Source organism: Aliidiomarina sp. B3213 (genome assembly GCF_003290085.1).
Taxonomy (GTDB): Bacteria; Pseudomonadota; Gammaproteobacteria; order Enterobacterales; family Alteromonadaceae; genus Aliidiomarina.
In genome coordinates this window covers 575,037-630,490 of record NZ_QMKJ01000002.1, presented here as the reverse complement: position 1 = coordinate 630,490, position 55,454 = coordinate 575,037, and the positions used below count along the sequence as shown (strand labels likewise).

Genomic DNA, 55,454 nt, shown 5'->3' with positions numbered 1-55,454 from the left:
GCTTACGGTCTGAGTTCTCAGCGCAGGATTACTTAGAAGATCCCGGTTTTGTTTATTATACATCGGGCAATGGCGTTGAAATCGTTTATAACACGGAGTTTTTTGCTTATCGCTTCGGTAGCTCTGAAGAATGGACAGTCGAGTTAGAAAGCGATTACGAGGTGTATAGAATAGGAGTTATTAGTTCTCAACATTGGGTCAGATCAGGGATCGCCCCCGGAGGATCATATTTTGACCGCGAGGTCGCTCTTGAAGAAACAAGAGACGGGGGAGCAACGTGGAATGAGGTGGATGTTAACGAGGAAGATTTGAATTTAGGTACTGTTCGGTACGACTGGCGGTTTGCATATGACTTTGCAAATAACCGTTTATTTGCCACAAACAATAATAATCTAATGGTTGCTGATTTACCCATCGAGAATTTCACCTTGCTAGATGATTCCCCATGGTATGACGGTTGGGGAGACTTGATTCAACACCAGAGCAGAGATGAGATTTGGCTAATCGGTACTTTGGATATAATGACGATTGGTGGAACACCCGTTGATACCGCGTATGTAAGAAAGTTTTCTGTTTCAGATGGCGTTTCGCTTACTGACATGACAGATAGAATTGGTATGTCTCGAGTATCCCAAGGGTTGATTTTGAACAACCATCCAGATGTAGTTTTGGTGCTTGGCTCTGATGGTGTGGTGAGAACGGAAGATGGAGGTTCAAGTTGGGTGTCCATTTTAGAGTCGGCAAGCTCTTTGTCACAATCAACTAATGGCGACAGAATTTTTGCTTTAAACCACCCGGAAGATGGAAAAGTTGAAATCTATTGTAGCCAAGTATTAGGTGACAGTTGGGTACGTAGCTATATATCGGGGCCGGCTGATGTCGAGGGGTATCGAATGTACAGCAAGGGCGATGAATTGACTTTGATAGCTCGGGGAGGACGCGTTTTTTCACTTCCTATGTCTGATGTCCCATGTAATCTTTAAAGTTTAACCCCAGGGAGGGGGCTCGCCAGAACTTAGCTCTTCTCACAGAAGCTATGAGCTATCGAGCGCTAGATACCTTGCTGAACCAACTGAAGGCGCTTTGACAAGATCATACATATCTTGAATGTATTTTGTCGTTATCGGGTATAGAGTTATGTTTGAATCGTGTCGTCTTGATTCGAAGGAATGATTAGATTTCAAAGAGGAGAAATAACGATGAATTTCAAAGTACTCGCTTGTACCTTGCCTGCCATAATTCTAATGGGTTGTATCAATGACAGTGAGAGAACCGTCAAGGATAGCCAAGAAAGCTTGTCCCTTACACCTGTTCTGTCCTCTGCAGAATTAACCGAAGGAGCAAGCATTAATGGGTATATTGCCAAAGACGGTGTCGAGCTTGTTTACGGTCTTGGTGTTCTAGCTTCTCGTGTTGACGGTGGAGACTGGACAATTGAGACTTCAAATAACTTTTACGGGTTTGGTGCTGAGATCGTTGATTCTCAGCATTGGATATTTGGTGTTGCAAGATCAGCATCAGATGGAGCAAGTAGTGCTCGTCGAGTGGTAGAGCAAACTATTGATGCAGGTACGACTTGGAGTTCGGTTGATGTTGCAGTGGATTTGGACGCTTATGACTTTGTCGGCGGGTTCGCGTACGACTACAACCAAGATCAATTATTTACCAGTGTTGATTTAGGTTTGGCGGTAACAACTCTGCCCAATCTAGAGTTTGAGATGCTTTCTGAGGTAAGCGACTTTCCTAATGACTCAGTAAAACTGTTGCTAAATCCCAACCGAGATGAATTGTGGATGATTGGTGCGTTAGGCATTGCATCGGGGGGCGGTTCTGTAGATACCGCATACGTAAAGCGCTTTGATTTATCCGAGTCTCCGATTGGTACAGATGATTTTTCAGAGGCTGTTGAATTTTCTACGGTGTATGGTGGATTAATTTACTCAAACGACCCAGATGTAGTGCTGGTTTCTGGCTCTGGCGGGATTATGAGAACAGAAGACGGAGGAGCCAATTGGCGTCATGTTCTCAAAAACAGGAATATCCATAATGTGGTGGAGTCTGAATCTGGTGACCGCATATACACCGCATACTTAGAAAACGAACATGTAAAAGTCGCGTGCAGCGAGTCGATGGGCAACCGCTGGACTGCTAGCACTGTAGATACAGATTCAGCTGTTGGTGTAACACTAATCGAGCGTAACGGGGATAAGCTGATACTCGGTTTTGACAGGGAAAGCCTACACGCTGTTGCCTTGTCTGATATACCATGTGAACGCTAAGTATTAACACCTTATCGGGTGTATTCGCCAAAACTCAGCTCTTAGACTATGCTTTTTAGGTTGTTGAAAAAAATAACCTAAAGCCGAGAGAGCTGAGTTTTCATGTTTAAGTATTTGTCCGTCATTCCCCTTGTCGCAGTCTTAATCTACTCCCCTGCAAAAGCTCAAGAAAACGAAACACTGGAAATCGCCGTGGAATATTATGATTTCATAAGCGATACAATGGCTTTTGGTAATGTTATTGGCAATTATTGTAGCGAGCATGTTGAGGGAGATACGGAGGCAGCTTCCCTAGCAAAACAATCTGCCCAGACCATAATGTACGTTATCAATTCTTCTCTCCCCCCTTTTAAAAAGAATCCGATTATCACAAGTACTCAAAACAAAATTGTGGATTTTGAGGAAATGGTAAATAACACCAGTGGTTGCAGAATTGAAGACTACCGAATGATCTCGGGAATTCTTGATGACATCAAGCTAGCGGTCGATAGGGCAGAGGAGAGTTAACACTATGGGTAAATCTTTATTCGTTATAGCACTATCATTAGGTTTAGTAAGTATTCCACTCGCTGCAAAGACCAAGGGCCAACCAGGCATAGAAATTACACCAGAGACAAGTGAGCAAATCGTCGACTGGATAGCTCACGGTAGAAATGTGGGATGGAAGTGTGAGCATTTTCATATGAATGACATTCCCGGAGCGAGTGAACTTGAAGAAATGGGAATGAATACGTTTATTCGTATGAGAGATACCACGTTTGATCCTGAACTCACCGATGATATTGCAGAGAGAGCCCGGGTTAGAATTCGTTATCTTCAATATCAACTTCCAACTAACTTCGACTTTGGCCAATGCGCACAAGACGAGATAGCAAAATTTGAAAGTCAACTCATGCAAGTTAACGCAGCATTAGATCGTGCGGAATCAACCCAATAAAAGCGAGAAAGTAAAATGAGAACATGGTTTTTTGTATTAATTATTGCCGTTACTTGCGGCTTAAGTTTGCCTACAGAAGCCCGCCAGAAAGGCGGACGCGTACAATTAGTTGAAAGCAATTTTGAATATATTATTCAAACCCTAGCAACGGCAGACCTTGCCGCGGGAAGATGTCAACATGCGATTGGATCAGGTGACAACGCAGAACAGCTTTCCGAAGTTACTTTGGCTACACTTATAAACATTCGAGACTCATCTCTAAGTGAGAATGTGAGAGTTACCTTGTTTAACGGCACGCTACAACGTGCGCGCGACCCTCAATTTCAGCAGACGTTCCAAGCGAGTTATTGCGAACCTAATAATATGGTGGACTTAACCGGAAAGGTTCTTGAAATTAATGACGCGGTGAACAGGGAAACTCGTTAGCAACTAGCTTGCCTCTATTTAAAACTATCGGTAGCCTTGAGGTCGATTTGACGTAACTCATGAGGTTTCAGTATGCCTATTCAGCAACGAATTGGTTGGATTGCTGCCGCAGTATTGGCATTAACATTACCTATTTGGTTAGACGCCGTATTAGCCCCAGGCGATAGCTTAACTATTTGGACATGGAGCGACGCACGCGCGACAGTAGAGCGCGGTATTGCGATTCTTTTTGTTGTATCTGCATTTGTTGGCTACCTGTTTTTTAGAAAAGCAGCAAAAGATTGGAAGGAATGGAAAGCGATTCGTTTCGGCTTAGGTATGTGGAGCGCTCTTGTCATTTTATTTTCTGGCTCGACGTTTTATTTATTCGGTATCAGTGTGCAGTCTGAAGCGGCGAGTTATGAAAGAGATAATTTTGTTGTACGTACCATTCAGTCCGAGGCAGTTGATGGCACTTCCCACTTTGTCACCGTGATGAGCTGTGAGCGTAAAATCACTTCGCAAACGGTTATTTACTTAGACGAATTCACGGGTGGAAATGGCGCGGGCTTCCGTGAAAGTGACGAGGAAGAAAGCATCTTATTCATTGACTACACCAATGAAGGTCGGGTGTTGAATACCACCTCGTTCGACTTAGACAGTCTTTACAATCAATGTGTGTCGGGAAGTTCACCACGCCCGAACCCAAATGCAGTTGGTTCAGGCGCGTAAAACATATCTCTAGTCAAAATTGTACTGGTAGTTATCTTCCCAGCCCCAAGGTGCCGGTGGCGCTTCAACAGGCTGGGAAAGATCGACTTCTACTTGGAAGTCACGATTTTCTCTAAGCAGCCTATAGTTCATCGTTGTTGGTGTTGGGAAGCTGACAATCCACGTATTGTCGATTGAGGCGCTTAATCCTGTTTCTGAAAACATTTGTTTACTGAAATCGTCGGCAGGGAAAGACTGCTCAGTTGCTGTGCCCGCTGTGTAAGACGTGCCGCCATACCAAGTTACTGGGTCGTGCGTGCCGTCTTCATGGCGGTGATCGTGCTTGAGCTGTAAACCTAACGTAGTTTGCGTGAATACCCACGTACGCGAATGGTTGTCGCCCACATGCAATGGCACACGAATCCGGTCGTCTTGGCATTCTCTAATTTCAATGACGATGCGAGAATTCATCCAAGTTTGGTCTGTTTCCGGATTACCTTTCACCACCTCGCCTTCATAAGCGTTACCGCAATGTTCTGCTAACGTGTCGAAAAACACTTGTTGTGGGTCTGGGTCGGCAGGCGTGCAGCCAATGACCAAAGCTGACAGTGCGGTAAAAGAAAGTGTTGCTAGCGCTCGCATTATAAATTCCTCTGATTATTCTATTTTGTGGTTATGTTAACTTGAATTAAGAACAAGCCAAATGTTTTTGAATAGTTAAGGCGAAAACGTTCTAGCATAGAACTCAGTTGAATGGCTTGTTTGTTGCCGCTTTAGTATCATACGCAGCAAATTTGTACCATATATATACCGGAAACGTATTTTTCAAAAGGTTTGCACATGAATGTTTATCAAAATGCACTAGAAATGATCGGAAACACTCCGATGATGCGAGTGAGTAATATCGACACAGGTCCTTGTGAGCTGTACTTGAAACTTGAAACGGCAAACCCAGGGCTGTCGATTAAAGACCGCATTGCGGTTTACATGATCGATGAAGCCGAAAAGCAGGGCAAGATTAAGCCAGGCGACACGCTTATTGAAGGTACTGCAGGTAATACCGGTTTAGGGTTGGCCATTGTTGCAGCCCAGCGTGGTTACAAACTGATTATTGTTCTACCCGACAAGATGAGTCGTGAAAAACTTTACAACCTAAAAGCTTTGGGTGCAGAAGTAATTGAAACTCGCTCAGACGTGCAAAAAGGTCACCCTGAGTATTACCAGGATTTAGCCGAGCGTTTGTCGAAAGAGCGCGGTGCGTATTACATCAATCAATTTGAAAATCCGGCGAATGTGAAAGCTCATTACGAAACTACTGGTCCTGAAATTTGGCAGCAAATGGACGCTAAGCTCGACGCTTTCGTATGTGGTGTTGGCTCAGGCGGCACGTTAAGCGGTGTGGGTAAATACCTGCGCGAACAGAAGCAAGACATTGATTTGGTACTAGCTGATCCAGACGGTTCAATTCTTGCGCCATTGGTGAACGAAGGTAAAGACGTTGAAGCCGGCAGCTGGCGCATTGAAGGTATTGGCGAGGACTTTATTCCAGTAATTTGCGACATTGAACTTGCAGGAAAGGCTTACGCCATTTCAGACCGTGAAAGTTTAGAAACTTCACGCGAAGTACTTCGTAAGGAAGGCATTATGGTTGGGTCTTCAAGCGGTACGCTCATTGCGGCTGCTTTGCGCTATTGCCGTGAACAAACCGAACCTAAGCGTGTCGTTACACTAGCTTGTGACACGGGCGCACGTTACTTATCTAAACATTTCAACGACGAGTGGATGGCCGCTCAAGACTTTGGCGACGAATAAGAGGTAAACCATGCAAGATACATCTAAATTGGCATTCGCAACACGCGCAATTCATGGTGGCCAAGAGCCAGAGCCTGTTACAGGAGCTGTGATGCCTCCTATCGTGACCAGCTCAACTTATATTCAGAAAAGTCCGGGCGTGCATGCAGGGTTTGAATACTCGCGGTCCCATAACCCTACGCGTTTCGCTTGGGAGCGCGCGGTAGCCAACCTTGAAGGTGGGCGCAACGGTTATGCGTTTGGCTCTGGCATGGCAGCTACATCTACGATTCTGGAAATCCTAGATTCGGGCGATCATGTTGTTGCGATGGACGACTTATACGGCGGTAGCTTCCGCTTGTTTGACAAAGTTCGTGAGCGCTCAGCGGGTTTGCAATTCTCATACGTTGACTTGGCGGACTTAGAAGCGGTTAAGGCTTCTTTGCGCCCTGAAACACGCATGATTTGGGTAGAAACACCAAGTAACCCAATGTTAAAGCTGGTAGATATTAAAGCTATCGTGGAGATTGCACGCGCGCACCGTGAAGACATGATTGTCGTGGTCGACAATACTTTTGCGACGCCATATAACCAGCGTCCATTAGATTTAGGTGCAGACATTGTGATGCACTCAGCAACCAAATACTTGAACGGCCACTCAGACATGGTAGGTGGTGTAGCGGTTGTAGGTGAGCGCGAAGACTTAATTGAGCAAATGACCTTTTTGCAGAACTCAGTAGGCGCAATTGCAGGACCATTCGACAGCTACCTTGCGCTTCGTGGTTTAAAAACATTGGCGTTAAGAATGCGCCAACACAACGAAGCAGCCCTAGAAATTGCGAAGTGGCTTGAGGCTCATCCGAAAGTTCGTAAAGTGGTTCATCCTGGCTTAGAAAGTCACCCACAACATGAGCTTGCGAAATCGCAAATGAGTGGATTTGGCGGCATGATTTCAATTTTCTTGGAAGGCGATATTGAAAGTGCTCGCAAATTCCTAGAAGCAGTAGAAATCTTTGCACTTGCTGAAAGCTTGGGTGGCGTGGAAAGTTTAATCGAACACCCTGCAATTATGACTCACGCTTCAATTCCGAAGGAAAACCGAGAGAAGCTTGGCATTCATGACAACTTCGTTCGTATTTCTGTTGGTATAGAAGAAACGGCAGACTTGATCGCTGACTTGGAACAAGCGCTAGGAGCGTTTTAATGTCTGTTCGTCCTTTTCATTTGGCGATTCCAGTTAAAGACCTAGACAACGCGCGTAAGTTTTACGCGCAAGTTCTAGGTTGTGAGCAAGGGCGCTCTTCCGACCATTGGATTGACTGGAACTTTTACGGGCACCAGCTTGTTACCCATGTAGCACCAGAGCGCGTGCAACCACCTGCCAATAATGCTGTAGACGGACACGCAGTCCCTGTGCCGCATTTCGGTGTAGTGTTAGATATGGAAACATGGGAAGCATTAGCTGAACGCGTGAAAGCTGCGGGTATTGAGTTTGTGATAGAACCCTATATTCGTTTTAAAGGACAACCTGGCGAGCAAGCCACAATGTTCTTTTACGACTATTGCGGCAATGCGCTTGAGTTCAAAGCGTTTGCAGACTTGGACCAGTTGTTTGCGAGCTAACCTTTAGTCGTCAAAGCAAATAAACTCGCCCATAGCTGACATAGTTAAGCAGGAATGGGCGGGTACAATAACCAGCATATCCCCAAGCTTTAAGTCTTTGATCATGGTTTTAGGCAAATGAATTTTGCCATGCTCTTGTGACAATCCTTTGATGTAGGCGTCGCCTACTGGAGCTCCCCAGCCATTTTCGGTGGTATGCATGACTTGCCCAAATACTTTTTGGCCGTTCATTTCAGCAGAGTCTTTAGAAAAGTGCACTGCGCCACCGTGAACTACGACTTCTTCCCGTTCTGGGTAACGGGCGATAACAGGGCATGCAACCGCTAGTGCTATGTCATTCCAATCACAACTACCAATCAGTTTTTGCTGTAGGTCGTAAAATACATAGTTGCCGGGGCGTATTTCAGTTGCACCCGGAAAAGTCGACATTTGGCTACAAGTTGGCGTATCACCAATGGAAACGCGAAGTGGTTCGCCTTGCCAGTCCATCATGTCGAGCAACTCTTTTAGCCGGTGCGAGCTTTCTTGGTGAACACCTTGAATATCTTTTAAGCCATGCGCGAGATAACTATGACCGCTATGAACCATTAAACCGAGCTGATTGACTTGTTTATGCGCTTGTAAGGCGTCCAACAACCGCTTAATTCTGCCATATTGCTGCCAATGTATACCTGTTCGGCCGTAACCGGTGTCTACTTCGACACTTACCGCTACCTTATGGCTAAGGTGAGAGAGTAGTTCAAGGGTGTCTTCGTGTTCAATAGAGAGCGTAAGGTTCACTTTACTGGCTAGATTGTTTAAAGCTGGAAGCTCTCTCGGATTTACAGGTATAGCGATATGAATATCTCGCCAGCCCGCACTAGCAAACTCATTTGCCATTTTTAATGATGACACGGCGATAGGCGTGGTTTCTGGTGTGCCGAACCATTTGCCAATAATTGTAGACTGGTGTGTTTTGAAGTGTGGGCGAAGTTGTACTTGTGCTGCTTCAGCTTTTGCCTTCATGCTCTCAATATTACGCTTCGCTCTCGTTCTGTTGACGAGTACCGTAGGACCCGTAAGAGTTGACCAATTAAGTTTCATGAGGCGACTCCAACTTGTCTACATGCCAGGGCAGGCGTGCTATGTCTACGTTACCACCGCTAATAATAAGGCCAATACGCTGCTTTTGAAATTGCGCTTTGTGTTTAATCACCGCTGCAAGAACCGTTGCTGAAGAAGGTTCAATGACCACTTTAAGTTCCTGCCAAATAAGGTACATTGCTTCGACTATTTCTTCTTCGGTTATGCACAAAATGTCTTTTACGAATGACTGGATGACTTCAAATGGATATTCACCAAGCCTAGTAAGTAAGCCGTCGCAGATACTTTTTAAACCTTTTTCTTTTTGAATTGCGCCTTTCTGTAACGACTCCCAAGCGTCATTTACATTTACGGGTTCAGCACCAAACACTGGAATGTCCTGGCTGTGACCAACCATGCAAGTTCCGGCAAGCAAGCCGCCACCGCCGACCGGAGCGACTAACGCATTTAAGTCTGGCACGGCTTTAATTAACTCTAATGAAGCCGTTGCTTGCCCTGCAATAATAGTAGGGTGATTGTAGGGCGGTATAAAAATTTCACGACTGTGTTGTTGTTGCTCTTCCACGAAAGCGTCTCGCGCTGCCATACCGAGTTCAAGTTCGGTAATTTTTGCGTGATAACGCTGCATGTTTTGCTTTTTAACCCGTGGTGCGTTCTTTGGAACGCCCACATGAACCGGAATACCAAGTTTTTCCCCAGCGCAAGCCAGTGCCGCGCCATGGTTCCCAGAAGACACCGTATAAACACCAGCTTTGCGTTGTTCGCTGTTGAGCTGCAGTAGTGCATGGCAAGCGCCACGAAACTTAAATGCGCCGGTGCGCTGTAAGTTTTCACATTTAAAATAGAGTTTGGCACCCACAAGCTCGTTAATGCCTCGGCTCGTTAACACAGGCGTGCAATGGATATGCGGAGCAATAAGTTGCTCAGCTTGATATATCGTTTGCAGGTTGAGTGCGTCGACACCTGCTGCATGTTGCCAACCAGTCAAGTTTTTTACCCCATGTTTATGGTGCGGTTTTGTGCAAAAGAGTACACTATGCTAACTATTATACGCTAGCACACGCCAACACGTTTTGGAGAAACATCATGGATTTATGGACCGCCTCGATCACGCTTTTGCTGATTATGAACCCGTTGGGTAATTTGCCCATATTCATTTCAGTATTGCGTCATATTGAGCCTAAACGCCGCAAAGTTGTGTTAGCGCGCGAACTTATTTTTGCCCTTATATTTATGTTGCTGTTTTTATACGCAGGAACTTGGTTACTTTCGAGCTTAGGGCTAAGGCAAGAAAGCGTAAGTATAGCCGGCGGTATTATTCTATTTATTATCGCACTTCGTATGATATTCCCGCAGCCGGGCGGTGTTCTTGGTTTACCTGCGGGCGACGAACCCTTTATTGTTCCTTTGGCTATTCCATTGATCTCAGGGCCTTCGTTATTGGCGTCGCTTATTCTGCTTGCCAACCAAGAGCCTGAGCGTATGTTCGACTGGACCGTAGCTGCAGGTGTAGCGTGGCTTATTTCTGCTACGGTGCTTATGTTTAGCAGTGTGGTTATGCGAGGCTTGGGTCAGCGTGGTTTGAATGCTATCGAACGTTTAATGGGTATGATCTTGATTATGGTTGCGGTGCAAATGTTCCTCGACGGTATTATGCGTTATGTCAGCCAAGGCATGGCCGGTTAATTCTCAAAATTAGCTAGGCAAAAGGAGACTAAATTGTCGCAGAAAACTTTGTTTCAACGTATCCGTAAGCTCGAACCAGCGCAACAGGCGGTATTAGCTGCTTATTTATGTGAGCGCTTACTTCCAAACTATAACTTGTTCTCAGAGCATGTCGGTTTTGGTGACCCGAAAATATTAAGAGGGCTGCTAAATTTAGTTTGGGACAAAATTAGTGTGAATAAAGGTGGAGACTGGGAGCGTTGGCAAGAAAAATTAGAGGCTGTAACGCCGAGCGATAATGACTTCGATATGCTCGGAGTGTATCCCGCTATTGCAACTTGCACGGCGTTAAGTTGTCTAGCTCAAGGTATTGCCGACAAAGAAAGTGCGCCGTTTTTAGATGTAGCGAAAATTTCTCAGGGTAGTGTTTCTCATTATTTGGAACTGGGTGAATTTGCCGACGTAGATGACCCCAAAAAACGATATGAATGTATCGAAGAGCATGAGCTTATGGCTTATGAAATGGCAACTCAAGAAGCGATGGTGGAGTTCCTAGAAAGCTCGGCTAACGTGGATAAAGCATTAGTGAGTGACGTTAGAAAGATTGCGCGCGAAGAAGGGCACTCAAACTTAGGGCTTTCTTAACCGACGCTTCTAAAGGTGCTGTTGCGTCCATTGAAATAGGCGAGCATGAGACTGCCCCGCCTTTTTCTCGCGATACAGTTCCAAACCTTCCATAAGTTTAAGGTCAACCTGCTGCTCGGTCTCTACATATATCCATGCTTCTTCAGCCAACCAACCATTTTCTATAAGGCTTTTTAGAGCTGGCATCAGTAAGCTTTTGTGAAATGGTGGGTCTAAGAACACAACATCGAATTGTTGCTTTGCGGGTTGCTGCAAAAACTTCAGTGTGTCGATTTGCTCTACTCGACCTTCGGCAGTTTTAAGCTGACCAAGGTTCAGTTCCAGTTGTTTGGCAGCCACTCCGTTCATTTCCAAAAAAAGCGCGCTGGCTGCGCCCCGTGAAAGTGCTTCTAACCCCAAACTTCCCGTACCCGCAAATGCGTCAAGTACATGGGTACCTGGTAACTCAAATTGAAGCCAATTGAACACTGTTTCTTTCAAGCGGTCCGTAGTCGGACGCAAACCTTCTGCCGTGAGCACGGGTAGCTTTCTACCACGCCATGCACCACCGATGATGCGAATGGTTCCGGCTGCAGAGGTGTTGTTTTTAAAAGAGTTACGTTTGTTCATAACGTCCAAAGAGTTTGTTCATAACTTCATGAGCCCATATTGTAACATCGAAGTCGGAAGATGTTGCTTTTGAAAGATGCTGTCGGGTTGTTGTCGTGGTAATTTCGTCACCGACAGTAGCTGTTTTTTGCGAAGGTTTCCTCGCACATTGGTTAGGAGTGAACATGATAGTTAAACAATTAAGAGAGAAACGAAAATGGTCTCAAGAGCAGTTAGCCGTTATGAGTGGTTTAAGTACACGAACTATTCAACGTATTGAAAGCGGTAATAAGGCCAGTATTGAGTCTCTCAAAGCTCTTGCCTCTGTGTTTGAAGTTGATATTTCAAAACTACAAGAGGAAATTACTGTGATCGATAAATCATCTGAAGCGTGGGCTAAAGAGCCTTTTTTCATTCGGTTTCTATTTTGGGGAGTTAAAGTTAGAAAGCAGATAGTTATGGCAGAACTGCTGACATTAACTTTAGGTATTGTATCCTGGCTGGTGGAGCCAGATATTATTGCTACCCCAGCATTTTTTGCTTTTGCCTACCTATTTTCCAATATGAAGCATTATATTGATACCCGAAAATACTGGTGAAAATGCCCTTAGCCACAGTGGCACAGCCTAGCCTCTGTGGCTTCCTTCCACGCTATCGTGGATGGTTTTAAACGCATCAACCGCAATGTCTCTTAATGCTTCAACGCATTGGAAACGTGGGTAGTTAGGGCGTGTGATAAAGGCTATTGAGCGATGAGGACCGGGTTCTTTTAAGTGAGCAGACACCAAGTTCGGATTTTGGCTAATGAGCTGAGGTAATGCCATTTCGGGAACCAGAGTTGTTCCTAAACCTCCAGCCACCATTTGAATGAGCGTATTTAAACTGATCGCGCTGAGCCCTCGTGCTGAAATCTTTTGCGCCAGGTGGCAAGCGTCAAGAATATGGTCTTTTAGGCAATGACCTTCTTGCAGCAACAGTAGCTCGTTCTCGTCGATATCTTCCCCACTTATTTCCCGTAAGTCTGCGCGGCTATTATTTTTATGTGCCACCCAGTAAAAGTCTTCGTGCCAAAACTCTAAAGTGAGTAGACCTGGGCAAGAATAGGGTAGTGCAATAATGGCTGCATCTAGTTCGCCTTGTCGTACTTGCTCGATCACGACGTGAGACCTTTCCTCTTTCACCTGCAAGTTCATTTGCGGGTGCCGTTCTTTCAGTAAGGGTAGAAATTGTGGCAGCAGAAACGGGGCTATGGTGGGAATGATACCAATGTCCATGGGCGCTGTTAGTGGGTCTTCATAAAGTGTTGCTAACGCTTGCATGTCTTCAATATCTAGTAGTACTTGCGTTGCCTTTTCTAAAATACGCCTACCGCTTGGGGTGATGAGTACGCGCTTGGTGTCGCGCTCGAAGATTTTCATATTTAGTTGCGCCTCTAACTCATTGAGTGCGGTGCTCAGCGCTGAGGGGCTAACATTGCAAAGTTCAGCTGCTTTCTTGAAGTGCAGCGTTTTTTGGACTGCCAAGGCGTACTTGAGTTGTTTAATGGAAATCATCGACGGTTTAACCTGTGTTCTAAAAAATAGAATATACAATGAATATAATTCAAATTTACCAAACTTTCTATTCTGAGTATCCTATCTCCAGTTTCAAACAAGCATCATTAAATACAACCTCGTAAGGAGATCGTAATGGCATTGATCAACACTAAAATTAAACCATTTAAAGCGAATGCGTTTAAAAACGGTGAATTTTTCGAAGTTTCTGAAAAAGACACTGAAGGTAAATGGTCTATTTTCTTTTTCTACCCAGCGGACTTCACTTTTGTTTGCCCAACTGAGCTTGGTGACCTTGCAGACAAATACGAAGAACTTCAAGCGCGCGGCGTAGAAGTATTCTCTGTGTCTACAGACACTCACTTCACGCACAAAGCGTGGCACGACTCGTCTGACACAATTGGCAAAATCCAATACACCATGATTGGCGATCCAACAGGTGAAATTACGCGCAACTTCGACGTTATGCGTGACGAAATGGGTCTTGCTGACCGCGCTACTTTCGTAGTTGACCCAGACGGCATCATCCAAGCAATGGAAATCACTGCTGAAGGTATTGGTCGTGACGCTGAAGACTTGGTTCGTAAAGTTAAAGCAGCACAATACGTTCGCAACAACCCAGGCGAAGTTTGCCCTGCGGCTTGGAAAGAAGGTGAAGAAACACTAGCACCTTCATTGGACCTAGTAGGTAAAATCTAAGTCCTTGCACGAATTACGTGTGTGAATGCGAAGGCGGTGGTTGCCGACACCCCCATACGGTGGCCACCTGTCTTCCTCCCTTTCCAAATTCGTAGTTTCAATCTTTTCAGTTAACCATTTGGCAGGAAACAAACATGTTATCTAAAGACATTTTACAAGCGATTAAACAGTACACTGCAAACATGAAGCAGCCGCTTTCTTTTGTTCTGCAAAGTGGCGAACATGAAAAGCGTGAAGAACTTAAAACTTTCCTTGAAGGCATTGCTAGCGCAAACGATTTAATGAGCGTTGAAGAGCGTGACACTGAAGGCAAGTTACGTAGCCCTATTAGCTTTTTCATTGAAGTAGACGGTAAAGACACCGGCATTCAGTTCTCGGGCATCCCGAGTGGGCACGAGTTCAACTCGCTCATCTTGGCTGTGCTTCATGCTACCGGCACTGCAATGAAGCTTGACGAGTCTTTGCAAAAAATGGTCGCTCGAGTAAAAGACAAGCTGCATTTTGAGGTGTTCATTAGCCTAAGCTGTCACAACTGCCCAGACGTAGTACAAGCGTTGAATCAATTCGCGTTACTTAATGACAATATTTCAAGCGAAATGATCGACGGTGGCTTATTCCAGGACGTGATCAACGAGCGCGATATTCAGGGCGTTCCAAGTGTGTACGTGAACGGCGAGCTCTTCGCGAACGGTAAAGTAGACGCCGCTCAGCTTATTGAAAAATTAATGGAGCTAGACAGCAGCATTGCAGCTCCAGACGAAGCCGACGCACTACCACTGCAAGACGTAACCGTTATTGGCGGTGGCCCAGCAGGTGTAGCTTCAGCAATTTACAGTGCTCGTAAAGGTTTGAAAGTTACGCTAATTGCCGAGCGTTTAGGTGGTCAGGTAAAAGACACCATGGGTATCGAGAATTTGATTTCCGTGAGTAAAACTACTGGCCCAGAGCTTACTGGTAACTTAATTGCGCACATGAACGACTACGACATTACCGTAAAAGAGCATTTACGCGTGTCTGAAGTGATTGATGACGAAATTAAGTCTGTAGTTCTTTCTTCAGGTGAACGCATCGACACCAAAACGTTGATTGTTGCGACAGGTGCAAATTGGCGCGAGCTAGGCGTTCCAGGCGAGAAAGAAAACGTAGGTAATGGTGTAGCGTACTGTCCACACTGTGACGGCCCGTTCTTTAAAGGCAAAGACGTAGCGGTCATCGGTGGCGGTAACTCGGGTATTGAGGCCGCACTAGACTTAGCGGGTATCGTGAAGAGCGTAACTGTGCTGGAGTTTGCCGACGAATTACGCGCAGACCAAGTGCTGATCAATCAAGCTGAATCTAGAAACAATATTCAGATTATTAAGAGTGCAGCAACTCAGGAAGTACTCGCCGAAAACGGGAAAGTTAATGCGTTAGTGTACCAAGACCGGGTGTCTGGCGATAAAGTCCGCGTAGACGTTGAAGGTATCTTCGTACAAATTGGCTTAGTGCCTAACAGCAAGTTTGTGAAAGACGTGGTTGAGGTAACTCAATACGGCGAAATCAAAATTGATGAGAAATGCCACACCTCGCAGAAAGGCATCTATGCTGCAGGTGACGTAAGCACGGTTCCGTATAAGCAAATCGTGATTGCGATGGGCGAGGGTTCTAAAGCATCTCTTTCAGCGTTTGAATATTTGCTCGCGAATTCAGACCGCCTTGAAGCGCTTTATGAAAGCCAGAAAGCAGAGGCTGAACAAGTCGCTTCTTAGTTTTCTACCTAAATTGAGAAGAAGGGTCAGCGTGATTTCACTCTGGCCCTTTTTATTGCGATACTCGACTGTAAATATTACAAAGTCGGCGTGAATATATGACAAACAACGCAAGAACTATTCGAGTTTCGCTGGTTATCATCGTATTAGCTGTTGTGACAATGCTTGCATTGTTGGTGTACGACCGCTTTTTTACGACGCAGGAAATAGAGACCTTTCAGGGCAATATCAATTTAACCTCTGACAACTCAGACACTGGCTTACTCGAGTTTCTGGACCGCAATGAAGGGAAAGTTGTGCGGTTCGATGGCTATATCGATACCAGTATGTCCATCGCTGAAAACCAAATTGTGGAGCAGACTTGCGACTTAAATATTGAAGCCGTTATCGACAGAAGTGTTGTGGGAACCCCAATTCCATTACCTTTTTATGAAGACGTAAATAATTTTCACTGTTCTCCTTATGCTTTGGTTTTAGACATTGGCCCTCATACTATTTACGAATACAGTTCAGGCGGAACTGGCATTGTAATGGTTCGATTCAAAGGATTGTTCGAGGTGTTCACCACATATCATTCAGGTCCGACTACGCATTATCATTTGAAAGAAATTGCGCCTTAGTCGCATTGCTGTTTTCGGGGCAGCGCATTCAACCTTTTGGGTGAAAGTGATACTATTTATTTTTTGTCGGACAAGTAGGCAGTATGAGCGAAAAAGGTTCCATTTTTTCATCTTGGTTTAAGAAGAAACCTGACAGCAAGGAGCAGAGTCAACCGGCTGAAAAGCCGCCTGTTGAAACGCAACTTGATCAATCTCCAGAACCGCAACAAGAACGCACAGCAGCAGACGATTTGCCATCTGCAGCTGAAGACTGCGCAACCGTTACTGCGGAATCGTTAGCTTCGGAAGCAGCTCCGAAAGGGCAAGTACCAACTGAACCTGAAGTTCAAGAGCCAAAAGAGCAAGAATCCAAAACAAAGGAACCAAAGCAGTCTTGGTTTCAGAAGCTCAAGTCCGGCTTGCGCAAAACCTCGGGTAATCTCGGCTCGGGCATGGCTAGCCTGTTTTTGGGTAAGAAAATTGACGAAGATCTCTTTGAAGAGCTAGAAACCCAGCTACTGGTTGCCGATGTGGGTATGGATACCACGACCAATATCATTCAACGGTTAACCGATCATGCCAGCCGCAAAGATTTAAAAGACGGCGATGTGCTTTTTGAAAAACTCAAAGAAGAATTAACGCATATTCTTGAACCTGTGGCGGTTCCTTTAACTATTCCGGACAACCATGAAGGCCCATTTGTTATTTTAATGGTGGGCGTAAATGGTGTGGGTAAAACGACGACCATTGGTAAGTTAGCGAAGCAATTTAAAGCAGAAGGGAAGTCGGTCATGTTAGCTGCAGGCGATACTTTCCGTGCCGCAGCGGTAGAGCAGCTGCAAGTTTGGGGCGAACGCAATGACATTTCTGTGGTGGCTCAACATACGGGTGCCGACAGCGCCTCTGTTATTTACGACGCGGTAGAGGCAGCAAAAGCTCGTGGCGTTGATGTGCTTATTGCCGACACAGCGGGCCGCTTACAGAACAAAAGCAACTTAATGGAAGAACTTAAGAAAATCGTTCGAGTAATGAAAAAACTCGACGACTCGATGCCTCACGAAGTTATGCTTACATTGGATGCCGGCACGGGCCAGAATGCGATTTCGCAAGCTAAGTTATTTGGCGAAGCAGTAAATGTTTCTGGTTTGGTGATGACTAAACTAGACGGCACCGCAAAAGGCGGTGTGATGTTCGCTTTGGCGAATCAATTTGGTATACCTATTCGTTATGTTGGGGTTGGAGAACAGTTAGACGATTTGCGACCGTTCACTGCACAAGATTTCGTTTCAGCCCTGTTTGACGAGGAAGAGTCTTCGGCGAGCGACAAGACCTGAGCAAGGAAAACTTTCACCCATGATCCAGTTTGAGCAAGTCAGTAAGACGTACCCGGGAGGCTTTCAGGCTTTAAACCAAGTCAGTTTCTCTTTGGAAAAGGGTGAAATGGCATTTCTAACCGGTCACAGTGGTGCGGGCAAAAGTACCTTGCTCCGACTTATCGCACTGATGGAAAGAGCCACCGTAGGGCGGGTAATGATCAACGGGCACGACTTACGCAAAGTAGGCCCGAACAAGGTACCTTACTTGCGTCGCGATATTGGCATGATTTTCCAAGATCATAGGTTGCTTCCCGACAAAACTGCTTTCGACAATGTGGCGTTACCGCTTTATATCGAGGGTTATACTCAAGGTGAAGCGCGTAAACGCGTACAGGCTTCACTTGAAAAAGTAGGGCTTGCGGGTAAGGAGAAGCATTATCCGCGAATGCTTTCTGGTGGTGAACAACAACGCGTGGGTATTGCTCGGGCCATTGTGAATAAACCCCCTTTATTGCTAGCTGACGAGCCTACCGGAAACCTAGACCCGAAACTCTCAATGGAAATTATGCGTTTATTTGAGAGTTTTAATGACGTGGGCGTTGGCGTGCTTATCGCCACGCACGACTTGGGTTTAATTGCCAGAATGCGCTACAGAACATTAACGCTGAAGCAAGGTGAAATGATTAACGATGGCTTACAACATGGGCAAAGCTCGGAAGGTGTTGCTCATGAGTAGAATAAAGCCGACACAGAGAAAAGGTGCGAGCACGGTAAAAATATCGCTGTTGCGTCGTTTTGTCATGTTTTGGGTTCATCACTTGCAGCAAGCACTAGGTAGCTTGGGTGAGTTAACCCGAAATCCTATTGCTTCTACCATGACTGTGGCGGTTTTAGGCTTAAGTTTAACTTTGCCAAGTACGCTTTATGTGTTGGTAAAAAATAGCCAAGAAGTTACGAGTGGTTTAGAAAACGCCTCTGAAATTTCGTTGTTTTTAGAAAAGCGCCTCGACCAAAATGCAGTGGTGAACTTCGCCGAGCGCATTTCTTTGTGGGACGAAGTAGAAAGCACGCGTATTATTTATAAAGACGACGCATTGCAGGAGTTTAGGGATTACTCCGGTTTTGGTACGGCTATAGATTATTTGCAAGACAACCCCCTACCTGACGTAGTTCTGGTGACCCCCAAGGAGCAGCATCGGTCTGCCGAGCGCGCGCGTATGTTGCAGCAAAAGCTGGAACTTGAGCGTGAAGTTAATTCTGCAACGCTAGACGTGACATGGTTAAACCGTTTGCAGGCGCTTATTCAACTTGTTCAAGACGTACTAGCAGCTATTGCATTGCTGTTGTGCTCGGCGGTAGTGCTCATTGTAGGGAACACCATTCGGTTGATGATTCTCAACCGGAAGGAAGAAATAGAAGTCATGAAGCTAGTAGGCGCTACGAATGCTTATATTCAAAGACCTTTCCTATACACAGGCTTTTGGTATGGCATTTTAGGTGGTTTTTTAGCGTGGGTCGCCACAGCGCTGTTGGTATGGTGGATTGGCCACGCTATGACACGGGTGTCTGAACTCTATGAAAGCCCATTCAAACTAAGCGGATTAAGCTTCAACGAAGTATTGATCCTTTGGGGTGTGGCTGTCGTTTTAGGATTGTTAGGCAGTTATGTCGCAGTGCGTAGACACGTGGCAAAAATAGAGCCGCAATCGTAAATTTAGCTGTCATATCAGTGTCATTAGCTTATGTTACATTTTAGCTATTGCACATGCATTTTGGTTTGCTAGAATGCTGTGTTCGCGGAAATTTTAAAGGAACTTTTCCGTGTTGAATGACTCTAATGTTGTATAGAAATGATGTACAGGAAATTCGCGTTACCCAAGCTGAAGTAAAGTTGGAACGTTGAATGGAAATCAGTAGGTCATACATTCGCTTAAAGTGAGGTTTGTCAATGACTGCACAATTAAACTCAATGGCGCTTACGGTTCCTCAGACAGGAAGCCTAGAGTCTTATATTTCTTCGGTAAATAGCATTCCGATGCTTACGGCTGAAGAAGAAAAGTCGCTTGCTGAACGCTTACAGCAAGAGGGTGACTTAAACTCTGCAAAACAACTGATTATGTCTCACCTACGTTTTGTAGTACACGTGGCCCGTGGATATTCGGGATACGGTTTACCCCAAGCGGATCTTATTCAAGAAGGCAACGTGGGCTTAATGAAAGCGGTAAAGCGCTTCGACCCAACCGTGGGTGTGCGCCTTGTATCTTTTGCCGTACATTGGATTAAAGCTGAAATTCATGAATTTGTGCTTCGTAACTGGCGTATTGTTAAAGTTGCCACAACTAAGGCGCAGCGCAAATTGTTCTTCAACCTACGTAAGGCTAAAAAGCGTTTAGGTTGGTTTTCTGGCGCCGAAGTAGACACGGTAGCTAAAGAGCTTGGTGTAAGCCGTGAAGAAGTGATGGAAATGGAGTCGCGCATGAGCGCCCACGACCAGGCTTTTGAACTGAGTTCAGACGACGATGATGCACGCGATACAGGTTCTTTCTCGCCAGCGCAGTACTTAGAAGACACAACTTCTGATGTCGCTGAGACTGTAGAAGCTCAGGACTGGGACGCGCATGCGACTAAGCGTTTAACTCACGCATTGTCGGCACTAGACGAAAGAAGCCAGCATATTGTGAGAGCGCGTTGGCTTGAAGAAGATAAGTCTACATTGCATGACTTAGCTGCTTATTATGAAGTTTCTGCTGAGCGCATCCGCCAGCTTGAGCAAAACGCGATGAAAAAACTTCGCGTGGCCATGCAGTAAGCAGTTAGAACACATTTATGGAATGCAGAATGGGGTGCGGTGCATGTTGTATCGCACCATCTATTTCCAGCCCGATACCGGGTATGCCTCAAGGAAAGCCTGCAAACACTCGCTGTATACACCTCTCTGACGACAACCTTTGTAATATATTTGGCCAACCCGAGCGACCAAAAGTATGTGACGAATTCAGTGCACAGTCTTATGTATGCGGTAATAGCCGTGAAGAAGCCTTAATACTGTTGACGCAATTAGAAGTAGAAACCTCTGAACAATAATTGACCTGCTTATAACTTCTTCATATTCTAAGGAAACGTTATCCTTGTAGCAGGACTTCCATGCGCGTAGTTTGGGTTAGGCAAATCTTAGCGTTTCTCGTTTTATGCTTATTTTTACTGGGTTATACCTCCCAGGCGCTCGCATTTCCTCCTAGAACTATAGAGTTCGAGCAAATTGGTGACGCAGACAATATTCCTGATCAAGTTGTAACCACCCTAACTGAAGACGCACATGGCTTTATTTGGGTAGGCACTCCTGCTGGATTAGTGCGTTACGACGGTTACCGCTTCCGTTTATTCAAAAACGACTTACACACCCCAAGCTCAATTGCAGGTAACTTTGTAAGAGACACCTTAGCCGCCGAACGAGGTCACGTTTGGGTGGCTACCGAGCCCGGTGGTATTTCAATCTATGACGCGCAACAAGATCGCTTTTGGCAACTGCAACGCAGTGAGGCTTTCAGCACTATAAGCGGGATGGGGCAATTAACCTCTTTAGCTGGTTATGGTAACGCCATTTGGGCTGGAACTACTTCGGGCTTGTTCCGTGTTACATGGCATGGAGAGGCTCATTTCGAAATAGTTAAAGTTGATCTGCTGCCAAGTTTCCAATCCGTAAGAGCATTGCTTTTAGATGAGCAAGGTCAGCTTTGGGTAGGAAGTAGCGACGGCTTACTTGTAATTTCTGAGCCCCTATCAGTTACAACACCAGAAATAGTTTTAGACAACCATCGGGTTCGCTCGCTCTATCAGATACAAAACACCAGTTTGTCGGAAAGTACTGTTGTGCTCGCGGCACTTGAGGGCCATGGAGTTGGCCGCATCGCTCAAACAGGGAGTGAGTATCAATTTGATGTACTTGAAGACGTGCTGGAAGGAGAAACTCCTTATGCATTTGGCCAACCCTCGGAAAACGAGTTATGGGTTTCGAGCGCGAATGGTATTGTGCGTTTGAAAATACCATCGTTCATGGTGGTAGACGAACTCCATCACGACCCTTCTAACCCTTATAGTCTAGCTAACAACGACACCCGAGCGATGCTGAGAGACTCTGCTGGTCAATTCTGGGTGGCCGGATACGGTGGCGGAGTGCAAAGGAAACATGGTGGTAACAACGCTGTAGGTTCCATTCGGTTTAGCTTAAGCAACCCTCGTTCTCTGACTGAGCCGAACATCAGTAGCGTACTTGAGCTCGCAAATAGAGACATCTGGATTGGCACCCGTGGTGATGGGGTAAATGTATTCCGCCGTGATAAAGGTGTTATTGAGCATTACAGCCCCGCAGAAAGAGCTGAGCATGGACTTGCCAACGGGTGGATTACGGCGATAGCACAGCGTGAGAATGGGGAGGTTTGGTTAGGGGCCAACCCCAACAAGCTTTACCGTGCCCAAGTCACAGAAGGTGGCGATGAGTTTGTAGAGGTGACACGAGCAGAAGGGTTTACGGGCTCGAATGTACGCGTTATTCGCACTGACGCTGCTGATAATGTTTGGGTAGGTACAAGCGACGGAGTCTTGGTATGGGATGCAGAGACAAACCAAATGGAGCAGCTTCAAACGCGTGACGGAGATATTTTAACTTCATCGATAAATGCCATTGAAATGACAGCCAATGGCGGTGTTTGGATTGGCTCAGGAACTTCTGGGTTATATTACGTTGCGCCAGAAACACAAACTTTGTTACCCATAGCGGTATTTGACAACAGTGGTGAGCAAATCAATGATCTTAGTGTTCTTGGGTTACTGGAAGACAGTAACCAGCAAGTATGGCTAGACTCACCTCAAGGCCTGCTAAAGCTTACCCCGCAAGGCGACAGGCGCTATGTGGGAGAGAATATAAGTGCCGTATTTGGTAACGAAAATGCACCATTCGGCGCCAACCTACTCGAAGATAGCGAAGGACGAATTTGGACCACTGAATATGTCTACAATCCTAGCAGTAATGAAATGTGGTCTTTGCATAAAGCTGACGACGTAGACATTGGAACCGCATGGTATCGCTCTTATTCGAAAACTCATGACGGTATATTAATGTTTGGTGGAAGCCGGGGCTTATTATTTGTTGATCCTGAAAAATTTGAGCATTGGTCCTATCAACCCCCTGTCGTAGCGACCGAATTACGCATAGACGGTGCATCAGCATCTTTAGGCAGAATTCAAAATACCCTAGAGTTAGACGTAACTGAACGCTCGTTTGCCCTTGAGTTTTCTGCGTTAGACTTGTCGGAGCCTATGCGAAATGGTTATAGGTATCGCCTAGAGGGCTTTGACGAAGACTGGATATATGCCGACGCTTCAAGACGTGTAGCCTCTTATTCAAATCTATGGCCTGGTGAGTATCAGCTCATTGTTGAGGGTACCAATCGACATGGGCAGTGGAGTGATCAACAACTTGTAGTGGATATAAGAAAGCTTCCGGCTTTCTGGCAAACGCCGTGGTTTGCTCTTCTTTGTGCGACAAGTTTGATGGCGCTATTTTATTTCACCATGAAAATGCGCACAGACTTTATGGCGCGCCAACAAAAGCAGCTTGAGCGAGTGATTGAAGAACGTACGGACGCTCTACATGCTGCGCAAAGTGACCTTATTGAGCGAGAGAAAATGGCGAGTTTAGGGGCGCTAGTGGCTGGTGTATCCCATGAAATAAACACCCCGGTAGGCATTGCCGTTACCGCTGCTTCTACATTGGGTGAGTTTACCAAAAAAACGGTAAGCAAAATGGAAGACGGGGTACTTACGCGAACAGACTTCAAACAATACGGTGAACACGTAAAAGACTCGACTTCGTTGATTCTAAATAGCTTAGAGCGAGCCAGGACCCTTATTGCAAGTTTTAAACAGGTTGCAGTGGACCAGTCTAGTGAAGAGCCTCGTAAATTTGTGGTTCGGGAATTCTTAAATGAGGTTACGCATTCGCTGCATCCGATTTATCGTAAACAAAAGCATAGCCTAGTTACTGAATGCCCTGCTACGTTAGAGATAGAAACCTACCCGGGAGCACTATTCCAAATTCTTAGCAACCTAGTCACCAACTCAACGATTCATGCATTCGGTGAAGAGCCGGGTGAAATGAAAATTACAGTTGAGGTGAAAGGCAAGAATGTGGTGTTGAAATATGCCGACAATGGTAAAGGGATGGACGAAGATGTACTTAAAAAGGCCTTCGATCCTTTCTTCACAACACGTCGCGGCTCCGGTGGTTCGGGGTTAGGTTTACATATTGTGTATAACTTTGTGACCCAGGTTTTGAAAGGTGACATCAAGTTAAACAGTAAAAAAGACAAGGGCTTCGAAGCTGTTATTACTTTCCCAGCGAATTATAGAGAGTCGTCTTAACGCAGGTATTGGTTAGGGTTTAAGGCGCGACCACGGTGGCGAATCTCAAAGTATAAACCTGGTTCGCGTTGTCCACCGCTTTTACCTACCAATGCGACAGTTTCACCGGCTCGTACAGTCTCGCCAACGTCATAAAGCAAAGCTTGGTTATATCCGTATAGCGACATATACCCTTCGCCATGGTCGATGACGAGTAACAACCCGAATCCGCGCAACCAGTCTGCAAATAGCACACGGCCGTCGGCGACATTGCGTACTGGGGTTTCCGCTTCCGCGCCAATGACCATGCCACTCCAACGCACTTCACCGCTTTGCGTTTCGCCAAACTGGTAACGCACATCTCCGTTTACTGGCCAAGCTAATGCATTAGTGCGATTTGCGAGTCCTTCCAATTGTACGGGAACGTTACGGGAAGCCTCTGCCAACGAAATAAGAAGCTCAGTCAGTTCTTCTACACTTTGGTGAAGTGCTGCGAGTCTTTCTTCGTCGGTTGCTGAAGCATTTTGAATACGTGCAATTTGCTGCTCGCGCTCAGCCTTTTGAGCATTCAAGGCGTTACGTTGACGGGTTTGTTGCGCTTGTTCATTTTCCAGTTGCATCCTCGCATTGGCGAGGCGTTGTTGCACGTCACGAAGCTCCTCTTCTCGTTCGTGTAACGCTTGCAGTTCTTCTAACCGAGCGGCGTTCATATAGCGATAGTATTCCATGAGCCGCTCTACCCGGCCTGGGTCTGACTGATTAAGCAATAACTCTAAGATTTGGTAATTGCCAGCACGGTATGCCGCGTCGATCTGGTCGGCTAGCAGTTCAGCTTGTTCTGCGAGCTGGTCTTGTAGAATTAATTGCTCATTCTCTAAAGACTCAATTTGGCGGCGAGTCTGGAATAACTCACGTTCTGTTGCGGAAAGTCGTTGAGTAGCGGTATTAATTTCCTGTTCGATATCTCTAAGTTGACGTTGGCTTCTAGACAGTTCAGTACGTCTGCGCGCTAATGCTTCTTGCCGCTCAGCAATTTCACTCTGTAATGCCTCTAGTTGCTGCTGTGTTCTTTCTCGTTCGTCTTGTGACTGCTGAGCTTCAGCAACAGAAATACTAAAAACCGCACTCAGTAAAATACCGAGTGCGGCTGGGTAAAGCATATTCAGAGATGCGGCAAAGCGCTTTAGCATTTCAATGTTAGCCTTTGAGTTGCATCAGTGTTTTACCGGTCATTTCAGGCGGCTGTTCCATTCCCATGATATGTAGCATGGTTGGTGCTATGTCACAGAGGCGACCACCTTCAACGGGCTGTGCGTCGCGGCCCACATAAATGAAGGGTACTAAATTGCTGGTATGTGCTGTGTGAGACTGGCCAGTTTGATGATCAGCCATTTGCTCTGCATTCCCGTGGTCAGCAGTAATTAAGCATTCGCCGCCAAATTCTTTGAGTGCGTCTACAACACGACCTACCGATGCGTCGACAGCTTCACAAGCTTTTACTGCAGCGTCGAAGTTACCGGTATGACCTACCATGTCGCCATTCGGGTAATTACAGATAATTACGTCGTACTCGCCCGACTCTATCGCACTAACTAATTCATCAGTCAGCTCTTTAGAACTCATTTCCGGTTGCAGGTCGTAGGTGGCAACCTGAGGCGAAGGAATAAGCACGCGTTTTTCGCCGTTAAATTCTTCTTCACGACCACCGCTAAAGAAGAAGGTAACGTGTGCATACTTCTCGGTTTCAGAAATGCGTAGTTGAGTTTTGTTGTGCTTTTCCAGCCATTCGCCCAAAACATTGTTTAAGCTTTCCGGTGGGAAGGCTACAGGAGCGTCGATGTCTGCCGCGTATTCAGTAAGCATGATAAATGAACTTAATACTGGGGCTTCGCGGTTGAAGTGATTAAACTCCGGTTCTACAAATGCACGAGTAATTTCACGCGCACGGTCGGCTCTGAAATTCATAAAGAATACAGCGTCACCATCGACAATAGGTGTAGCGTCTGCAAGCCAAGTAGGTTTAACAAACTCGTCAGACTCACCGCGCTGATATGCTTGCTCTAAACCTTCTGATGCGGTATTTGCTTGTGCCTCGCCCTGACCCTTCACAAGCAAGTTCCACGCTTGCTCAATGCGCTCCCAGCGGTTGTCGCGGTCCATAGCAAAGTAGCGACCACACAAACTGGCGAATCGAGCACCTGGAATAGACTTAAATGCTTCTTCGAAACGCTTAATGCTCTCGCCAGCAGATTTGGGTGGGGTATCGCGACCGTCTAGGAAAGCGTGCACTTGGATGTTTTGTGCACCTTGCTGATGCGCTAAACGGACCATGGCAAGTAAATGATCTTCATGGCTGTGCACACCGCCTGGAGAAAGCAAACCCATAATATGCACGGTGTTTCCTTTTGGTATCGCACCTTCAAGGCCACCCAGCAATACTGGGTTTTCGTTGAAGCTACCGTCTTCAATCGCTTTGGTAATGCGTGTGAAGTCTTGATAAACGATGCGTCCAGCGCCAAGGTTCACATGACCTACCTCAGAGTTACCCATCTGCCCGTCTGGTAAACCCACAGCCATGCCTGAACCGTCAACCAACGTATTTGGAACGGTTTGATAGAGTTTGTCTAGAACAGGGGTATTGGCATAGTTAACTGCATTGTCAGGCGCGTCTTCGCGAACGCCCCAGCCGTCGAGAATTAATAGCACTAGCGGGTTTTTACGAGATGGAACCGATGTCATGTGAACTCCTCACCGATAATTTGTCCCGTAGTTTACTTTATTTACGAATAACTCGCATCTGTAACCTAGATTTTTTGCTGATTCTAAATGCGAGAGTAGGTATACTCTGGCGCTGTTATATTTTTGTATGGATCGAAGGCTTAGTAACCTTGGTTATTGCGCCAAATTCAAATGACCAGAGTCGAAGTTAGGAGCGGTCATGGACTCATTTATTCAGTTTGCTACTGAGCACTATATTTTAAGCGCCCTTTGGTTAGCGGTGTTTACTTTTCTAATTGCCGACATTATTAAACGTCGTTTTTCTACGGTAACCACATTGTCACCACAGCAAGCTACTATTGCAGTGAATCGTGGCGGTATATTTGTAGATATTCGTACCGACGACGAGTTCGCCGGCGGATTTATTCACGGCTCTAAGAATATTCCATTGGCGAAAATTCGAGCGGGTGAAACAAAAGCGCTTGATAAATTCAAAGACGCCCCCATTGTTACCGTATGCAACTATGGAAATAGTGCACGAACAGCGGCGTCGCTGCTTGAAAAGGCTGGCTTCACCAAAGTTTCAGTTTTGCAAGGTGGCTTACAGGGCTGGCGCGGTGCGAATATGCCCCTAAGCAAGAAAAATAATAAAAAATAAGACATTTAATTCTTTTAATTTGAACATTTAAGGTAAATATCATGGCTGAAGAACAGCAAAACAATGCCGCTGCACAAGGTGCAGACCAACAACAAGAACCTCAATTCGCTATTCAGCGCATCTACGTAAAAGATGTTTCTTTTGAAGCGCCTAACTCTCCAGCGATCTTCAAGAAAGAATGGAAGCCAAACGTAAGCGTTGATATGAACGTAAGCAACAACAAGCTTGAAGATAACCTTCACGAAGTTGTGCTAACACTTACTGTGAAAAACACCATTGGCGAAGAAACAGCTTTCCTATGTGAAGTGTCTCAAGCGGGTATTTTCGCGGTAGGCTCTCAAGTTCCTGAAGAGCAACTACCTCAACTTCTAGCTGCATTCTGCCCGAACATTTTGTTCCCTTATGCACGTGAAAGCATTGCTAACCTAGTTAACCGCGGTACTTTCCCGCAGTTAAACCTTGCTCCAGTAAACTTTGACGCAGTTTACGCGCAACACTTACAGCAGCAACAAGCCGCTGAAGGGCAAAAACTGGACGCGTAATGGTTAACGAATCGAGCACACAAAGTGTCACGGTTTTAGGGGCGGGGTCTTATGGCACCGCCCTTGCTATCTGTGTGGCACGAAAAGGCGTTCGAACCTTATTGTGGGGGCGTGATCCGAAAGCCATAGAGCAAATGGCCGCGACCCGCAAAAATGAGCGCTACTTAGGTGATATTGAATTACCTGAGGCGCTAGAACCTTGTGCTGACCTAGCAACAGCGGTAAAAGCTTCCTCTATCGTTTTAGTGGTGGTGCCGAGCTATGGTTTTGCGGAAGTGTTGCAACAGATTAAACCACACCTAAGAAAAGACGCTCGTATTGCATGGGCGACGAAAGGTTTAGAGCCGAATACTGGCAGATTCCTGTCTGACGTGGCCACCGAGATACTTGGACCAGAAGTACCTTTAGCTATTTTGTCGGGCCCTACCTTTGCAAAAGAAATGGCTCAAGGTATGCCAACTGCGATTGCGGTTGCAGCTACAGAAACTCAATTTGTAGCGGAACTGAGCGAAACCTTACATTGCGACAAGTCTTTCCGTGTATATTCCAACGACGATTTTATCGGTATGCAACTTGGTGGCGCGGTGAAAAACGTTATTGCCATTGGTGCTGGAATGGCCGACGGGGTTGGCTTTGGCGCCAATGCAAGAACAGCGTTGATCACTCGCGGTTTAGCCGAGCTTACTCGACTTGGACTAGAGCTAGGTGGTAAGCCCGAAACCTTTACCGGTATGGCTGGTTTGGGTGACCTTATTCTTACTTGTACCGACAATCAGTCGCGTAATCGACGTTTTGGTCTCGCAATTGGCCAGGGCAAGTCGGTTGATCAAGCTATGGAAGAAATAGGTCAAGCGGTAGAAGGCTACCGTAATACCAAAGAAGTTTACGCATTGGCGAAACGTTACAACGTTGAAATGCCCATTGTGGAGCAGCTTTACCAAGTAATGTACGAAGGTAAGCAACCTGTCGAAGCCGCTAAAGCATTGTTAGGGCGCGCGCGCACCAGCGAGTCGTTGTAGCTTCATAGCAGTCCTCGCTCAGCAAAACTTACTGATTCTCCGGCTCCAATTACGAAGTGGTCTAAAACCGCTACGTCGATGGTTTGTAGGGCATCTTTTATTCGGTCTGTTACGCGTCGGTCGGCTTGGCTAGGTTCTGCCACGCCACTCGGGTGGTTATGGGCTAGAATAATTGCCGCGGCATTGTACTCAAGAACTATTTTTACAATTTCTCTAGGGTAAACAGGCGCTGCATTAATAGTGCCGTAGAACAGCTCTTTGTAATGTAGTAGTCGATGTTGGCTGTCTAATAGCAGTATGGCGAAAACTTCCCTGGGTTGATGGCGCAACTGAGAGGCTAAATAGTCTTTCACCATGTCGGGCCGTGTGAAGCCTTCCCCTTTTTCTAGCGTGCTGGCTAAATAGCGCCTAGATATCTCCAGTACGACTTGTAGTTGCATACAACGAGCAGCACCCACACCTTTAAGTTTTCTCTTTTGTGCTTCGGGAAGCGAGAGTAAAGGACCAAGGCCACCGCTGTCTTGTAGTAGCGTTCTACTCCAACTCATGACGTCTGTGCCAGCAGTTCCTGTGCCGAACAATACTGCGAGTAGTTCTGCGTCGCTTAACGCTTGTGAGCCATATTTAGCGAGTTTTTCTCGAGGTCTTTCCTCTGTTGGCCATTCTCGAATGTGCATATTTCCTCCATGAAATAAATTTGATCACGCAACTCCGCTTGCTAGGTATCGCCAAGTCAAGTCTGAGCGTGTTAATCTAACGTAAGGACTCACTTCCAATAGAACAACTATGGCTAGCCTAAAAAATTGTAATCTATTGCTGATTGTTACGGGTGGCATCGCCGCCTATAAAACACCAGAACTGGTTCGTAGACTGCGTGACCAAGGTGTAAGCGTACGCGTGGTTATGACCAAAGGCGCGCAAGCGTTCATTACTCCGCTTACTTTGCAGGCCGTTTCTGGACACCCTGTGCACGACGACTTGCTCGATCCGGCTGCAGAAGCTGCAATGGGTCATATTGAGTTGGCGCGTTGGGCCGATCTAGTGGTTGTCGCACCTGCGAGTGCAAGTGCTATTGCAAGGCTGGCGCATGGTCATGCCGACGACTTATTCAGCACCTTGTGTTTAGCTACAGACGCGCCCATTGCCGTGGTGCCTGCTATGAATCGCTTAATGTGGGCTGCTCCTGCGGTGCAGCGCAATGTCGAGTTGCTTCAGCAAGACGGTAAGCTTATGTGGGGACCTGCAGAAGGTTCACAAGCCTGCGGCGAAGTTGGCGCGGGTCGAATGATAGAGCCGGCGGACATCGTAGCTAACGTAGAGAACTTTTTTCATACAACGGCTCATTTAGAACCTACCGGTGAACTTGCAGGACAGCATGTAGTGATAACTGCTGGACCTACACGTGAAGCTATCGATCCTGTGCGTTATTTGTCGAACCATAGTAGTGGGAAAATGGGATTTGCGTTAGCTGAAGCAGCGGCATCTGCGGGAGCTCAGGTAACCTTAATTGCAGGACCCGTACAGTTAGATACACCACCCGGTGTTGATCGCATCGACATACAAAGTGCTCAGGAAATGCTGGAGCAAGTTCAGCGGGCGTTACCAGAAAGCGACATCTTTATTGGTTGCGCAGCTGTGGCTGACTTCCGGGCTATGGAAGTTGCAGACAATAAAATGAAGAAGTCTGCAGAGCAAAATGAAATGACCATTACGCTCACTAAGAACCCAGATATCTTGGCGTGGGTTGCAAGTCAGTCGAACCGTCCCTTCACGGTTGGTTTTGCGGCAGAAACACAAAACGTTGAAGAATATGCGACGCGTAAGCTTCGTGCGAAAAATATCGACATGATTGTGGCGAACGACGTCAGCAAAAGTGGACAGGGCTTTAATAGCGACAATAACGCTGTTGAGGTGTACTGGCCACTAAACGACAAAGAACATGGACATGAAGCTTTCGCTTCTCGTTCAAAACAAAACCTAGCAAAAGACCTTATTCAACTCATTTATAAAAAGAAACAACATGGCTAACAGTATTGACGTAAAAATTTTAGATCCTCGCGTGGGGAAAGACATCCCTTTACCTGAATATGCAACTTCTGGCTCTGCTGGCATGGACTTACGTGCGTGTATTAGTCATGCGGTAACTTTAGAACCAGGTCAAACAGAGCTTGTAGGTACCGGTTTGGCGATTCACATTGGCGACCCGAAACTAGCGGCGACTATACTTCCGCGCTCTGGGCTAGGCCATAAGCATGGCATTGTATTGGGTAATTTAGTGGGCTTAATAGACTCGGACTATCAAGGCGAGCTTATGGTTTCTGTTTGGAACCGAGGAAACACTACATTTACGATTGAGCCCGGTGAACGTATTGCGCAGTTGGTTATTTTACCTGTGGTGCAAGCTGAACTTAATTTGGTGAGCGACTTTGACGAAACCGACCGCGGCGAAGGTGGTTTTGGCTCCTCTGGCAGACATTAATTCATCAAGGAATAGCAATGGCAGCAACACGCACGCAAAACCGCAAGGAAGAGATTTTAGGCACCTTAGCGCAAATGTTAGAGACCAATATTGGTCAACCCATTACCACTGCGAAGTTAGCGAAGGAAGTTGGCGTTTCTGAAGCGGCGCTTTATCGCCACTTTCCGTCTAAGGCAAAAATGTTCGACGATTTAATTAATCTCATCGAAGATATTTTGTTGGGGAGCATGAATCGTTTATTCGAAAACGAGAAAGACACCATGCAACGTGTCCGCGGTATGGTGCATATCATTTTGAATTTCGCCGAACAAAGCCCTGGGATGAGTAGAGTACTTACGGGTGAAGCGTTAAACGGTGAACATGAACGTTTACGTGCGCGAGTGGTTGCCTTATTCGACAAGCTAGAAAGTCAGATGAAGCAGATTTTGCGAGAACGTAAATTACGCGAAGGCGTTGAATTTACCACCGACGAATCTATTTTGACCAATGTAGTTATGGCTTATACCGAAGGAAAACTTTTACAGTTCGTTCGATCTGGCTTTAAATTGCGGCCTACGGTACAATTCGATACCCAATGGCAACTCATTGAAAGGCAGTTGCTAGGGTCATAATTTCGCCCTTTTTTCAGAAATCGCTTGCTTTTTTGGCGAGATTTTTGTATAAATTGCGCCCTCGAATTTATGGGTAAAGCCATCAGGGCTACAGGCGAGCTGCAAGCAATTTCGGAGTAAAGATAATGTCTCGAGTATGTCAAGTAACAGGAAAGCGACCAGTGGTTGGTAATAACCGCTCACACGCGAACAATGCGACCCGCCGTCGGTTCCTGCCAAACCTACAATCTCACCGTTTCTGGGTAGAAAGTGAGAAACGTTGGGTGAAACTACGTGTTTCAACTAAAGGTATGCGTATCATCGATAAGAACGGTATTGATTCTGTTCTTGCTGATTTGCGTACGAAAGGTGTCCGGGTTTAATACCGGCTAGAACGAAAGGAATTTAACAATGCGCGATAAGATTCGTCTAGTTTCTTCTGCTGGTACTGGATTCTTCTACACCACAGATAAAAACAAACGTAACATGCCAGAAAAATTTGAGATCAAAAAGTTTGATCCAGTTGTTCGTAAGCATGTGATGTTTAAAGAAGCGAAAATCAAATAATAAAAGCCCGGCTTGCGCCGGGTTTTTTGTATCCATTCGAAATTGCATGTTACCCAAGATTATTATTAGAGCACGTCGAATTCGGCTGTTTTTCTTCGCGGTCATGCTTTCTTATGTGCCGCCTTTCCTCTTTCTGTTGCTTACAGGGCAGGGCATTTACCAACACGGCTATCATATTCTTTTGGTTTTACTTGCGTCGGGCGTAGCGACCGGAGCCGGCGTGAAATCACCTCGCCTTGGTTTCTTTTTAGTCGCCTCAATGAGCCTTAACGTGGCAATTCTTCTGCTCGATGCTGCCGGCGTTCGGCTACCGGCAAATATTTCGATGGGCGCATTAGTACTGCTGGCACTCAGTGTGCTTATGTATTATTTAGCCTGGGGAATGGTGCTCTACTTGCGCTGGAGAATTAAGCAAAAGAAATAGCTATCTTGCCGGGTCAATGCGAAACCCTGTTGAGGTGTTGTGCCGGAACCAACCAGTTAGGCTGTAGCGCAATCGATTGCTCACTTTAACTTCATGAACAAAACGGTCGCTTAAGAAGACCACGAAGCAACCTTGTTTAGGTAAAACTGTTTCGAGTACTTTCCCCCGCTCACCATAAATGACCAATTCGCCACCATTTTCAGGCTGCCAGTCTGGGTTTAGGTACAGAATAGTACTGAGCACACGATTAGAACGCCCCTTAAAGGCGTCTAAATGCTTCTGGTAACGACTACCCGGCGCATAACGTGCAAAGTGGCATTCGTAGTCGAATAAGCCCATAAAAAGGTATCGGTTGACCGACTCGCGAAGTTGTTCCATACGGTCGAGCCAGAACATTTCCTGCTCGGTACGTTGGGTTAGCCAACATATTTCGTCGCTACGAACATGGGTATTGACGGTGTGTTGTTGTTCTCTGCCCACCCCCGCTAAGTGCCAGAAACCTTGCTCTAACGACTCAACATAGTGATAAAGTGCATTTGCTTCTTCCTCGGAAATAAAGTCAGGCACAATTGCATAGCCAACGTCTGCCAATTGGTCTGCAATTTTTTCGAATTCAATCATGTATATGTCGCCTGATTCACTTTAATCCCGCTAATGCGTATGATGCGGCTAATATAGTGCTATTTTAAAAGAATACATAGCAATTTTAATGGTATCACTACCGGACACTACTATGGCAAAGCAAGACAGTCGGCCCGAAGACCAGAGAACGATTCTAGGTTTCACCTTAACTAAAAGAGGTTGGAACAATGTACTGATTTACTTGGTACTTGGTTTAATGTTCGTGTTTTATTTTCTCGGGCATAAAAGTGGCGACATTGCCGGTCAGCAAACCGTAGAGCCGTTTACAGATCAAATGATTGTCGAAATAAGTGATCAGCAAAGCCATTGGATACGCGTTGGTGCGAGCTGGCAACAACGTTCGGGTAACTCGATGGACCCAGAAATTTTTCGACGTTGGTTAAGCGCATGGCAGCGTCTGCAACTCGAGCCGTCTGAGCAGCTATTAGCAGGTGAAGAATACGTAATAGAAATTACGCTAGCGGATAACCCAGAACCACTGCGTATTGGCGTTTTTTATCAGAACAATGAAGCTTTAATGGCTATACCGGGTGCAGATGTAACTTACCGAGTAATTGCGCCTGAAGCAGAACAATTAAAACCGCAGTAATGAGTAATTAAACATGCCTGAATTACCTGAAGTAGAAGTTAGCCGTCTAGGTATTTCGCCGTTTCTCACCGGTAAAACTGTAAAAGCCGTGCATATTCACCACCCTCAACTGCGCTGGCCTGTTCCTTCCGAAGTGAAATCTATTGTCGGTGTGCCGATCATAAACGTGCATCGTCGAGCCAAATATCTTCTGCTCGAGACTGAGCGCGGTACTGTAGTGTTGCACTTGGGTATGTCGGGCAAGTTGCGAGTATTGCCGGAAGGAACGCCTTTGGTTAAACACGACCATATCGAAATTATTACTCAAGATGGTCAAAGCTTGAGACTCAACGACCCAAGACGCTTTGGAGCGTGTTTATTCCAAGCTCCAGAGGAAGAGCTAGACATGCTTGCCAAACTCGGTCCTGAGCCTCTCTCAGAGGCTTTTGAGAAGGATCTTTTATTCCGTTTGTCGCGTGGGAAAACGTCGCCGGTAAAAACCTTTATCATGGACAACCATGTCGTTGTGGGCGTCGGTAATATTTACGCCAATGAGGCGCTGTTTATGAGTGGTATAGACCCGCGTAGGCCGGCGGGTAAAATTAGTAAGGCACGTTACGTTAAGTTGCACCATGCAATTCAAACAGTGCTTGCACGTGCGATAGAGCAGGGTGGTACTACACTTAAAGACTTTAGCCGAGCAGACGGTCAGCCCGGCTATTTCGCCATTGAATTACAAGTGTATGGACGTGGCGGAGAACCTTGCGTGCAATGCGATAAAACCCTAAAAGAAACGCGCATTGGGCAGCGTAGCTCAGTGTTTTGTACGAGCTGTCAGCGTTGATGAACTATATTATTCAGCACTTCTAAAAATTGCGCTTGCTCATTTAGAAATGGTGTATGCGCACTATTTTCGAACATAAAGCTTTGGTCCTGAGCTTTATTAAACGCGTCGCGCTGCTGTTTTGGCACTAGGCTGTCTTTACTGCCGTAAATACGCGTTGATGGAATAGATAGCCTTTCAAACTCGTTGCGTAAGTCGATTTGTGAAAGCCATTCAAGTCCAGCTGCAAGTGCTTCTGGGTGGGGTTGTGCGGTGCTTTGTAAAATAGCTTTTAGCTTTTGTATGTCCTTTCTAGCACTTGGGCTACCCATGGCCTGTACTGCTAAAAATCTTTCTGTTGTGGCACGAAAGTCTTGCTTGAGTTGTTTTTGAAACATCGCGAGTACGTTCGGCTGAATACCTTTCCAGTTGTCCTCGTGCATAAACTTTGCAGTACTCGCTACCCACGTTAAATGGGCAAATAACTCTGGTTGTCGGCTTGCAAGGGCTGTGGCAAACAGGCCGCCCATAGACCAACCGAGTAAATGTATCTCGGTATTGTTGTGCTCTGCATGAAGCTTAAGTATTAGGGTTTCTAATTGGTCTACGGCAGCTTCAAACTTAGCATAGTCACTGTGCCAACCGCTCTCGCCAAATCCTGGAAGGTCGACGGTAATCACGCGATGAGACTGGGTAAAAGTAGGTAAGATCGGCTCCCACACAGACTTGTTCATACCCCAGCCGTGAATCCACAACCATAAAGGGCCTTCACCTTGTACGTTAAACGCTAAATTATTTGTCATTGCGTCTTTGCTGCCACTAAACCTAATGAATAAGGAGCGAGTATGGCACAAAGGACCTGGCAAAATAAATTAAAGCTACGCTGGCGCAACATTCAAAGGCCTTGCGCTATGTGCGGTGAACTTACCCGAAGGTATCTGTGTTTTTGTTGTGTAAAAGACTTGCCTTTAGTACCCGCTAAAAATTTGGTGGGATTGTTGCAAGTTCATCGTTCAGGCTTGTCGCCATTTCGCGCCGCATTAGCACCGCTTTGGTATCACCACTCGGTACCTCGGTTTATACACGACATAAAGTTTCGTGGAGCGGTCGAGTATTTGAATGTAGTTAGCCCATTTGTTGTTGCTCAGGCTATAAGGTTTTACAGCACACATCAGTTAATGATGCCGCAGCTACTCATTCCCGTGCCTATTGCTCCGCAAAGGCTAAGCGAACGAGGTTTTAATCAAGCAGAGCTCATCGCACAGAAAGTAGGTATTGCGCTGGGTATTGATGTGAAGTCATTAGTGGGGAGGCAAACACACCAAAAGGCGGCGCATCGCATGACCTTTAATGAACGAACTAACCTAAGCTTAAAAGAGTTCTATCGTACTGAAGAGGCATGGCCTGAGCAGGTGTCTCGCGTTGCCATTGTTGACGACGTGATGACGACAGGAACGACATTAACCGCGGTCAAAGCTTTGCTAAAACGAAAGAATATAATTGTGGATTGTTGGGCGGTGGCTATAACACCACCGCCCAAATTCCAGGAGGGAGAGGTTTAGTGACTATGTTCACTTTCCTCAATTGCGGCTTGCTCTGCAGTTGCTTCTTCTTCGCTCACCCGGCCATTAATGTACTGTGACCAGAAAATGGCGTTACTTAGTAATTTAGATGTACCCCAGAAGAAAGCTCGGAAGTTGAGGTTGTCGGCAAAACCGATAACTCGACCTGAACCGTAGCGGTGCGCGATAATCGAAGTCTTACCGCTCAAGACATTACGGTTACCCTCTGAAGTAAAGCCTGCAAGCACCGGTGTTTCACTGTAGCGTGCAACATCTACAAAAGGTGATTCGCTAGGTTCAAACGCAAGCGTGCTGTTCTTAAATACAGGCAGTTGTTCGCGAGAAAAGCCCACCATAAGCGGATGCGTAAGGTCTACGTCGCTGTTGAAGATTGCGCCTGCAATACGACGTTGCGAGTAGTAATCGCTGCTTGCAGCGTAGTTTAACCCTTCAGTAGGGAACTGCTCGTCGAAAGTTTCGTCTGACACAACGGTAGCACCAAGAATCTCTTGTTCTGCCATCCACTCTGCACCACCGCGTTGACCGATAAGAGTACCTCCGCTTCGTGTCCACTGACGTAACGCGTTGGTCGCACCTTCAGACAATCCGTTATACCAGCCGTGAACCATAAGAATATGAGTATAATCGTCTAGGTTAACTCGGGTTAAGCGATCAGTTTCTACCATAGTAACCGGCAGGTTTACGTGGCGGTCGAGGTAGTACCAAGCTTCACCTGTTTCTTGTAGGTGCGCACCGTCACCCATCACAATAAGCACTTTAGGCTGAATTGCTGGGTCGATACTGCGGCTACCTATATCCATGCCTGTGGTTGGTGTTAAGCCACTAGTTAACGTGGCGACACGAATTTCGTTGGCGTCAGCTTGTTCTGCTAACACTGACTGAACTTCTGTCCATGGTCTTTGTTGGTATGCACGCGTAACAATCACCGCACCATTAGGGAAGCTTTGTTCGCCTTGTGGTGTGCTAATGGTCATCTCTTCAAAGGCTAGGCGAGCGTGGATGTTTTCACGTTGAAGTGCTGTCAGTAAGCGCGGTGCAAAATAAGACTCCCATCCAAATACATAGCCTACGCGTGTTTCCCCAAGCTGGTTGGCTTCAAAGTCGTTGTTATGTTGCCACGCTTGCTCAGAAAGCTCGAAGCGACGGTTAGTACGCACCGCTTCAAATTCTACGTTAAAGGCATAAGGTAGTGTCCATGCAGACACGTCGTAGAAGGTGTTGTTCGGGAAGTCTTGCTGAGTGCTAAACGCGCCCTTAAGAAGACGGTAATTACGCTGACGTACAGGCACAAAGTAGGCTTCTCCAGGGCGGTAAGTGGTACCGTCGTTAGTGAATTCCTCTGTAACTGGGTAAGCGTGAATACGGTGCTGCGCTAAGATGTTTAATAGCTCTTCTAGACGCGCAGGATCTTGAGGTTCACGCAACATATAACCGTCATGGCGTTCACGACGCGCAAGTTCTAAGTTGTCTTTGAAAAAGCGTTGCTGATAGTCCAATAAATGGTCTCTGTTCTCAACAGCTCCGCGAAGCGTAGACAACGAAGTAATGAATTGGTTTTTGATGGTGAATGGGAAAGCAACCACACCATTGACAGAGTCTTGCACGTGTCCACGACTTGAGGCTTGCTCAAATAGAATACCTACAGTGCCTTGGGCGTCTGGGTAGCTAGAGCCTTTACCGTAGTAGAAATCGTCGAACGACTCTTCGGTGTAGTACAAGCTATTTAGTTCGTCTAACGCGTCTGCATGATACTGCGCAATTAAACCAGTCAACTCCACGTTTTCGTCAGGTGTGTCTGGATTCTTACGTGAAGGAATGCCTGGTTGGAAGAAGTATGTTGAGTCAGTGCCCATTTCGTGATGATCGGTTAACACATTGGGTAACCAATCTTGGTAAATCTTCACACGTGCACGTGACTCTGGGTGCTGTAGAAGCAACCAGTCACGGTTTAAGTCGAACCAATAATGATTCTGACGACCGCGCAGCCAGCTTTGCACATGTTCAATGTGATTACCGTCGGTGTTCGAGGTCATTGCACGGTACTGGTTTGCCCACTGTGCGAAACGCGATGAGCCGTCTGGGTTCAGCGAAGGGTCAACTAAGATTACATGGTTGTCTAACCAAGACTCGATCTCTGCACCCTCGGCAGCTGCTAGATAATATGCGGTTAACAATGAAGCATTGATTCCTGAAGACTCGTCGCCATGAACGCTAAAGCCTAAATAACTGACAAGCGGTGCTTCGGTAGCGTCTACTTCTTGTGAAGGGTCAGACACGGCCATGTGAGCTTGACGCATTTCCTCTAAGCGGCTTTGGTTTTCTGCGCTTGAAAACTTAGCGATAAGAAGAGGGCGGCGCTCATGCGTGTAGCCAGTCACTTCTAATGTCATGCGGTCTGAGCTTTCGGCGAGTATTTCAAAATAACGCACTAATTGGTCGTGGCGAACATGCCATTGACCAACTTCATAACCTAAAACTTCACTAGGTTTTGGAATGTTAGGGTTATATTGGACGTGGTCGGGTAAGTAATAGTCGAGTGTTACATCGTCGATGTTTTCACCACCGTCGTAAGCGTTAGCGCTTATCGGAAGGTGAGTAGCTAAAACAATACTTGCTAGAGTTAAGAACTTGCGAAACATGCTTGGTCCTCGGTTATTTTATATGCTCTCAAGCTATCAAATATATGCTTATCGTACTAGCTCATCACTATGCAACGCCGTTTCTTTGCGATAAAATAAATCCTAGTAATTTAGTCGGGTATAGAAAGGGGTTGTTACTTCTTTCTGTACGCAAGATGTATCAGTGGTTAGGTGGTGAGACATGATTCGTATTTCAGAGAGTGCCCAGAAGCATTTTCGTGAATTGCTTAAAAATCAGGAAGACGGCACAAACATTCGAGTGTTTGTGGTGAACCCAGGTCGTGCAGACGCGGAATGTGGTGTGTCTTATTGTCCACCTGATTCAGTTGAAACAGATGACACGATTCTTCCGTTCTCTGGTTTTGATGCTGTGGTCGATGAGCAAAGTGCTCCGTTTTTAGAAGACGCAGAAATCGATTTTGTCGAACAAGATTTAGGTTCGCAACTCACGTTGAAGGCGCCGAATGCAAAAGCGAAGAAAGTTGCAGACGACGCACCTTTAATCGAGCGCGTGGAATATGTGATACAAGCTCAAATTAATCCGCAATTGGCTGCTCACGGCGGTAATGTGGTGATTACTGAAATTACCGACGATGGCATGGCTATTTTGCAATTTGGTGGTGGTTGTAATGGCTGCTCAATGGTAGATATGACTTTGAAAGAAGGCATAGAGAAACAACTTCTTGAAGAGTTTCCGAACGAGCTAAATGGCGTAAAAGACGTAACCGAGCATTTACGCGGCGAGCACTCTTACTACTAAGATTGCTGTTTTTCGAGCTCAGAAATAAGCCCAGAAGGTCCGTGTTCAAGATCATTCTGGGCTTCATTAAACTTCACGCCAATCGTCAACTGCTCACCTTCTAATTTAGAGCTCCTAATTTCCCCCGGAATAATTCGCTTGTCGCCGCCAATACTAATCACAACGGGCAACTGCTTCACTTCTTTGTTGCGTGCCTCTTCACCAAATACGAACCGACAACCCCCACTAGATATATCAACTATGTTTCCGTGGTAAGACGGTGAGCTTTCTTTATCTCTTAACCTGATCACTGCTGGAATTTCAGTGGACGCGCGTTGCTGGTTGCGCAAAGGTCTATGGTGAATTTCATCAGGGAAAGTTAGGAAGATAATTCGGTCTGGCTGGCGCACAGAATGTTTTATTTCGGTTTTAAACGCTAAACACTCACCTACTAAGTCTTCAACGAGAAAGCGCACCACCGCCGAGTACCCAATAAGCGACACCGGAGTGCTGTTGTCTTCTTCATATCGAAGGATAATATATTGACCAATACGAAAACCGAGTAGTTCGGCACGCATACGGGTTTGCTTTTGGTCAAGAAGTTGAATGGATATACGGGTGCCAACATCGATTTTCCTAAACCAATGTTGAGAACTTTGAAGTTCGTCGATAGTTATAACGTCTATCATAGTTTCGGCCAAAATCCCTGCTGACTTCTACAAATCTTTACAAAAACTTATACAAGAAAAGTGATCTTGTCCATCTTTTAACCGCGTAGTGGGAGTTGCTGACAACCATTAAGAGGAAAAAACAATGAACAAGATCACAACAGTCTTAAGTGTTTCTGCTCTCGCTTTAGCCCTTTCGGCTTGCGACGACAGCGACGGTCCTACAATTTTAGAACCTAACCCTCCAGAACCCGGTGACTCTTATGTTCGCGTGCATCACGCCGCGGCAGATGCCCCACGAGTTAACGTTGCCGTAGACGGAGAAATCTTCCTTGAAGATGTAGATTATCAGGTTTCTTCTGGCGTAACTATGGTTACTGAAGGTACATATAGCGTCGGTGTAGATGCAATTTTGCCAGACCAAACGACACCGACAGTCATTGGTCCGGTCGATTTAGACCTAGCCGCTGACATGCGTTATGAAGTAGTAGCACTAGGAAGTGTGGCTGACGAAACGTTAGAGCCGCTTGTGATTGCAAACGAAGTTTCTGACGTTGCTTCGGGTGAAGCCCGTATTCAAGTGCTGCATGGTTTAGAAGGTGGTCCAACGGTTGACGTATTCTTAACTGAAGTTGACGCTGACTTAAGTATGGCGCAACCAGCCGCTACGTTGGCTTACCAAGATTACACTCCACAAGTGGACGTGACGGCCGGTGAATATCAAATTCGCGTAACCGTTTCTGGTGACACCGATACAGTGGTGTTTGACTCAGGTGCGGTAATGCTGGAAGACGGTGCGGATTTATTCCTGACAGCAACCGCAAACGTCGCAGCGAACACAACTGATCGCCCATTAGCGCTGCTAGTTGCTGATGGTGCTGAGTCTTCTGTTCTTTACTCTCAGGACACTGGTGCAGACGTGCGCGTAGTGCATGCAGTATCTGATGCACCGAACGTTGACGTTTTAGTTGACGGTGCTGTAGCTATTTCAGACCTCGCTTTCCCGGATTATGCAGGTTACGTGAACCTAGCTGCAAATACCTATGACATCGCGGTAACGCCAACAGGTCAAAACGGTACAGTAGTGATCGACGCAGCAGACACTGCATTGGCCAATGCGCAGGCATATAGTGTATTCGCTGTGGGCTTGCTAGGGGACTCAACAATTACTGCCGCTATCTTGGCTGACAGTAATCGCCGTGTAGCAACAGAAGCTATTGTGCGCATTGTGCATGCATCTCCAGCCGCTGGTGAAGTTGACATTTATGTAACTGCAACTGACGACATTTCAGAAGCAGACCCAGCATTTACAGCGGTAGACTTTGATGCAGCAGCGTTGCAAAGCACGGGAAATGTAGCGTTAACGCCGGGTGAGTATTATGTAACGGTAACGCCAACAGGCAGCAAAACAGCAGCTATTGGTCCGATTATGCTAGACCTACAAGGTGGTGGCTTATATACGGCAGTAGCGGTTGACCCAAGTGCAGGCGGTACATTACCGCAGTTGATTCTGATGGATGACTTAGATCAGTAATCACAAGCTGATAAGTGAAAAAAAACGGGGCCTCGAGCCCCGTTTTTTGTTTTAGTCTGGCCAACTTCCTTGAGGATCGGGTCGTATCCATTGTTTAGAAAACCAATAGAAGCGCTTCGGCTGCGTTTTGCTGGGTGTAGTGCAATTATAGCGCGAGCGACCTATGGGAATGTCATTATTGGCTTGAATGTAAAATCTATTGTTGCCCACCCATGTTGGACTCACCGGCTCGCCACCCACGAAGCACTGTAGTTGATGCTGATGAATATCGTCCATTTCTAATGTCACGCCTAGCCCAGGCCGTGTTTGGGAGTGGGTTAATAGCGTGTCGCTAAAGTTTACTCGAAGTGTAGGGAGGTTCAGAGCTGCCATTTTTACACTAAGCGTTTCCAAATTGGCGTAATTACCTGAAGCTGGAAAACGCGGAATTGCTTGCGGGTCGCTGTACTTCCCATACGCGCCAGAATGCTGACCTAAGCCGTGAAAGTTTAAGTCGGCTAGAATGTCGCGAAGTCTATTGTTGTACTCGCCGAAAGGGTAAGCAATTAAGCGATTTTCTACACCGAGGCGTTGCTCTAATTCTTCTTGTGCAGAGAGAAGGTTGTTGCGTATACGTTCTTCCCATTGCTGCCAATTTTCACCACTTTGTCGACGTGGCAAATGCGCGTGATCGATCGAGTGATTGGCTATGGTCACACCTTTACTCTTTAGTTCCTCAAGTTGTTCCCAACTCATAAACGACGTGGGAGTTTCTCGAATAACCTCAGTGCTTACGAAAAGTGTCCACGGCATATTAAAACGCTCTAGCATTGGTGCGGCGTTTTCGTACAGGTTTAGGTATGCGTCGTCGAAGGTTAATGCGACGGCTTTTTCAGGCAGTTCAGTACCTTGCTCTATGGCATGAATGGCGTCGGGTAGCGACACCACGTTAAAACCGTTGTCTTGTAAATATTGTAAGTGAGCTTCAAATTCTTCGGGGGTCACACTGGTTACGCGAGGTGTGTCTTCGCTAACGTGATGATACATTAGAATAGACACACTTGGAGTTGCTGCCTGTACAGTAACAGCTGAAAAGCTAAGTGTAATCCAGAGTAAGAGTTGGCTTGCTGATATTTCGCGGAAATATTTCATGAAGTACCAAAAACTCCGTAATTTTTAAGTATGTGTGTTTAGGGGAGTAACCTTTGACTAAGCAACCATTTCGATACCATGCCAAGCTATTGGCTATTGCCTTGCCCATGGTTATCTCGAATATTGCCGCCCCTCTTCTTGGCCTTGTTGATACAGCCATCATAGGGCATTTGCCCGACGCTATCTACTTAAGCGCTGTTGCTGTTGGCGCTATGGTCGTTTCGTTTGTGTATTTACTTCTTATCTTCCTGCGCATGTCGACGACAGGTCTAGCTGCACACGCTTATGGTGCAAGAGACCGTGAAAAGCTTCGTAATGTTTGGGTCGACGGCGTGACGACAGCAGTTGTATGTACCGGCGTTATTTGGTTGCTTAAACCTGCTATTTTGGCGCTCACGTGGCTATTAGTTGAAGCATCACCGGATTTACAAGTATTAGCATCGAGCTATATCAACATTCGTTTTTGGAGTGCGCCTGCAGCACTCATTATGTTGGTTAATTTGGGTGTTTTATTGGGCATGCAAAAAGCCAAACAAGCGATGGCTTTGGTGGTTATTACTAATGCTGTGAATGTTGTAGGTGACGTTGCTTTTGTCATCTACATGGATCTGAATGTAGTGGGTGCGGCTTGGGCAAGTGTGTTGGCAGAGTGGGTAACTGCGCTACTTGGGACAATATGGGTTGTTCGCGCTATTGGCATATCTTTTTCGAACTTTGCTCGCCCTTCTTGGGCTAGGCTCTCAGCGCTCACCTCCATGAATAGCGATATTTTTCTTCGTTCTGTGTCATTACACTTATGTATGGCCATGATGACCGCTTGGGCGAGTTACTATGGCCAGGTTTATGTGGCGGCAAATGCGGTATTACTGCAATTTCTCATGCTGATTTCATTGGGGCTGGACGGCGTTGCTTATGCTGCAGAAGCTCTGATTGGCAGAGCAAAAGGGCGTCACAGTAGTTCGCAGGCCAAACTGTGGTTTAGGGTGAGCCTGCAGTGGTCTATCGGCTTGGCGATTTCGTATAGTTTAGTGTTCCTTGTGGGCGGTCGTTTTATTGTAGAGCTCATTACCAATATTCCAGAAGTTGTGAATACGGCACTTACTTATTTGCCTTGGGTTGTGGCTTTACCGTTGGTAGCGCACTGGAGCTATTTGCTCGACGGCGTGTTTATTGGTTTGTCTGCGAGTAAACAGATGCGAAATAGTATGATGATTTCTGCATTTGCAGTGTTTCTGCCCGTTTGGTGGTTTACCCAAGACTTTGGAAACCATGGTTTGTGGCTAGCGTTATGTTGTTTTATGGCTGCACGGGGATTATCGCAGTGGTGGCTTACTTATAAACACAAAATGTTAGAAGTTGGTCTAAACTAATTGAGAACACTTTTTAAAACAAAAACTAAGAAGGAAATCCACATGAAATATTTAGTGTTAGTAGGGGCGTTAATGTTGGCTTTGGTAAGCTTTAATACTTCCGCGAATGAACAAAGCGAAACCTTAGTGAGTAACGCTTCAGCTTTAACTGTTGACGCAAATGAGAACGTTACAGCGCTGGCAGTTTCAGAAAGTGAGTTAATGGAACTTGAAAATGCAGCGTTAACGGAAGAAGAGTTGCAAGAAGTAGAGGGTGGACAAAACTCTGAAATGGCAGTGTTCCCAGCTATTTATATTGGCGTTGTTGCTGTAGCGATTATTGCCGTAGCGGCTCTATAAAACTGTAATCGTGAAGTTAGTACACGCTTTATTTATACTTCTATTGAGCATCCTTTTTACAGGGTGCTCAATTGTTTCTTCAGTACTTCCAAGTCCGACAGATCGGTATGAGCAAGATATTTCTGACCTGACGTTAACGAGGCAGCAGCAGCCTAATGACTGTGGCATAGCCGCACTTAGTACAGCGTTAAGTGCTTGGAATATTGATCTGAATATTGAAGAGATCTACGAGAATACACCACCGTCTGCCGAGGTGGGTTACTCTCTATCAGAATTACAAGATATTACCGAGTCTTATGGCGCAAACTTTGTTGCCGTTAACGCTGACTATGCCTTTATAGCGCGTCAGACTGGCTTAAAAAGGCCCGTTCTTATTCCTGTATTCAGACCCAGAGAAATGCGAGCAACGCTCTTTATGACACCGGCAGCAAAAGAGCAAATCGTGAAGCTGTGGTGGCGTGAGTCGGTGACGGGACCTCTGAATCATTATCTAGTCGTTCTTGCTGCAAACGAAGAGGAAGTTTATTTATTCGATCCAGCATTCGGTGATTTTGTTATTGCGAAAGACACCTTCGAACGCCAGCGGCAGCAATGGTCTACGATTGCTGCACTGCCATTTACGCGAAGTTAAAAGCCCGAAGCACCAACAATTTTTTGAAAATCTGACACAAAGGTTTCGGGTTCTATTGTGTAATATTCACCCGGCCGTTGAACCGGTTGAAAAATAGCGTGCTGTTGGCCATTGGGGTTTACCAAAACAATAGCTGCACTGTGGTTCACCTCGTATATCTCTTGCTCTTCTTCGGGTACTGAATACATCATGCCAATACTAGTTACGAAGGGGTAGAGCTCAGGATGCTCTGCTCGAACTCCAACAAATCCGTCCCCAAAAAAGTTTACGTAGCGAGCTACTTGCTCTAAATGGTCACGCTTTGGATCCACCGAAATCATCCACACTTCTATAGGCAAGTCGGTCGCTTCCATTAATGCAGGCATATTCGACTTTAATAACGACATCGTAGTTGGGCAAATGTCAGGACAGTAGGTGTAACCCGTGAACAGTAATGTCCAATGGCCTTGTAAATCTTCGTTCGCTGCTACTTCGTCTTGGGTACTTTGTAATTCAAATTCTGGAATGCCCCGAGGCGTGTCGTATATTCGAGCAGACTCAAGCGCAGGAGGCCCTCCGAACAAAGAGGTCGACAAATAAATGCCACCTACCAATGCGGCACCAAGTACAAGAGCAATTAAAAAACGGTTCATACAGCTACCTAATTAAAATATGTAGTGGTCGACCAACAGCAAAATAAACAGCGCCATTAAGTACCAAATTGAATACTTAAACATGTTGTATGCAGTGTGTTTTTTCGGGGAGTATTTCAATTTCCACGCGTACACCAAAAACCCTATATTTAATGCGGTAACGCCAACTAAATACAATAAACCGCTCATGCCAATAAGGTACGGCATAATGCACACCGCAGTTAACAATACGGTATAGAGCAAAATACACGTCTTCGTAAACTCGATACCATGTGTAACCGGAAGCATAGGAATTTCAGCGCGTTCGTAGTCTTTAGCACGGTGTACCGCTAACGCCCAAAAGTGTGGTGGCGTCCAAGTAAAGACAATCATGACCAAAAGTAGCGGGTAAGCGTGCATTTCGCCCGTTACAGCAGTCCAGCCCAGTAGCGGCGGTGCAGCTCCAGCAAGTCCGCCGATCACAATGTTTTGTGGTGTGGCACGCTTCAAATACATGGTGTAAATAAACGCATAACCCACCAAGCTCGCTAAGGTTAATACGGCAGTAATTTGGTTCACAAAAACCGCTAAAATTAAGTAACCCAGCGCTCCAATGGTGGCGGCGAAAGTAAGCACTTTAGCCGGAGATAGTGCTCCGGTAGGAAGTGGACGTCGTAACGTACGCGCCATTTTAGCGTCGATATGACGGTCTACTAAATGGTTCACCGCTGCGGCAGAGCCCGACATTAAACCAATACCTGTTAATGCGGGAACGAGAATGTCCCACGCAACCCACGTAGGCGTAGCTAAACACATTCCCACTACGGCGGTGAGAAGCAATAATGCCACAACTCGAGGCTTGGTAAGTTCTAAATATTCACGCCAGCTAGCGCGACGAGACATCGCTATGGAGTTAGCCATGAATCACCTCCTTGCGGTCTAGTTTATAAATGGCATAGGTAAGCACTAACACGCTTACCAAGAGTAAAGCGCCCACGAAATTATGAGCAACAGCCACAAATAAGGGCAGGCTTAACGTTACGTTCAGAACACCCAATGTAATTTGTGCAACAAGTAAGAAAGTTATAATTGCCGCCATGCTAGTAAACCAACGTGTTTGCGCCTTTCGCCATAGTAAAGACAACAAAGTTAGCACTGCTACGGTGACGAAGATAGCGCCAATGCGGTGGAAAACATGCATAGTCATTCGTTCTTCATAAGGGTGAATACCAAATTCATAGGTATCAGCCTCTTCTAATGTGAAAGCACCTACTACTTCAAGGTTTTCAGCCCAGTTGCCCTGGCAAATTGGAAGCTCTGTACATGCTAACGCCGCATAGTTGGCTGCAACCCAGCCTCCCAGCGCGATTTGGCAAGCAATAAGAACTAATGTCAGCACACAGAAAGGTAATATTTTACGTAGCGGGGTGTCGACCGGGCTAGGTTGGAAGTTTGACTCTCTTAAATACAAAAGAGTAAGCAAGCTAAAGGTTGTAAACCCACCGAGTAAATGTCCCATAACAATTGCAGGTTGCAACATCATGGTTACGGTCCACATACCCAGAGCAGCCTGGAAAATGATTAACCCGCCTAAAAATAGTGGATGTTTGAACGGCTTGTCTTTCTCGCCTTTCATTCGACGACGAATAGCTAAAGTCACAATGGCAAAGATGACGAGCCCTAAAATACCCGCAGCGTAGCGGTGGATCATTTCGTTCCAAGCCTTTGCGTGGTCAATATTCGCCGTTGGGAAAGCTTCTTGTGCGGCTTGCATCCTAGCTTCGTCCGTAGGAACGGTGGCAAAGCCGTAGCACCCTGGCCAATCAGGGCAACCGAGGCCCGCGTCTGTAAGGCGCGTATAAGCACCTAAGATAATGACGATGGTCACTAAAGCTACTGCAATTTGTACGAGTCTTTTCATTGTTGTTTTCCTCGGTACTACTTAACCCACACGGGACATCTTGAGCATTTTCTTCAGATCTTTTAGCAGGTCCCTAGCTTGCATAATCATATATTCACGATCAGCAGAACCTTCATACCACATCACAATATTCCCGACTGGGTCGATAATGTAAAGGCTATTCGCAGGCAGCGTACTTAACTGCTCGTAAGTGTTTGGAAGTGCTTGATATACCACATTCGAGTCAGCTGGAAGCTCGGGTAAGTCGTCGTGCATAGTAGGCAAAATACCTACAGGTGTGACACGGTCGGTCATACGCCCTAATGCATGGTCGGTTTGACTGAGTACATACAAGCCACTGTCGCATGGTGCGCCACATCCTTCGGGAACTTGCATAGCAATTCGCCATGTATTCGGTAGCTGCTCGTTCTCTAATTCTTCAATTTTCAGGGGTGGGGTAATGAGGTTCCCAAGATTTGAGGCTCCTGAGTTATACCAGCCCATCTCAAAAAATAATTTAGCCACGGCAACAGGAAGAATGAAAATAGCCGCTACGATAAGTAGTGTGCGTCTGTTTTTTGTTTGTTGTGGTGTAGACATACTACGAGTCCTTAATGCTTGAATGACGTACTCGGCTAGCGAGTAGGAAAATAATTAGTGCAGCAAGCGCTAATCCGAACCATTGCACCGCGTATGCGTAGTGTTTGTGCGGTGGCATTACGACAACAGGCCATTCCCGCACCCACTGTGTTGCTTCTGAGCTCTCTTCTTGCGGTAAAAGTCGCACCATAAAGTCACTCACGTTAACGCTATCGTGCCGCTCTTTGATATGACGTTCCAGAACGGTTAACTCAGGGTATTGAATTCGAACGTACTGCTGTTCTGCATTTGCTGGCGCACTTTGCTCACTGAGTAAAAATGGAGCTTCTGGAATATACACTCTGCCCACAAATTGCGCTGTGTCGGATAATTGAAATTGTGGCATTTCGCTGCGTGTTTCGAGGGCAGCTATCCAACCGAAATTAACAGGTATGGTTAGTGAGCTGTCAGTTAGCTTAACGGGCGCAATGACATGGTAGCCCACTTGGCTATTATGAATTTGGTTTTCTACTAAGAATATAGGTGCTTGCTGGATACTACCGGAAAAGGCAACCCATTGGTCTTGTCTGGCTGAAAACGTGTGTGCGTTGTCAGCTGAAAGGGTAACTTCCCCTTGTGCATTGGCTGCTGAATTGCGGTCGATAATCGCTTGTTTTTCTTCTCCGCGAGATATTTGCCAAAATCCGAGCTTGATCATCAACACGATCGCAAGCAAAGTAAGCACTAAAGCAAACGGATTAAGCTTAAAATGAGAAGAACCAATGCGAAGGACTGCCATAACTACCTTTGAGGACCTACCGTGCTAAACATTATTTTAAAAGTGCTGTTAGTCGCACTACTGCTTTATGTCATTGTGAACTTATTTAGAGGCTTGTTCTCTGCCTTTAGTAACAACCCGGAACGTTTGCCTATGTCTCATTACATTGGTCGTAGGGTGCTTTTTTCTGTTGTTGTTATTGTGCTTGTTATTATTGCCCTAAGTAGCGGCATTATTGAACCGAATCCACGCCCCTACCCATAGGGGCGCGATTCATTACATGTTCCCTTATAAAATATAAACGAACACGAACAAGCAAATCCAAACCACATCTACAAAGTGCCAATACCAAGCGGCAGCCATAAATGCGAATTGGTTGTCCTTGTCAAAGTGCCCCGCAAGAACACGCCCGAACATGACGATAAGCAAGATTGCACCAAGCGTAACGTGTAGTCCGTGGAAGCCAGTTAACAAGAAGAATGTATTACCATAAATCCCTGACTGTAGCGTTAAACCTAAGTCGTGGTATGCGTGGTAGTACTCGTATCCTTGGAAGAACAAGAACACTAAACCTAAAGCGATGGTAATAAATAACCATGTTTTAAGGGTACCGCGCTTGCCAACTTCTAAGGCATGGTGCGCGAAGTGTAATGTTACCGACGAAATAACGAGAATAATGGTGTTGAGAAGCGGTAGACCAAACCAGCCCATAGCTTCGGTAGTTGTACCGTCTGGGGTAGTTGTGAGTGGCCAGATGGCTTCAAATGTCGGCCAAATAATCTCGCCGGTCATTTCGTTATTGCCTGCACCACCTAACCATGGCACAGCAATCATGCGTGCATAGAATAGGGCGCCGAAGAACGCGAGGAAGAACATAACTTCCGAGAAAATGAACCAGAGCATACCTTGACGGTAAGACTGGCCTAATTGGGTGTTATATAGCCCTGCGCGTGACTCACGAATTTGGTCGCCAAACCAGCCGACTAGCATTATTACTAAAACAAGTAAGCCTGCACCTAGTACATAGTGGCCAAAGCCGGCTTCTTCTTTCGAATATTCAATAGTGTAGTGACCTGCACCAAAGGCAATAAGGCCAAGTGCGATAGCGCCGATAATCGGCCAAATGCTTTGATCAGGTACGTAATATTTAGTTGGATTGTGTTCTGTACTCATAAGTATTCCTTACTCCGAACGACTGGCCGTTTGGCCGGACTGCGCTTGGTCGGTGATGTCATACATCACATAAGACAGTGTGAGGCGCTGAATTTCTTGAGGTAAATCTGGGTCAAGGAAAAAGCGCATCGGCATCACTGCAGTCTCACCGGCCGTAAGAGGTTGTTGCTCGAAACAAAAACATTCTGTTTTATTCAGGTAAAGTGAAGCTTCGCCAGGAGAAACCGAAGGTAGTGCTTGTGCCACACGATTCGTTGAACTGTGGTTATCTACAATAAAGTTCACTACCTTAATTTCCCCAGGATGCATTCTGACCGACCGTACTTCAGGTCTAAACGACCACGGTGCACCACGGTCGGCTCGGGTTGTAAATTCAACCGTAACCCACCGCGACTCGTCTACTTGCATACCCTCGCGTTCAGCTGCCGCTGTATTTTTTGTCGTGCCGTTAAAACCTGTAAGGTCGCAAAACTTTTCATACAGCGGAACCAGCGCGAACCCGAACGCGAACATAATGACTACCGAAGCCAAAAGCTTGGTAATAATGCTGCTATTTTCTGAATTCGGGTTTTGCTGGCTCATAACTACTTCACCTCAGGTGGCGTATCGAAGGTATGGTATGGCGCCGGTGAAGGTACCGTCCATTCTAAACCTTCCGCACCTTCCCATGGTTTCGCTGGTGCTTTTTCGCCTTTCTTCATTGCACACTTGAGTACAACTGCAAGGAAGATAAGTTGCGAGAAGCCAAACAAGAAACCACCGACACTGACTATGGCGTTAATGTCTGCAAATTGCAGTGCATAGTCTGGGTAGCGTCGTGGCATACCTGCTAAGCCAACGAAGTGCATTGGGAAGAACAAGATATTCACAGAAATGAGTGAACACCAGAAATGTAATTTCGCTAGGCCTTCGTCGTACATTACGCCAGACCACTTTGGTAACCAGTAGTACGCAGCAGCCATGATAGAAAACACCGCGCCACTTACGAGTACGTAGTGGAAGTGAGCAACAACGAAGTATGTGTCGTGGTATTGGTAATCTACCGGTGTGATAGCCAACATAATTCCAGACAAACCACCAATGGTGAACAGAATTACGAAAGCAATCGCAAATAACATAGGTGTTTCAAATGTCATTGCACCGCGCCACATGGTACTTACCCAGTTAAACACTTTTACGCCCGTTGGCACCGCAATCAACATCGTCATATACATAAACATCAACGACGCTACGGTTGGCATACCGGTGGTGAACATGTGGTGTGCCCAAACTAAGAATGACAAACCAGCAATTGAAGCTGTTGCATATACCATCGAGGCGTAACCAAATAACGGTTTGCGTGCAAACGCTGGAATGATAGCCGACACAATACCGAAAGACGGCAGAATCATGATGTACACTTCTGGGTGACCGAAGAACCAGAACAAATGCTGGAACAACACCGGGTCACCGCCCCCTGCGGCCGCGAAGAACGATGTTCCGAAGAATTTATCGGTTAACACCATGGTCACCACACCTGCAAGAACCGGCATAACAGCAATTAACAGGAACGCTGTAATAAACCAAGTCCACACGAATAGTGGCATTTTCATGTAGGTCATACCCGGAGCGCGCATGTTCATAATGGTTACAATCACGTTGATTGCACCCATAATCGAAGACATACCCATAATATGCATCGCGAAAACGAATAGTGCGGTTGAGTCGGCACTATAAGTCGTAGAAAGCGGTGCATAGAACGTCCAGCCAAAAGCCGGGCCGCCGCCTGGAACAAACATAGAAGAAAGCATGATTAAGAAAGCTACTGGCAAAATCCAGAAGCTCCAGTTATTCATGCGCGGTAAAGCCATATCTGGAGCACCAATCATTAGTGGCACCATCCAGTTCGCTAGACCGGTAAAGGCTGGCATAACCGCACCAAATACCATAATAACCCCATGCATGGTGGTCATTTGGTTAAAGAAGTGCGGGTCAATAACTTGCATACCCGGCTGGAACAGTTCCATACGGATCATTAATGCGAATGACCCGCCGAGTAAGAACATAATAAAACTAAACCACAAATAAAGCGTACCAATGTCTTTATGGTTGGTCGTAAAGATCCAGCGCTTTATTCCGGTTGGTTTGTGGTCGTGATGCTCGTCATGGGCATCATGTGCGTCTGCAACTACAGTACTCATAGCCAGCTCCTCTTATTGATTGCCCTGAATGAAATTATGGATGTCTGCTGGCTGAACCGCATCACCCGTGTCGTTACCCCAAGCGTTTCGCTCGTAGGTAATAACTGCTGCAATTTCACTCATAGACAGAGAGTTCTGGAACGACTGCATGGCTGTGCCTGATACACCGTTCACCACAATATCAATGTGTTGAGTGCGATCACCAACTGAAACCCCTTCACCCGCTAAGCGAGGGAATACGCCAGGGATACCCTGACCGTTAGGTTGGTGACACGCTGCACATTGAGCCAAATAAATATTGCGGCCTGTTTCCATGAGTTGGTCCATAGACATGTTCATAGAAAGTAGGCGTTCTTCTTCCGCTCGCTCCGCTGCTAAGCGCTCTTCTTCCGCATTAATCCACTCTTGGAATTCAGCCGGCTCTTTCGCAATAACAACAATCGGCATAAACGCATGGCCTTGCCCACAAAGCTCTGCACAAACCCCACGATAAATTCCGGGTTCGTTAACGCGTGTCCACACTTCATTGATGTAGCCTGGGTTTGCATCTTTCTTAATCGCAAACTCCGGAACCCACCACGAGTGAATCACGTCTTCAGAGGTAATTAGGAAACGAACTTTGGTATCGGTTGGAATAACTAATGGGCGGTCTACTTCCGAGAGGTAGTTCTCGGTTTTAGGTAAACGACCATAAATTTGTTCGTTCTGGGTGGCTAGAATACTTTGGAACTCAACGTCATGGTCTAGGTAGCTATAATGCCAACGCCATTGTGAGCCGGTAACCACTACCGTTAAATCAGAGTCATCCGTATCGTCCATTTCAAATAAGGTTATGGTCGCTGGAACAGCCATCGCAACCAGTATTAGAAATGGAATAACGGTCCATGCAATTTCCACTTTTACATTGTCGTGGAATTTAGCAGGCGTTACGCCTCTAGATTTACGGTGACGGAATATCGAAACAAACATGGTTCCGAATACTAGAACACCAATGACCACACAGATGTAGAACACCAGCATGTGTAAACCATACACGTGCTGACTCATATCTGTACTGCCTTGTGTCATGTTTAATTGCAGGTCGTTCGCCCATGCAACTGGCGTTGCAACAAGCGCCAACAACCCTGCAAGCAGGCTTGTGCGTCTCGTTTTCACTCGACTTCTCCTCTTTCTCCTTAGGCCTAGTTGAACACCGGGGATATTCAGTCAGACGAAAAGAACAAAGAGGTCAACAAGAATAGGAACCGCTTTCCCCTGAAATCACAATTCTTGCGTAACCCTTTGTTGTTGTTTTTATTACTGCGAAAGTTCGCACATTTATTGTTTTTATTTCACTTGTACAGGAAAGCAACTTTGGATGTTCGGCAGCTACAATCTTGCACAAATTTCGTTGCGAGGAACAAAATACCACCAAAGATGTTAATAAAAAAGGGGCTGTTGTTAACAGCCCCGGGGAAAACCCTACAAAAGGGTTAGTGGAGTGGTTGAATACTGGTCGGGTTTGTGAAAAGGAAGTTAATGCTCTGGCTGTTGCGTGCCGCGAGCTGTAGCCGTTTTTGGTCGCGCTCAGAGACATTATTTAACCAGGCAATAACCAGCTGGCTGTTATCGAGTAAAAGAGCCTGTTCTGTAGCCCATACAGCGGTTTCAATACTGTTCGACGTAATACAACGGATCCGACCAGTTGGAATACCCGCAATTTCTAGCTGCTGAAGAAATTCTCTGGAAGGTTTTCCAATTAAAGTCACCCATTGATTCGGTTGCTGGCGCATAGTGCTTACCGCGGCCCACAACTGACTCTCTTGGTTTACCGCTTGCGCCTGCTTAGCGCTACTCTCATGACCCCATAAGCCAGGGTGAGAAATTTTCTTGGATACTAATGAATGTTTCATAACCAACCTCCGTTGCGCACAACCCCAACAGCTAACCCCTCTATAGTGAAAGGTTGGTGTTCTAGGTCGACACGAATAATAGAGAACTCTTCATTTTCAGGGTGTAAAAGCACAACTCTGCCCTGACGTTCAAAACGCTTCACGGTGACTTCTTCGTCTACACGCGCTACGACAACTTGCCCGTTTCTTGCTTCATTTGTTTTATGCACTGCAAGCAAGTCGCCGTCTAAAATGCCAATGTCTTTCATACTCATGCCTGAAACACGAAGTAAGAAGTCTGCACTGGGATTAAAAATACTTTCGTCTAGCTGGTAACGAGACTCGACATGTTCTTGAGCTAAAATGGGCTCACCTGCGGCTACACGACCAATCAGCGGAAGACCCTGCGCTTCAGCGATAATCTCTGCCGGAGCAGCTTCCTGAAGCAAACGAATGCCGCGAGAGGTGCCTGGTACCATTTCAATAACACCTTTCTTCGCTAGTGCTTTAAGGTGTTCTTCGGCAGCATTCGCTGAGCGAAAACCTAAGCGTTGGGCTATTTCCGCTCGAGTTGGGGGAATGCCGGCTGCTTCAATATGGTCTTTAATAAGCTCGAGTATTTCAGACTGTCTTGGCGTTAAAGGTCTCATTTCATTA

At 46.2% G+C, this 55,454-nt stretch carries 63 protein-coding genes (1 of these 63 only partly in view); 39 read left to right on the top strand and 24 right to left on the bottom strand.

The annotated features are described in order from the left end of the window. The 6 genes from DQX04_RS08250 to DQX04_RS08225 all read left to right on the top strand — a co-directional run. On the top strand, positions 1-983 hold the 3' portion of the coding sequence (locus tag DQX04_RS08250; RefSeq protein WP_111915411.1) for a hypothetical protein. 118 nt of this gene lie to the left of the window's left edge; 983 of the gene's 1,101 nt are visible here — the last part of the coding sequence; its start codon lies off the left edge, out of view; it ends in the stop codon at positions 981-983. Positions 984-1,199: 216 nt separating this feature from the next. Beyond that, positions 1,200-2,279: a hypothetical protein gene (locus tag DQX04_RS08245; protein ID WP_111915410.1), complete on the top strand. Its 1,080-nt coding sequence runs from the start codon at positions 1,200-1,202 to the stop codon at positions 2,277-2,279. 102 nt (positions 2,280-2,381) lie between these two features. Further along, positions 2,382-2,786: a hypothetical protein gene (locus DQX04_RS08240; RefSeq protein ID WP_111915409.1), complete on the top strand. Its 405-nt coding sequence runs from the start codon at positions 2,382-2,384 to the stop codon at positions 2,784-2,786. A gap of 4 nt (positions 2,787-2,790) precedes the next feature. After that, complete coding sequence (locus DQX04_RS08235) at positions 2,791-3,216, top strand: hypothetical protein (RefSeq protein WP_111915408.1); 426 nt, start codon at positions 2,791-2,793, stop codon at positions 3,214-3,216. Positions 3,217-3,231: 15 nt separating this feature from the next. Then, positions 3,232-3,642: a hypothetical protein gene (locus DQX04_RS08230; protein ID WP_111915407.1), complete on the top strand. Its 411-nt coding sequence runs from the start codon at positions 3,232-3,234 to the stop codon at positions 3,640-3,642. A gap of 72 nt (positions 3,643-3,714) precedes the next feature. Next, a complete protein-coding gene (locus tag DQX04_RS08225; protein WP_111915406.1) occupies positions 3,715-4,353 on the top strand; it encodes a hypothetical protein in 639 nt (212 codons plus the stop codon). 9 nt (positions 4,354-4,362) lie between these two features. Here the strand turns inward: DQX04_RS08225 and DQX04_RS08220 are convergent, their stop codons facing one another. Further along, a complete protein-coding gene (locus tag DQX04_RS08220; protein ID WP_111915405.1) occupies positions 4,363-4,974 on the bottom strand; it encodes a hypothetical protein in 612 nt (203 codons plus the stop codon). A gap of 198 nt (positions 4,975-5,172) precedes the next feature. Here DQX04_RS08220 and DQX04_RS08215 point away from each other — a divergent pair, with 198 nt between their 5' ends. Genes DQX04_RS08215 through DQX04_RS08205 form a run of 3 tightly spaced genes read left to right on the top strand, consistent with a single transcriptional unit; the run spans position 5,173 to position 7,746 of the window. Further along, positions 5,173-6,144, top strand: a complete 972-nt coding sequence (locus DQX04_RS08215) for a PLP-dependent cysteine synthase family protein (protein WP_111915404.1) — start codon at positions 5,173-5,175, stop codon at positions 6,142-6,144. Between the two features lie 10 nt (positions 6,145-6,154). After that, positions 6,155-7,327 carry a cystathionine gamma-synthase gene (locus DQX04_RS08210; RefSeq protein WP_111915403.1) on the top strand — a complete coding sequence of 391 codons (1,173 nt, stop codon included), beginning with the start codon at positions 6,155-6,157 and terminating at the stop codon, positions 7,325-7,327. After that, positions 7,327-7,746 (top strand): VOC family protein, encoded by a 420-nt coding sequence (locus DQX04_RS08205; protein WP_111915402.1) that lies wholly within the window; start codon positions 7,327-7,329, stop codon positions 7,744-7,746. Before DQX04_RS08210 ends, DQX04_RS08205 begins: the two co-directional genes overlap by 1 nt. 3 nt (positions 7,747-7,749) lie before the next feature. Here DQX04_RS08205 and DQX04_RS08200 read toward each other — a convergent pair whose 3' ends face one another. Both DQX04_RS08200 and DQX04_RS08195 read right to left on the bottom strand, forming a co-directional pair. Then, a complete protein-coding gene (locus DQX04_RS08200) occupies positions 7,750-8,829 on the bottom strand; it encodes an alanine racemase (protein ID WP_111915401.1) in 1,080 nt (359 codons plus the stop codon). Next, positions 8,819-9,817, bottom strand: coding sequence for a threonine/serine dehydratase (locus DQX04_RS08195; RefSeq protein ID WP_111915400.1), 999 nt, complete (start codon positions 9,815-9,817; stop codon positions 8,819-8,821). The genes DQX04_RS08200 and DQX04_RS08195 overlap by 11 nt, the downstream gene beginning before the upstream one ends. Positions 9,818-9,915: 98 nt before the next feature. Here DQX04_RS08195 and DQX04_RS08190 point away from each other — a divergent pair, with 98 nt between their 5' ends. Both DQX04_RS08190 and DQX04_RS08185 read left to right on the top strand, forming a co-directional pair. Continuing rightward, positions 9,916-10,515, top strand: coding sequence for a YhgN family NAAT transporter (locus DQX04_RS08190; RefSeq protein WP_111915399.1), 600 nt, complete (start codon positions 9,916-9,918; stop codon positions 10,513-10,515). Between the two features lie 33 nt (positions 10,516-10,548). Beyond that, on the top strand, positions 10,549-11,139 hold the full coding sequence (locus DQX04_RS08185; protein ID WP_111915398.1) for a YjaG family protein: 591 nt from the start codon (positions 10,549-10,551) through the stop codon (positions 11,137-11,139). 9 nt (positions 11,140-11,148) lie between these two features. Here DQX04_RS08185 and rsmD read toward each other — a convergent pair whose 3' ends face one another. Then, the gene (gene rsmD / locus DQX04_RS08180; protein ID WP_111915397.1) at positions 11,149-11,748 is read right to left on the bottom strand and encodes a 16S rRNA (guanine(966)-N(2))-methyltransferase RsmD; all 600 of its coding nucleotides are present in this window, start codon (positions 11,746-11,748) and stop codon (positions 11,149-11,151) included. 164 nt (positions 11,749-11,912) lie between these two features. Between rsmD and DQX04_RS08175 the strand changes: the two genes are divergently transcribed. Beyond that, positions 11,913-12,326, top strand: a complete 414-nt coding sequence (locus DQX04_RS08175) for a helix-turn-helix domain-containing protein (RefSeq protein ID WP_111915396.1) — start codon at positions 11,913-11,915, stop codon at positions 12,324-12,326. A gap of 27 nt (positions 12,327-12,353) precedes the next feature. On the opposite strand, the gene DQX04_RS08170 is transcribed toward DQX04_RS08175, so the two are convergent. Further along, positions 12,354-13,280 (bottom strand): hydrogen peroxide-inducible genes activator, encoded by a 927-nt coding sequence (locus tag DQX04_RS08170; RefSeq protein ID WP_111915395.1) that lies wholly within the window; start codon positions 13,278-13,280, stop codon positions 12,354-12,356. A 135-nt stretch (positions 13,281-13,415) separates the two neighbouring features. Here DQX04_RS08170 and ahpC point away from each other — a divergent pair, with 135 nt between their 5' ends. The 9 genes from ahpC to DQX04_RS08125 all read left to right on the top strand — a co-directional run bounded on the left by ahpC (position 13,416) and on the right by DQX04_RS08125 (position 24,062). After that, on the top strand, positions 13,416-13,979 hold the full coding sequence (gene ahpC, locus DQX04_RS08165; protein WP_111915394.1) for an alkyl hydroperoxide reductase subunit C: 564 nt from the start codon (positions 13,416-13,418) through the stop codon (positions 13,977-13,979). Positions 13,980-14,113: 134 nt separating this feature from the next. Then, positions 14,114-15,727, top strand: coding sequence for an alkyl hydroperoxide reductase subunit F (gene ahpF, locus DQX04_RS08160; RefSeq protein WP_111915393.1), 1,614 nt, complete (start codon positions 14,114-14,116; stop codon positions 15,725-15,727). A gap of 98 nt (positions 15,728-15,825) precedes the next feature. Continuing rightward, a complete protein-coding gene (locus tag DQX04_RS08155; protein ID WP_111915392.1) occupies positions 15,826-16,347 on the top strand; it encodes a hypothetical protein in 522 nt (173 codons plus the stop codon). An 83-nt stretch (positions 16,348-16,430) separates the two neighbouring features. Further along, positions 16,431-17,660, top strand: a complete 1,230-nt coding sequence (gene ftsY / locus DQX04_RS08150; RefSeq protein WP_111915391.1) for a signal recognition particle-docking protein FtsY — start codon at positions 16,431-16,433, stop codon at positions 17,658-17,660. Between the two features lie 19 nt (positions 17,661-17,679). Then, complete coding sequence (ftsE, locus tag DQX04_RS08145) at positions 17,680-18,378, top strand: cell division ATP-binding protein FtsE (RefSeq protein WP_111915390.1); 699 nt, start codon at positions 17,680-17,682, stop codon at positions 18,376-18,378. Beyond that, positions 18,371-19,354, top strand: coding sequence for a permease-like cell division protein FtsX (gene ftsX, locus DQX04_RS08140; RefSeq protein ID WP_111915389.1), 984 nt, complete (start codon positions 18,371-18,373; stop codon positions 19,352-19,354). The genes ftsE and ftsX overlap by 8 nt, the downstream gene beginning before the upstream one ends. A 236-nt stretch (positions 19,355-19,590) precedes the next feature. Further along, the gene (rpoH, locus tag DQX04_RS08135) at positions 19,591-20,451 is read left to right on the top strand and encodes an RNA polymerase sigma factor RpoH (protein WP_111915388.1); all 861 of its coding nucleotides are present in this window, start codon (positions 19,591-19,593) and stop codon (positions 20,449-20,451) included. A gap of 17 nt (positions 20,452-20,468) precedes the next feature. Continuing rightward, positions 20,469-20,726: a YkgJ family cysteine cluster protein gene (locus DQX04_RS08130; RefSeq protein ID WP_111915387.1), complete on the top strand. Its 258-nt coding sequence runs from the start codon at positions 20,469-20,471 to the stop codon at positions 20,724-20,726. Positions 20,727-20,786: 60 nt separating this feature from the next. Beyond that, positions 20,787-24,062: a two-component regulator propeller domain-containing protein gene (locus DQX04_RS08125; RefSeq protein WP_111915386.1), complete on the top strand. Its 3,276-nt coding sequence runs from the start codon at positions 20,787-20,789 to the stop codon at positions 24,060-24,062. Here DQX04_RS08125 and DQX04_RS08120 read toward each other — a convergent pair. Both DQX04_RS08120 and gpmI read right to left on the bottom strand, forming a co-directional pair. Further along, a complete protein-coding gene (locus DQX04_RS08120; protein ID WP_111915385.1) occupies positions 24,059-25,231 on the bottom strand; it encodes a murein hydrolase activator EnvC in 1,173 nt (390 codons plus the stop codon). The two genes, DQX04_RS08125 and DQX04_RS08120, sit on opposite strands and share 4 nt — an antisense overlap. Positions 25,232-25,238: 7 nt before the next feature. Beyond that, a complete protein-coding gene (gene gpmI, locus DQX04_RS08115; protein ID WP_111915384.1) occupies positions 25,239-26,780 on the bottom strand; it encodes a 2,3-bisphosphoglycerate-independent phosphoglycerate mutase in 1,542 nt (513 codons plus the stop codon). A 199-nt stretch (positions 26,781-26,979) separates the two neighbouring features. Between gpmI and DQX04_RS08110 the strand changes: the two genes are divergently transcribed. Genes DQX04_RS08110 through gpsA form a run of 3 tightly spaced genes read left to right on the top strand, consistent with a single transcriptional unit; the run spans position 26,980 to position 28,978 of the window. After that, a complete protein-coding gene (locus DQX04_RS08110) occupies positions 26,980-27,417 on the top strand; it encodes a rhodanese-like domain-containing protein (RefSeq protein WP_111915383.1) in 438 nt (145 codons plus the stop codon). A gap of 41 nt (positions 27,418-27,458) precedes the next feature. Then, entirely contained in the window at positions 27,459-27,959 is a 501-nt protein-coding gene (gene secB / locus DQX04_RS08105) for a protein-export chaperone SecB (protein ID WP_111915382.1), read from the top strand. Then, positions 27,959-28,978, top strand: a complete 1,020-nt coding sequence (gpsA, locus tag DQX04_RS08100) for an NAD(P)H-dependent glycerol-3-phosphate dehydrogenase (RefSeq protein WP_111915381.1) — start codon at positions 27,959-27,961, stop codon at positions 28,976-28,978. Before secB ends, gpsA begins: the two co-directional genes overlap by 1 nt. A gap of 2 nt (positions 28,979-28,980) precedes the next feature. Here the strand turns inward: gpsA and radC are convergent, their stop codons facing one another. Next, positions 28,981-29,655 (bottom strand): DNA repair protein RadC, encoded by a 675-nt coding sequence (radC, locus tag DQX04_RS08095; RefSeq protein WP_111915380.1) that lies wholly within the window; start codon positions 29,653-29,655, stop codon positions 28,981-28,983. 109 nt (positions 29,656-29,764) lie between these two features. On the opposite strand from radC, the gene coaBC reads away from it, so the two are divergent. From coaBC to DQX04_RS08065, 6 genes are all read left to right on the top strand, one after another. Beyond that, complete coding sequence (coaBC, locus tag DQX04_RS08090; RefSeq protein WP_111915379.1) at positions 29,765-31,006, top strand: bifunctional phosphopantothenoylcysteine decarboxylase/phosphopantothenate--cysteine ligase CoaBC; 1,242 nt, start codon at positions 29,765-29,767, stop codon at positions 31,004-31,006. Beyond that, positions 30,999-31,457: a dUTP diphosphatase gene (gene dut / locus DQX04_RS08085; RefSeq protein ID WP_111915378.1), complete on the top strand. Its 459-nt coding sequence runs from the start codon at positions 30,999-31,001 to the stop codon at positions 31,455-31,457. The genes coaBC and dut overlap by 8 nt, the downstream gene beginning before the upstream one ends. Before the next feature lie 17 nt (positions 31,458-31,474). After that, the gene (slmA, locus tag DQX04_RS08080; RefSeq protein ID WP_111915377.1) at positions 31,475-32,068 is read left to right on the top strand and encodes a nucleoid occlusion factor SlmA; all 594 of its coding nucleotides are present in this window, start codon (positions 31,475-31,477) and stop codon (positions 32,066-32,068) included. 125 nt (positions 32,069-32,193) lie between these two features. Then, positions 32,194-32,430: a 50S ribosomal protein L28 gene (gene rpmB / locus DQX04_RS08075; protein WP_111915376.1), complete on the top strand. Its 237-nt coding sequence runs from the start codon at positions 32,194-32,196 to the stop codon at positions 32,428-32,430. A 28-nt stretch (positions 32,431-32,458) separates the two neighbouring features. Beyond that, positions 32,459-32,614 carry a 50S ribosomal protein L33 gene (rpmG, locus tag DQX04_RS08070; RefSeq protein WP_007420939.1) on the top strand — a complete coding sequence of 52 codons (156 nt, stop codon included), beginning with the start codon at positions 32,459-32,461 and terminating at the stop codon, positions 32,612-32,614. Between the two features lie 46 nt (positions 32,615-32,660). After that, the gene (locus DQX04_RS08065) at positions 32,661-33,038 is read left to right on the top strand and encodes a hypothetical protein (protein ID WP_111915375.1); all 378 of its coding nucleotides are present in this window, start codon (positions 32,661-32,663) and stop codon (positions 33,036-33,038) included. On the opposite strand, the gene DQX04_RS08060 is transcribed toward DQX04_RS08065, so the two are convergent. Further along, a complete protein-coding gene (locus tag DQX04_RS08060; RefSeq protein ID WP_111915374.1) occupies positions 33,039-33,659 on the bottom strand; it encodes a 2OG-Fe(II) oxygenase in 621 nt (206 codons plus the stop codon). 112 nt (positions 33,660-33,771) lie between these two features. Between DQX04_RS08060 and DQX04_RS08055 the strand changes: the two genes are divergently transcribed. Both DQX04_RS08055 and mutM read left to right on the top strand, forming a co-directional pair. Then, entirely contained in the window at positions 33,772-34,269 is a 498-nt protein-coding gene (locus DQX04_RS08055; protein ID WP_111915373.1) for a hypothetical protein, read from the top strand. A 13-nt stretch (positions 34,270-34,282) separates the two neighbouring features. Then, the gene (mutM, locus tag DQX04_RS08050; protein WP_111915372.1) at positions 34,283-35,092 is read left to right on the top strand and encodes a bifunctional DNA-formamidopyrimidine glycosylase/DNA-(apurinic or apyrimidinic site) lyase; all 810 of its coding nucleotides are present in this window, start codon (positions 34,283-34,285) and stop codon (positions 35,090-35,092) included. Here the strand turns inward: mutM and bioH are convergent. Further along, positions 35,083-35,874, bottom strand: a complete 792-nt coding sequence (gene bioH, locus DQX04_RS08045; protein ID WP_111915371.1) for a pimeloyl-ACP methyl ester esterase BioH — start codon at positions 35,872-35,874, stop codon at positions 35,083-35,085. The two genes, mutM and bioH, sit on opposite strands and share 10 nt — an antisense overlap. A 42-nt stretch (positions 35,875-35,916) precedes the next feature. Here bioH and DQX04_RS08040 point away from each other — a divergent pair, with 42 nt between their 5' ends. Next, on the top strand, positions 35,917-36,633 hold the full coding sequence (locus tag DQX04_RS08040) for a ComF family protein (RefSeq protein WP_111915370.1): 717 nt from the start codon (positions 35,917-35,919) through the stop codon (positions 36,631-36,633). Here DQX04_RS08040 and DQX04_RS08035 read toward each other — a convergent pair. Further along, on the bottom strand, positions 36,630-39,293 hold the full coding sequence (locus DQX04_RS08035; RefSeq protein ID WP_111915369.1) for a M14 family zinc carboxypeptidase: 2,664 nt from the start codon (positions 39,291-39,293) through the stop codon (positions 36,630-36,632). The genes DQX04_RS08040 and DQX04_RS08035 overlap by 4 nt on opposite strands. Before the next feature lie 181 nt (positions 39,294-39,474). On the opposite strand from DQX04_RS08035, the gene nfuA reads away from it, so the two are divergent. Then, on the top strand, positions 39,475-40,053 hold the full coding sequence (gene nfuA / locus DQX04_RS08030) for a Fe-S biogenesis protein NfuA (RefSeq protein WP_111915368.1): 579 nt from the start codon (positions 39,475-39,477) through the stop codon (positions 40,051-40,053). Here the strand turns inward: nfuA and DQX04_RS08025 are convergent. Further along, a complete protein-coding gene (locus tag DQX04_RS08025) occupies positions 40,050-40,721 on the bottom strand; it encodes a PilZ domain-containing protein (protein ID WP_111915367.1) in 672 nt (223 codons plus the stop codon). The two genes, nfuA and DQX04_RS08025, sit on opposite strands and share 4 nt — an antisense overlap. Before the next feature lie 124 nt (positions 40,722-40,845). Here DQX04_RS08025 and DQX04_RS08020 point away from each other — a divergent pair, with 124 nt between their 5' ends. Then, positions 40,846-42,234, top strand: a complete 1,389-nt coding sequence (locus DQX04_RS08020; protein ID WP_111915366.1) for a DUF4397 domain-containing protein — start codon at positions 40,846-40,848, stop codon at positions 42,232-42,234. Between the two features lie 51 nt (positions 42,235-42,285). Here DQX04_RS08020 and DQX04_RS08015 read toward each other — a convergent pair whose 3' ends face one another. Next, positions 42,286-43,365, bottom strand: a complete 1,080-nt coding sequence (locus tag DQX04_RS08015; protein ID WP_111915365.1) for a polysaccharide deacetylase family protein — start codon at positions 43,363-43,365, stop codon at positions 42,286-42,288. A gap of 53 nt (positions 43,366-43,418) precedes the next feature. Here DQX04_RS08015 and DQX04_RS08010 point away from each other — a divergent pair, with 53 nt between their 5' ends. Genes DQX04_RS08010 through DQX04_RS08000 form a run of 3 tightly spaced genes read left to right on the top strand, consistent with a single transcriptional unit; the run spans position 43,419 to position 45,705 of the window. Beyond that, positions 43,419-44,735: an MATE family efflux transporter gene (locus DQX04_RS08010; protein ID WP_207916304.1), complete on the top strand. Its 1,317-nt coding sequence runs from the start codon at positions 43,419-43,421 to the stop codon at positions 44,733-44,735. A 42-nt stretch (positions 44,736-44,777) separates the two neighbouring features. After that, positions 44,778-45,074: a hypothetical protein gene (locus tag DQX04_RS08005; RefSeq protein WP_111915364.1), complete on the top strand. Its 297-nt coding sequence runs from the start codon at positions 44,778-44,780 to the stop codon at positions 45,072-45,074. A gap of 10 nt (positions 45,075-45,084) precedes the next feature. Further along, the gene (locus DQX04_RS08000) at positions 45,085-45,705 is read left to right on the top strand and encodes a cysteine peptidase family C39 domain-containing protein (protein ID WP_165831968.1); all 621 of its coding nucleotides are present in this window, start codon (positions 45,085-45,087) and stop codon (positions 45,703-45,705) included. On the opposite strand, the gene DQX04_RS07995 is transcribed toward DQX04_RS08000, so the two are convergent. The 5 genes from DQX04_RS07995 to DQX04_RS07975 are packed head-to-tail and all read right to left on the bottom strand — an operon-like array spanning position 45,702 to position 49,594. Then, positions 45,702-46,337, bottom strand: coding sequence for an SCO family protein (locus tag DQX04_RS07995; RefSeq protein WP_111915362.1), 636 nt, complete (start codon positions 46,335-46,337; stop codon positions 45,702-45,704). The two genes, DQX04_RS08000 and DQX04_RS07995, sit on opposite strands and share 4 nt — an antisense overlap. Positions 46,338-46,349: 12 nt before the next feature. Continuing rightward, positions 46,350-47,237 carry a heme o synthase gene (cyoE, locus tag DQX04_RS07990; RefSeq protein ID WP_111915361.1) on the bottom strand — a complete coding sequence of 296 codons (888 nt, stop codon included), beginning with the start codon at positions 47,235-47,237 and terminating at the stop codon, positions 46,350-46,352. Next, entirely contained in the window at positions 47,230-48,237 is a 1,008-nt protein-coding gene (locus DQX04_RS07985; protein ID WP_111915360.1) for a heme A synthase, read from the bottom strand. The genes cyoE and DQX04_RS07985 overlap by 8 nt, the downstream gene beginning before the upstream one ends. A 21-nt stretch (positions 48,238-48,258) precedes the next feature. Then, a complete protein-coding gene (locus tag DQX04_RS07980; protein WP_111915359.1) occupies positions 48,259-48,816 on the bottom strand; it encodes a hypothetical protein in 558 nt (185 codons plus the stop codon). 1 nt (position 48,817) lies between these two features. Continuing rightward, the gene (locus tag DQX04_RS07975; protein WP_111915358.1) at positions 48,818-49,594 is read right to left on the bottom strand and encodes an SURF1 family protein; all 777 of its coding nucleotides are present in this window, start codon (positions 49,592-49,594) and stop codon (positions 48,818-48,820) included. Between the two features lie 21 nt (positions 49,595-49,615). On the opposite strand from DQX04_RS07975, the gene DQX04_RS07970 reads away from it, so the two are divergent. Beyond that, complete coding sequence (locus DQX04_RS07970) at positions 49,616-49,837, top strand: DUF2909 family protein (RefSeq protein WP_207916306.1); 222 nt, start codon at positions 49,616-49,618, stop codon at positions 49,835-49,837. Between the two features lie 24 nt (positions 49,838-49,861). Here the strand turns inward: DQX04_RS07970 and DQX04_RS07965 are convergent, their stop codons facing one another. From DQX04_RS07965 to lexA, 6 genes are all read right to left on the bottom strand, one after another. Then, a complete protein-coding gene (locus DQX04_RS07965) occupies positions 49,862-50,746 on the bottom strand; it encodes a cytochrome c oxidase subunit 3 (protein ID WP_111915357.1) in 885 nt (294 codons plus the stop codon). A gap of 9 nt (positions 50,747-50,755) precedes the next feature. After that, positions 50,756-51,328 carry a cytochrome c oxidase assembly protein gene (locus DQX04_RS07960; protein WP_111915356.1) on the bottom strand — a complete coding sequence of 191 codons (573 nt, stop codon included), beginning with the start codon at positions 51,326-51,328 and terminating at the stop codon, positions 50,756-50,758. A 2-nt stretch (positions 51,329-51,330) separates the two neighbouring features. Beyond that, positions 51,331-52,926 (bottom strand): cytochrome c oxidase subunit I, encoded by a 1,596-nt coding sequence (ctaD, locus tag DQX04_RS07955; protein ID WP_111915355.1) that lies wholly within the window; start codon positions 52,924-52,926, stop codon positions 51,331-51,333. Positions 52,927-52,938: 12 nt separating this feature from the next. Continuing rightward, positions 52,939-54,081, bottom strand: a complete 1,143-nt coding sequence (gene coxB / locus DQX04_RS12560) for a cytochrome c oxidase subunit II (protein WP_111915354.1) — start codon at positions 54,079-54,081, stop codon at positions 52,939-52,941. A 317-nt stretch (positions 54,082-54,398) separates the two neighbouring features. Next, positions 54,399-54,818: a hypothetical protein gene (locus tag DQX04_RS07940; RefSeq protein WP_111915352.1), complete on the bottom strand. Its 420-nt coding sequence runs from the start codon at positions 54,816-54,818 to the stop codon at positions 54,399-54,401. Then, a complete protein-coding gene (lexA, locus tag DQX04_RS07935) occupies positions 54,815-55,447 on the bottom strand; it encodes a transcriptional repressor LexA (RefSeq protein WP_111915351.1) in 633 nt (210 codons plus the stop codon). Before lexA ends, DQX04_RS07940 begins: the two co-directional genes overlap by 4 nt. Between the last annotated feature and the right edge of the window lie 7 nt (positions 55,448-55,454).

Bases quoted from the DNA above. Each gene is read 5' to 3' on its own strand.
- DQX04_RS08245 (WP_111915410.1), top strand. From the start codon at position 1,200: ATGAATTTCAAAGTACTCGCTTGTACCTTGCCTGCCATAATTCTAATG.
- DQX04_RS08240 (WP_111915409.1), top strand. From the start codon at position 2,382: ATGTTTAAGTATTTGTCCGTCATTCCCCTTGTCGCAGTCTTAATCTAC.
- DQX04_RS08235 (WP_111915408.1), top strand. From the start codon at position 2,791: ATGGGTAAATCTTTATTCGTTATAGCACTATCATTAGGTTTAGTAAGT.
- DQX04_RS08230 (WP_111915407.1), top strand. From the start codon at position 3,232: ATGAGAACATGGTTTTTTGTATTAATTATTGCCGTTACTTGCGGCTTA.
- DQX04_RS08225 (WP_111915406.1), top strand. From the start codon at position 3,715: ATGCCTATTCAGCAACGAATTGGTTGGATTGCTGCCGCAGTATTGGCA.
- DQX04_RS08220 (WP_111915405.1), bottom strand. From the start codon at position 4,974: ATGCGAGCGCTAGCAACACTTTCTTTTACCGCACTGTCAGCTTTGGTC.
- DQX04_RS08215 (WP_111915404.1), top strand. From the start codon at position 5,173: ATGAATGTTTATCAAAATGCACTAGAAATGATCGGAAACACTCCGATG.
- DQX04_RS08210 (WP_111915403.1), top strand. From the start codon at position 6,155: ATGCAAGATACATCTAAATTGGCATTCGCAACACGCGCAATTCATGGT.
- DQX04_RS08205 (WP_111915402.1), top strand. From the start codon at position 7,327: ATGTCTGTTCGTCCTTTTCATTTGGCGATTCCAGTTAAAGACCTAGAC.
- DQX04_RS08200 (WP_111915401.1), bottom strand. From the start codon at position 8,829: ATGAAACTTAATTGGTCAACTCTTACGGGTCCTACGGTACTCGTCAAC.
- DQX04_RS08190 (WP_111915399.1), top strand. From the start codon at position 9,916: ATGGATTTATGGACCGCCTCGATCACGCTTTTGCTGATTATGAACCCG.
- rsmD (WP_111915397.1), bottom strand. From the start codon at position 11,748: ATGAACAAACGTAACTCTTTTAAAAACAACACCTCTGCAGCCGGAACC.
- DQX04_RS08175 (WP_111915396.1), top strand. From the start codon at position 11,913: ATGATAGTTAAACAATTAAGAGAGAAACGAAAATGGTCTCAAGAGCAG.
- DQX04_RS08170 (WP_111915395.1), bottom strand. From the start codon at position 13,280: ATGATTTCCATTAAACAACTCAAGTACGCCTTGGCAGTCCAAAAAACG.
- ahpC (WP_111915394.1), top strand. From the start codon at position 13,416: ATGGCATTGATCAACACTAAAATTAAACCATTTAAAGCGAATGCGTTT.
- ahpF (WP_111915393.1), top strand. From the start codon at position 14,114: ATGTTATCTAAAGACATTTTACAAGCGATTAAACAGTACACTGCAAAC.
- DQX04_RS08155 (WP_111915392.1), top strand. From the start codon at position 15,826: ATGACAAACAACGCAAGAACTATTCGAGTTTCGCTGGTTATCATCGTA.
- ftsY (WP_111915391.1), top strand. From the start codon at position 16,431: ATGAGCGAAAAAGGTTCCATTTTTTCATCTTGGTTTAAGAAGAAACCT.
- ftsE (WP_111915390.1), top strand. From the start codon at position 17,680: ATGATCCAGTTTGAGCAAGTCAGTAAGACGTACCCGGGAGGCTTTCAG.
- ftsX (WP_111915389.1), top strand. From the start codon at position 18,371: ATGAGTAGAATAAAGCCGACACAGAGAAAAGGTGCGAGCACGGTAAAA.
- rpoH (WP_111915388.1), top strand. From the start codon at position 19,591: ATGACTGCACAATTAAACTCAATGGCGCTTACGGTTCCTCAGACAGGA.
- DQX04_RS08130 (WP_111915387.1), top strand. From the start codon at position 20,469: ATGGAATGCAGAATGGGGTGCGGTGCATGTTGTATCGCACCATCTATT.
- DQX04_RS08125 (WP_111915386.1), top strand. From the start codon at position 20,787: ATGCGCGTAGTTTGGGTTAGGCAAATCTTAGCGTTTCTCGTTTTATGC.
- DQX04_RS08120 (WP_111915385.1), bottom strand. From the start codon at position 25,231: ATGCTAAAGCGCTTTGCCGCATCTCTGAATATGCTTTACCCAGCCGCA.
- gpmI (WP_111915384.1), bottom strand. From the start codon at position 26,780: ATGACATCGGTTCCATCTCGTAAAAACCCGCTAGTGCTATTAATTCTC.
- DQX04_RS08110 (WP_111915383.1), top strand. From the start codon at position 26,980: ATGGACTCATTTATTCAGTTTGCTACTGAGCACTATATTTTAAGCGCC.
- secB (WP_111915382.1), top strand. From the start codon at position 27,459: ATGGCTGAAGAACAGCAAAACAATGCCGCTGCACAAGGTGCAGACCAA.
- gpsA (WP_111915381.1), top strand. From the start codon at position 27,959: ATGGTTAACGAATCGAGCACACAAAGTGTCACGGTTTTAGGGGCGGGG.
- radC (WP_111915380.1), bottom strand. From the start codon at position 29,655: ATGCACATTCGAGAATGGCCAACAGAGGAAAGACCTCGAGAAAAACTC.
- coaBC (WP_111915379.1), top strand. From the start codon at position 29,765: ATGGCTAGCCTAAAAAATTGTAATCTATTGCTGATTGTTACGGGTGGC.
- dut (WP_111915378.1), top strand. From the start codon at position 30,999: ATGGCTAACAGTATTGACGTAAAAATTTTAGATCCTCGCGTGGGGAAA.
- slmA (WP_111915377.1), top strand. From the start codon at position 31,475: ATGGCAGCAACACGCACGCAAAACCGCAAGGAAGAGATTTTAGGCACC.
- rpmB (WP_111915376.1), top strand. From the start codon at position 32,194: ATGTCTCGAGTATGTCAAGTAACAGGAAAGCGACCAGTGGTTGGTAAT.
- rpmG (WP_007420939.1), top strand. From the start codon at position 32,459: ATGCGCGATAAGATTCGTCTAGTTTCTTCTGCTGGTACTGGATTCTTC.
- DQX04_RS08065 (WP_111915375.1), top strand. From the start codon at position 32,661: ATGTTACCCAAGATTATTATTAGAGCACGTCGAATTCGGCTGTTTTTC.
- DQX04_RS08060 (WP_111915374.1), bottom strand. From the start codon at position 33,659: ATGATTGAATTCGAAAAAATTGCAGACCAATTGGCAGACGTTGGCTAT.
- DQX04_RS08055 (WP_111915373.1), top strand. From the start codon at position 33,772: ATGGCAAAGCAAGACAGTCGGCCCGAAGACCAGAGAACGATTCTAGGT.
- mutM (WP_111915372.1), top strand. From the start codon at position 34,283: ATGCCTGAATTACCTGAAGTAGAAGTTAGCCGTCTAGGTATTTCGCCG.
- bioH (WP_111915371.1), bottom strand. From the start codon at position 35,874: ATGACAAATAATTTAGCGTTTAACGTACAAGGTGAAGGCCCTTTATGG.
- DQX04_RS08040 (WP_111915370.1), top strand. From the start codon at position 35,917: ATGGCACAAAGGACCTGGCAAAATAAATTAAAGCTACGCTGGCGCAAC.
- DQX04_RS08035 (WP_111915369.1), bottom strand. From the start codon at position 39,293: ATGTTTCGCAAGTTCTTAACTCTAGCAAGTATTGTTTTAGCTACTCAC.
- nfuA (WP_111915368.1), top strand. From the start codon at position 39,475: ATGATTCGTATTTCAGAGAGTGCCCAGAAGCATTTTCGTGAATTGCTT.
- DQX04_RS08025 (WP_111915367.1), bottom strand. From the start codon at position 40,721: ATGATAGACGTTATAACTATCGACGAACTTCAAAGTTCTCAACATTGG.
- DQX04_RS08020 (WP_111915366.1), top strand. From the start codon at position 40,846: ATGAACAAGATCACAACAGTCTTAAGTGTTTCTGCTCTCGCTTTAGCC.
- DQX04_RS08015 (WP_111915365.1), bottom strand. From the start codon at position 43,365: ATGAAATATTTCCGCGAAATATCAGCAAGCCAACTCTTACTCTGGATT.
- DQX04_RS08005 (WP_111915364.1), top strand. From the start codon at position 44,778: ATGAAATATTTAGTGTTAGTAGGGGCGTTAATGTTGGCTTTGGTAAGC.
- DQX04_RS07995 (WP_111915362.1), bottom strand. From the start codon at position 46,337: ATGAACCGTTTTTTAATTGCTCTTGTACTTGGTGCCGCATTGGTAGGT.
- cyoE (WP_111915361.1), bottom strand. From the start codon at position 47,237: ATGGCTAACTCCATAGCGATGTCTCGTCGCGCTAGCTGGCGTGAATAT.
- DQX04_RS07985 (WP_111915360.1), bottom strand. From the start codon at position 48,237: ATGAAAAGACTCGTACAAATTGCAGTAGCTTTAGTGACCATCGTCATT.
- DQX04_RS07980 (WP_111915359.1), bottom strand. From the start codon at position 48,816: ATGTCTACACCACAACAAACAAAAAACAGACGCACACTACTTATCGTA.
- DQX04_RS07975 (WP_111915358.1), bottom strand. From the start codon at position 49,594: ATGGCAGTCCTTCGCATTGGTTCTTCTCATTTTAAGCTTAATCCGTTT.
- DQX04_RS07965 (WP_111915357.1), bottom strand. From the start codon at position 50,746: ATGAGTACAGAACACAATCCAACTAAATATTACGTACCTGATCAAAGC.
- DQX04_RS07960 (WP_111915356.1), bottom strand. From the start codon at position 51,328: ATGAGCCAGCAAAACCCGAATTCAGAAAATAGCAGCATTATTACCAAG.
- ctaD (WP_111915355.1), bottom strand. From the start codon at position 52,926: ATGAGTACTGTAGTTGCAGACGCACATGATGCCCATGACGAGCATCAC.
- DQX04_RS07940 (WP_111915352.1), bottom strand. From the start codon at position 54,818: ATGAAACATTCATTAGTATCCAAGAAAATTTCTCACCCTGGCTTATGG.
- lexA (WP_111915351.1), bottom strand. From the start codon at position 55,447: ATGAGACCTTTAACGCCAAGACAGTCTGAAATACTCGAGCTTATTAAA.